We start from the raw sequence: 57097 nt of genomic DNA on the forward strand, positions 1-57097 counted from the left end.
CGCGTCAAGGCTCTGGCGGACGCCGCCAGGGAAAATGGCCTCAGCTTCTAATCATTTGCCCGTTGAAACCGGAAAAGAAAAAGGACAAGGACAATGGCAAGAGAACCCCGCCGCGATAATCGCGGAAAAGACGACGAGCGCGACAGCGAATTCGTCGACAAGCTGGTTCACATCAATCGCGTTGCGAAGGTTGTGAAGGGCGGACGCCGTTTCGGCTTCGCTGCTCTCGTGGTCGTCGGCGACCAGAAGGGTCGCGTCGGCTTCGGACACGGCAAGGCTCGCGAAGTTCCGGAAGCGATCCGCAAGGCGACCGAGTCGGCCAAGCGCAGCATGATTTTCGTGCCGCTGCGCTCCGGCCGCACCCTGCATCACGATGTCCAGGGCCGTCACGGCGCCGGCAAGGTGCTGCTGCGTTCGGCCAAGGCCGGTACCGGAATCATCGCGGGTGGTCCGATGCGCGCTGTCTTCGAGACGCTCGGCATGCAGGACGTTGTCGCCAAGTCGACCGGTTCCTCGAACCCGTACAACATGGTTCGCGCAACCTTCGATGCTCTGGCCAACCAGATGCATCCCAAGGACATCGCCAGCCAGCGTGGCATCAAGTATTCGACGCTGCAGGCTCGCCGCGCGTCGCTCATCGGCAGCGAGGAGTAATCTCTGATGGCTGAGAAAAAGGCAGAAAAGATGGTTACGGTCGAACAGATCGGCAGCCCGATCCGCCGCCCGCAGGATCAGCGCCAGACGCTGATCGGGCTTGGACTGAACAAAATGCATCGCCGCCGGACGCTGGAAGACACGCCGGCAGTCCGTGGCATGATCCGCAAGGTTCGTCACCTCGTGCGCGTCGTCGACGAAGCCTGAGGGAGTTGAAAATGAAACTGAATGAACTGAAAGACAAGGACGGCGCAGTCCAGGATCGCAAGCGGGTCGGACGTGGCATCGGATCCGGCAAGGGCAAGACCGGCGGCCGTGGCGTCAAGGGTCAGAAATCGCGTTCGGGCGTTGCCATCAACGGCTTCGAAGGCGGCCAGATGCCGATTTATCAGCGTCTTCCGAAGCGTGGCTTCACGAACATTTTCGCGAAAGACTACAACATCGTGTCGATCGGTCGCATACAGACCGCCATCGATTCCGGTAAGCTCGACGCATCGGGAACGATCGACGCGGCTGCGCTTCAGGCCGCTGGCGTGTTCAAGCGCGTGAGAGACGGCGTTCGCGTCCTGTCCGACGGCGAATTGAAGGCCAAGGTCAGCCTCGAGGTCGCCGGCGCATCGAAGACGGCGATCGAAAAGATCGAAAAGGCCGGCGGCTCCATCAAGGTGTTGAACGCCGCGGAATAAAACCTGGCGGGCCCGGGCGTTTGAACCGGGCCAGCCGATCCCCATATGGATGATACAGCGTCCCGGAGGAGGAAGTTGGAGGCATCGAATTCCTGGTTCATCCGAACCTTAGATGTTTCTTCATAGGCAATCATGACCGCATCCCGGTAACGATCCGGAGCTTTCCGGGGTGGCGGTCACGCGGAGATTCGCATGGCATCTGCAGCCGAACAACTCGCATCCAATCTCAATTTTTCAGCTTTCGCCAAGGCTGAGGATCTCAAGAAGCGCATCTGGTTCACACTGGCTGCGCTTCTGGTCTATCGGCTTGGCACATACATTCCCCTGCCGGGCATCGACCCCGACGGGTTCGCCCGCGCTTTTCAGCAGCAGTCCGGCGGTATTCTCGGCATCTTCAACGTGTTTTCTGGCGGCGCCGTACAGCGCATGGCCATTTTCGCGCTCGGAATTATGCCGTACATCTCGGCTTCCATCATAATGCAGCTCATGACGTCGGTGGTGCCGACGCTGGAGCAGTTGAAGAAGGAAGGCGAACAGGGCCGCAAGGTTATCAACCAATACACGCGATACGGCACCGTGCTGCTCGCGGCCGTCCAGGCCTACGCCATCGCGGCCGGCCTCGACAGCAGTGAAGGCATCGTGACGAACCCAGGCTGGTTCTTCCGCATCTCGACAGTGATCAGCCTTGTGGGCGGCACGATGTTCCTGATGTGGCTCGGCGAGCAGATCACCGCGCGCGGCATTGGCAACGGTATTTCGCTGATCATCTTCGCAGGCATCGTCGCGGGTCTTCCCGGCGCCATCACCGGCATGCTGGAACTCGGCCGAACCGGCGCTCTTTCGGCCGGCATCATCGTTCTGGTCGTGCTGATCGCCGTCGGCGTCATCGCCTTCATCGTGTTTGTCGAGCGGGCGCAGCGGCGGCTTTTGATCCAGTATCCGAAGCGACAGGTCGGCAACCGCATGTTCCAGGGTGATTCCTCGCACCTGCCGCTGAAGCTGAACACGGCCGGCGTCATTCCGCCGATCTTCGCCTCCTCGCTTCTGCTCTTGCCAACCACGCTCGCCGGTTTCTCAAGCTCTACCGACCTGCCGGCGTGGGCGACGACGCTGCTGGCGACGCTCGGCCACGGACAACCGGCCTATATGGTGCTCTACGCAGCGCTTATCGGGTTCTTCGCGTTCTTCTATACGGCCGTTGTGTTCAATCCGAAGGACACGGCGGACAATCTGAAGAACCACGGCGGGTTCATTCCGGGCATTCGTCCTGGCGAGCGCACGGCCGAATATATCGACTACGTTCTGACCCGGATCACCGTCGTGGGCGCGATCTATCTGATATTCGTCTGTCTCTTACCCGAAATGCTCATTGCGCAGACCGGAATCCCCTTTTATCTCGGTGGCACGTCCCTGCTGATTGTCGTCAGCGTAACACTTGATACAGTGGCGCAGGTGCAGGGACACTTGATTGCGCAGCAATATGAGGGCTTGATCAAGAAGTCCAAGCTTCGAGGAGGAAAGAGGGGACGATGAGATTAATGTTGCTGGGACCGCCGGGCGCCGGCAAGGGGACGCAGGCGCAAAGGTTGGTCGAGAAGCACGGCATACCACAGCTTTCGACAGGCGACATGCTTCGCGCAGCCGTCGCCAACGAAACCGAAGTCGGACTTCGCGCAAAGGCGGTGATGGACGCAGGAAAGCTGGTGTCCGACGATATCGTCAATGCGATCGTGTCCGAGCGGCTGGATGAACCGGACTGCAAGAATGGCTTCATCCTCGACGGATTTCCGAGAACGCTGGTGCAGGCGGATGCGCTTGCCCGGATGCTTTCGGAAAAGGATATGCCGCTCGATTGCGCCATCGAGGTTCGCGTCGACGACGACATTCTGGTGGAGCGCATTTCAGGGCGTTACACCTGCGCCAACTGTGGCGCCGGTTATCATGACACGTTCCTGAAGCCGAAGAAGGCTGGCGTGTGCGACAAGTGCGGAGGCACGGAGTTCAAGCGGCGGCCGGACGACAACGCCGACACGGTTCGCACGCGACTGTGGGCCTACTACAAGGAAACGTCGCCGCTGATCGGTTACTACCATGCGAAGGGACTTTTGCATGGCGTGGACGGAATGGCGGAAATCGACGCCGTATCGGAGCAAATCGACACGATTTTGGCCAATCTCTGATCCGACAGGAGAGAATGACCGATAATTTTGACCATTTGCGTCGAAAATTTGGATCCGGTGTGTTGACGATCGATACCCGAGTCCGATAGAAACCCCGCCAATTCGAGAATATCGAGCGGTTGGCGCGGTTTTCTAAATTCAGAGAACCGGGGCTGATCGCTTTCTTACGTCCCGATATTAAAAGCAGGCGGCCATTGGGGCTGTCGTGCAGAGACCGGAAGTCAAGGAGAACAGGCGTGGCCCGTATTGCTGGCGTCAACATTCCGACCAACAAGCGCGTAGTGATCGCGCTGCAGTATATTCATGGCATAGGCCCTGCCTTCGCCAAGGAAATCACCGAGAAGGTCGGCATCCCGGCGGAACGTCGTGTCAACGAACTTTCCGACGCCGATGTCATTCAGATTCGCGAAACGATCGACCGCGACTATCAGGTCGAAGGCGATCTTCGTCGTGAGCGTTCCATGAACATCAAGCGTCTGATGGACCTGGGCTGCTATCGCGGTCTTCGCCATCGTCGCAACCTGCCGGTCCGTGGCCAGCGCACGCATACCAATGCGCGCACCCGCAAGGGTCCGGCCAAGGCCATCGCAGGCAAGAAGAAGTAAGGCGGCGCGGTCACGCGCTGTTCCGCCGCCCGGTTTGCGGGCAGGCTTTGAGAATTGGGGCCGGGGTTATCCCCGCCCGGTGTAGCCGCTGGAATTACGGCGGTGTTGATATCGCCGCCCGATCTTGGTCCCGATAAGGATACAAGTCGGGCATATGAAAGTTGAGGTGTCCGGAACCGGCAAGACCGGCGGACCCCGGTGTAGCCGCTGGAAATACGGCGGTGAAGAGATCTCTGAAAGGGTGCTTATGGCTAAGGAAGCCGCGCGTGTTCGCCGTCGCGAACGCAAAAACATCTCGTCTGGCGTCGCTCACGTCAATTCGTCGTTCAACAACACGATGATCACGATTACCGACGCACAGGGCAATGCCATCGCCTGGTCGTCGGCCGGCGCCAAAGGCTTCAAGGGTTCGCGCAAATCGACCCCGTTCGCCGCGCAGATCGCCGCCGAAGATTGCGCCAAGAAGGCGCAGGAACACGGAATGAAGTCGCTTGAAGTCGAAGTTTGCGGACCGGGTTCCGGTCGCGAATCGGCGCTGCGCGCGCTTCAGGCCGCAGGCTTCACTATTACTTCAATTCGTGACGTGACGCCGATCCCGCACAACGGATGCCGTCCTCGCAAGAAGCGTCGCGTCTGATCGCATCAAACATCCAAAACCAATGAGCGCGTGACGCGCTCCTCTTGGTTCTCCAGCTCTGTTGTCACGATTGGATGGTGGCAAGGAACGGAAGGCAAAACATATGATTCAGAAAAACTGGCAAGAGCTTATCAAGCCGAACAAGATCGAGATTACCTCGTCGGGTCGCACAGGCGCCCGCCTGATCGCCGAGCCGCTGGAACGCGGTTTCGGTCTCACGCTCGGCAACGCGCTGCGTCGCGTTCTGCTGTCGTCCCTGCGGGGCGCTGCTGTCACTGCAGTGCAGATAGACGGCGTTCTGCATGAGTTCTCGTCGATTGCAGGCGTCCGCGAAGACGTGACCGACATCGTCCTCAACATCAAGGAAATCGCCATCAAGATGGAAGGCGACGAGCCCAAGCGCATGGTTGTGCGCAAGCAGGGCCCGGGCGCTGTCGTCGCCGGCGACATCCAGACTGTTGGAGATATCGAGATCCTCAACCCGGATCACATCATCTGCACGCTCGATGAAGGCGCCGAAATCCGCATGGAATTCACGGTCGCCAACGGCAAGGGCTACGTGCCGGCCGATCGCAACCGCGCCGAAGACGCTCCGATCGGCCTGATCCCGGTCGACAGCCTGTATTCGCCGGTCAAGAAGGTCTCCTACAAGGTCGAGAACACTCGCGAGGGACAGGTTCTCGATTATGACCGCCTGATCATGACGCTCGACACCGACGGATCGGTCACCGGCGAAGACGCAATCGCATTCGCCGCACGCATCCTGCAGGACCAGCTTGGCGTGTTCATCAATTTCGACGAGCCGCAGAAGGAAGTCGAGGAGACGCAGGCGACGGAACTGGCGTTCAACCCGGCTCTGCTGAAGAAGGTCGACGAACTGGAACTGTCGGTCCGCTCGGCGAACTGCCTGAAGAACGACAACATCGTCTATATTGGCGATCTCATCCAGAAGACCGAAGCCGAAATGCTGCGTACGCCGAATTTCGGTCGCAAGTCGCTGAACGAGATCAAGGAAGTTCTTGCGTCGATGGGGCTGCACCTCGGAATGGAAGTGCCCGCCTGGCCGCCGGAAAATATCGAAGATCTGGCCAAGCGCTACGAAGATCAATATTGAACCAGTAACCCGCAGGCCTGAGGTCTGCATCACAGGAGAAAGCTCATGCGCCACCGCAAGTCAGGCCGCAAGCTCAACCGGACTGCCAGCCACCGCAAGGCGATGTTCGCCAACATGGCGGCAGCTCTTATCGAACACGAGCAGATCATCACCACCTTGCCGAAGGCCAAGGAGATCCGCCCAATCGTCGAGAAACTCGTCACGCTCGGCAAGCGCGGCGATCTGCACGCTCGCCGACAGGCGATCTCGAAGATCCGCGACGATGAAATGGTCCGCAAGCTTTTCGACACCATTGCGTCGCGCTACGCCGACCGCAATGGCGGCTATACGCGCATCATGAAGGCCGGTTTCCGCCGGGGCGACAATGCTCCGCTCGCCGTCATCGAATTCGTTGATCGCGATGAAAACGCCCGTGGCGCAAAAGATTTCGCCCGCCTCGAAGCGGAAGCGAATGAAGAAGAAGCAGCAGCATAAGAACTGACTGCTCCGAATGAACTCGAAGCCGGGCTGCAACGCCCGGCTTTTTTCGTTTGTTTCGAAGCCTATATACTTGTCGACATTACAATTTGGTAATCGTGACAAATTGCCTTCTTTGTGGCAGTTCACATCGATTATCATGGCAGCGATTCAATCAGATCAAGACCAATCGGAGTTGCCCCATGCGCAATAAGAGAGTGCTGTATCCTGTGATTTTGGCCGTTCTGGCCGTCGGGTCGGCAATCATGATCGCGCAGGCGCGGGCGCCGTTCGGCAACAGCGTTCTCGGCGGGTTTGTCTCCGGGGCGTTGGGCGAAACAGAGGTCGCCGCCGAGGCGCTGCCGGTTCACAATGCAGCGGCGAAGCGCGTTGTGCCGAACAGCCAGGCGCAGTTGCTCTATTCCTACTCGGAACTTGTCAAGAAAACCGCCGGCGCAGTCGTCAACGTCTACGCCGAGCGGATGGTGCGCCAGTCCTCGCCCTTTGGCGGCGATCCATTCTTCGAGCGGTTTTTCGGGCAACGAATGCCGCATCGCAGTCAGAAACAGTCGAGCCTCGGATCCGGCGTCATCATCGATTCCTCCGGGCTGATCGTCACAAACAATCACGTCATCGACGGCGCCGACGAAATCAAGGTCGCGCTCGCCGACGGCCGGGAATATTCAAGCAAGGTCCTGCTGAAGGACAAGCGGGTGGATATCGCTGTCCTTCAGATCGAAGACGACGCGGATTTCGTCGCAATCGGCTACAGCGATTCTGACCGCCTCGAGGTCGGCGACATCGTTCTTGCGATCGGCAATCCTTTCGGCGTGGGGCAGACCGTGACCAGCGGAATTGTCTCGGCGCTGGCGCGCAACGGCATCGGAATTTCGGATTTCGGCTTCTTCATCCAGACGGACGCCGCCATCAATCCGGGCAATTCCGGCGGCGCGCTGATCGACATGCACGGCAATCTGATCGGCATCAATACGGCGATTTTCTCCCGGTCCGGCGGCTCCAACGGAATTGGTTTCGCAATTCCGGCCAATATGGTGAGAGCGGTCGTCGACGCCGCCAAGCGGGGCGATGAGCGCTTCAAGCGGCCGTATATCGGCGCCACGTTCGCCGCAGTCACGGGGGATATGGCGGAGGCCCTGGGCATGAAGCGGGCCAGCGGCGCGATCGTCACGGATGTCGCAGAGAACGGGCCTGCCGACAAAGGCGGTTTGACCGTGGGCGATCTGGTCGTTTCCATGAATGGCGTTGTTGTGGAGCATCCCGATGCGCTCGGCTACCGGTTGGCGACCGCGGGCGTTGGCCGGGACGCCGAGTTCGAGGTTATGTCCCGCTCGAAGATCAGGAAAATCACCATCACCCTTGAAGCGCCGTGGAGCCGCGGCAAAGGGGCGGAGACCGTGATTTCCGGCAACAACCCCTTCGCAGGCGCGACTGTGGCTGATCTCGTTCCAAAACTCGCCGAAGATCTGAACATGCCGACCGGTCAGGAAGGCGTGGTGGTTTTGGCGGTCGAATCCGGATCACCCGCTGTACGTTTCGGCCTGAAGGAGCGCGACATCGTCACGGTGGTCAACGGCAAAACCGTGACAAGCGTCAATCAGATGGTGGACATGGTCAGCCGTCGTCAGCCCTATTGGCGGTTCGAGATCAATCGCAATGGAAAGCGGTTCAGCCAGTTGATACGGTAGTCTGCATGTCAGACCTGTTTGCTCCACTTGCGGATGAAATGGCGGAACGCAGCCGGCCATTGGCCGATCGGCTGCGTCCGAAAAACCTGGCCGAGGTGACGGGACAGGAACATCTCACCGGAAGCGACGGCATGCTGTCGCGCATGCTTGCGACAGGGTCGCTCGGTTCGATGATCTTCTGGGGTCCGCCCGGAACCGGCAAAACCACGGTGGCTCGGTTGCTCGCCAACGAGACGGATCTTGCGTTCGAGCAATTGTCGGCGATCTTTTCCGGCGTCGCGGATCTCAAGAAGGCGTTCGATGCTGCGCGCACGCGACGCATGTCGGGCCGGCAGACGCTGCTGTTCGTGGACGAGATCCATCGGTTCAACCGGGCCCAGCAGGACAGCTTCCTGCCGGTCATGGAGGACGGCACCGTCATCCTCGTCGGCGCGACGACGGAGAATCCGTCCTTCGAGCTCAACGCGGCTCTGCTGTCACGGGCGCGGGTGCTGACGTTCAAGTCGCATACCGGGGAAAGTCTCGGCCGATTGCTCGAGCGCGCGGAAACGCTCGAAGGCAAACCGCTTCCGCTCGATGAAGAGGCGCGGGCGAGCCTCGTCCGTATGGCGGATGGCGACGGGCGCGCCATCCTTACGCTGGCGGAAGAGGTGTGGCGTTCGGCGCGAGAAGGCGAAACCTTCGACGCAAAGGCGCTGCAGGAGCTGGTCCAAAGACGCGCGCCTGTCTACGACAAGAGCCAGGACGGGCACTACAATCTCATTTCGGCGCTGCACAAGGCGGTGCGCGGTTCCGATCCGGACGCCGCGCTTTATTATCTGTGCCGCATGTTCGATGCGGGGGAGAGCCCTCTGTTTCTCGGTCGGCGTCTCGTGCGCATGGCCTCCGAAGACATCGGACTTGCCGATCCCCAGGCGCTTGTCGTCGCCAACGCCGCCAAGGACGCCTACGATTTTCTCGGATCGCCGGAAGGAGAACTGGCGCTGGCGGAAGCCTGCATTTATCTCGCCTGCGCTCCGAAGTCGAACGCCGCCTATGTCGCCTACAAGGCGGCCATGCGGGCGGCCAGGGAGCACGGCTCGCTGCTGCCGCCGAAACACATTCTCAACGCGCCTACCAAACTCATGAAGAGCGAGGGCTACGGGAGCGGATACCAGTACGATCACGATACACCGGACGCCTTTTCGGGACAGGACTATTTTCCGGAGAAGATGGGCCGGCACACCTTCTACGATCCGCCTGAACGCGGCTTTGAAAGGGATATCCGCAAACGGCTCGACTACTGGGCAAATCTGAGGCAGCGCAAGCAGGCGACGGATGGCCAAGACGATTGACGAATTGCTGATTGGCGTACTCGGCGCTGGCTCGATCGGCTGCTTTGTCGGCGGCAGTCTGCAGGAATCAGGATGCCCGGTGCGCTATTTCGGTCGTGAACACGTCGCGTCGGATGTTCGGTCAGGCGGATTGCGCCTGACCTCCCATGACGGGCAGGCGACGGACCTGGCGGCAGAAGCGGTGGATTTCCGGACAGATCTCTCGGGGCTGGAAGAATGCAATATTCTGCTTGTCTGCGTTAAAAGCCCTGCGACGGAGGTGACAGCCGATGCGTTGGCGGGCGTGATCCGTCCAGACACCGTTGTGATCAGTCTGCAGAACGGTGTCGCCAACACCGATGTCCTGAAAAGCCGTTTACCCTACAATACGGTTCTCGCCGGCATGGTCGCCTTCAACGTCGCGCGTCTGGAAGGCGCGCATTTTCACCTCGGGACCGACGGCGAGATTTACATCGAGGATCACCCGGTCGCCCGCATGCTTGTCGATCGCCTGAACGCGGTCGGCGTCAGTGCAAAAACATCTCCGGACATGAAGGCCGTGTTGTGGGGCAAACTGCTTCTCAACCTCAACAACGGGCTCAATGTGCTCTCGGATATGCCGCTGCGCCGGCAGTTGCTGGATCGAGACTATCGCCGCGCGCTTGCGCTGCTCGTGGAGGAAACGCTGGGCGTGCTCAAAGCCGCCGGCGTAAGCCCGGCAAAAATCGGAAAGGCGCCTCCCGGGCTGATCGCGCCGATCCTGCGGCTTCCAAACTGGCTGTTCGAGCGCGTAGCGGCAAGCATGCTGAAGATAGACGACAAGGCCCGGTCGTCCATGCGCGACGATCTTGACAGGGGCCGCAAATCGGAGATTGCCTTTATCAACGGCGCGGTTGTGGAACTGGCGGCAAAGGTCAATGCATCCGTACCGGTCAACGCCGCTATTATCGCGCTCGTCGAGGACGCCTTCGCAAAGGGTCAATCACCTGCGCTTGAGGGCAGGGATCTCCTTAAGCGCTTGCAAAGATAGGCCTCATGAAAACACGATTGCAGAGCGCGAAATAGGTAGATCCGTTTGCCGTTGACGGCTTGTCCAGCAGCGTCTTCGCACTATATCGGAAGCTCGATTTTCCGGGTTTTCATCCGTTCCGTTGCAAAATTGGAGAATTCCCGAAACAAAGCCAGACTGGTGAATTGGCTGCATTTCCGTCGATTCCCGAAACAAAGCCAAATCAGAAAGAAACCGGATTCGGCAAAATCCCGAAACAAAGCCAGATTGTCGGAATTGCCCGTATTTCAAAGGTTTGACGGTTCCCAAGGACGATGAAAGTCTCTAAACGCTAAGCAATGTACCACTTTCTCATCGTCGCTTTCGGAGGAGCTGTCGGGGCTTCGCTTCGTCATCTGACCAGCCTGTTGACCCTGCGCTGGTTTGGACCGGGATTTCCGTGGGGAACGCTGACGGTAAACATCCTTGGCTCATTCCTGATGGGTGTCTTTATTGAGCTGCTCGCAAGAAAGATGAATGGCTCCAATGAGTTGCGCCTGCTGATTGCGACGGGCCTCATGGGCGGGTTCACGACCTTCTCCGCATTCTCGCTTGATGTCGCGATCATGTGGGAGCGGGGGGCGACGCTGACGGCGGCGGGATATGTGCTTGCAAGTGTGGCGCTGTCGATACTTGCGCTTTTCGCGGGACTGGCGCTTGTTCGCGGCCTTACCTAGGAACGATAAGAATCATGGCGGGTGTAGAACAGAAAACCGTTGATAGCGACGAGAGCGGCATGCGCCTCGATCGCTGGTTCAAGACCCATTACCCGGGTCTCGGTTTCGGCCGCCTTCAGAAGCTTCTGCGGTCGGGTCAGATCCGGATCGATGGCGGCCGCGCAAAAACCGATACGCGTATTCAGCCCGGCCAGACGATCCGCGTTCCGCCTCTGGACGCGGAAAAGCCGACGAACGCTGCAAAATCCTCCAATGCGTCCGACGCCGAGCGGCTGTCCGCCATGCTGATCTATGAAGATCCGAAGGTTTTTGTGTTCAACAAACCGGCGGGCCTCGCCGTGCAGGGCGGCTCCGGGGTCGCGCGGCATGTCGACGGCATGCTGGAGGCCTGGCGCAACAGGAGAGGCGAAAAGCCGCGTCTGGTTCATCGACTCGACAGGGATACGTCGGGCGTGCTTGTCGTCGCGCGGACGCGGCAGGCCGCGCAGCGGTTGACAGCCGCCTTTCGCGAGCGCGACACGGAAAAGATCTACTGGGCTCTGGTCAAGGGCGCGCCGGGCAAGAAGGAAGGCCGGATTTCAACCTGGCTGGTCAAGGAAACCACGCCTGACGGGGATCGCATGCGCGTTGCAAAGCATGGCGAACCCGACGCCGACCATGCCGTCTCTTACTATCGCGTGATCGAACAGGCGGGTCAGAACCTGTCCTGGCTCGAGATGCAGCCCTATACCGGGCGCACCCATCAATTGCGCGTCCACGCCGCCCACATTGAGTGTCCGATCATCGGCGACCCGAAATATTTCGAAGCCGATCAGAACTGGGATTTCCCGGGTGGCGTCCAGAACAAACTGCACCTGCACGCCAGACGGATCGTGATACCGCATCCGGACGGGAAAGGAACTGTCGATGTGACGGCGCCGCTCCCGCCACACATGGTTCAGAGCTGGAACCTCCTTGGATTTGACAAGGATTACGCCGAATGAAACTCGTTCTCTTCGATTGCGACGGCACGTTGATCGACAGCGCCCACGTCATCCACGCCAGCATGGAAAAGACGTTCGCGGAAGAAGGACTTGCCGTTCCGGAGCTGCATCACACCAAGTCCATCATCGGGCTGACTCTCGACAAGGCTTTCTCCGTGCTTATGCAGGAGGAGATCAATGACCGGATCGTCAACATGGTCGTGCGCTACAAACATCACAGTCTGACGATGCGCGAGGAGCAGGAGGTTCACGAGCCGTTTTACGACGGCGTATGGGACCTGCTCGATGAATTGCGCGGCCGGGACGACATCCTGCTCGGGGTGGTCACGGGCAAATCGCGCCGCGGTCTTGATAATCTGCTCGCGCGTCACGGCCTGGAGAAGGCGATCCTCACCAGCCGCACGGCCGATGAGTGCCCCTCGAAGCCGCACCCCGCGATGGTGCTCGAATGTTGTCGTGACGTCGGTGTGGACGCAGTCGACACGATCGTGGTCGGCGATGCGATATACGACATGCAGATGGCGCGGTCGGCGGCGGCCAGGGCGATTGGCGTGACCTGGGGGTACAGCACGCCGGACGAACTGACGGAGGCCGGAGCGCACAGCACGATCAGCCACCCGTCGGAAGTTCTCGATCACCTGATGGGAGTGGCGGAGTAGATATGCGGGATTTGCTTGAAGAACTGTATGATTCGGAGAAGGACGCAGATCCTGTCCGCCTGGCTCAGGGACATTCCGGACGGCAATTACCGAAGCGTTTCTATGAACAGGCGGCTGCTGCTGAGGATGACGGCGGGTTCGTCGTGCAACTCGACGGCAAGACCGTGCGCACGCCGGCGCGTTCTGTCTTGAAGCTGCAGACGCGGGCGCTTGCTGAACTGATCGCCGACGAATGGAACAGTCAGGAAAAGCTGATCGATCCGGCCGCCATGCCTGCAACGCGGCTCGCGAATACGGCTCTCGACGGCGTGGCTCTCGAAACCGAAGCGGTGCTTGAGGATGTTCTGCGTTTTGCCGGGACCGATTTGCTTTGTTACCGCGCCGGCTCTCCTGAAGGGCTTGTGGCCAGCCAGAACGAGGCGTGGGATCCGATCATCGACTGGGCGCATTCCCGGCTCGGCGCGCGTTTCTTGCTTGCCGAGGGGGTGATGCATGTGGAGCAGCCATCCGAATCCCTGCGCGCGGTCAATATCCACCTGAAGCAGTTCCAGGATCCATTCGCCGTCGCCGCGCTGCACAGCATGACCTCCCTGACGGGGTCTGCCTTGCTGGCGCTGGCGGTGGCCTTCCGGGAAATCGAACCGGAAGAAGCCTGGGCTGCGGCGCATGTGGATGAAGACTGGAATATCAGGCAATGGGGCGAGGATGCGGAGGCGCGTCTGCGACGCGACTTCAGACAGCGCGAAATGATGGCTGCCGCCAATACGCTGCAGGCGGTAACGGGCGGTTGAGCGGCGTGGGTTGATTGGGCTACAAGATGGCTGGAACAGGACGTATCGGGGGATCAAATTGAAAGACGTGTTGCTGGAACTGCAGGAGCGCCGCGCGGAAGCGAAGATCGGCGGGGGTCAGAAGCGCATTGATGTGCAGCATTCGCGCGGAAAGCTGACCGCGCGCGAGCGCATCGCAACATTTCTCGATGACGGCGCTTTCGAGGAATTTGACATGTTCGTGCAACACCGTTGCACCGATTTCGGGATGGAAGAAACCAAGATTCCCGGCGACGGCGTTATCACCGGCTGGGGTACGGTCAACGGCCGAAAAGTATTCGTTTTCGCCAAGGACTTTACGGTTTTCGGCGGCTCTCTCTCGGAAGCCCATGCGGCAAAGATCACCAAGCTGCAGGACATGGCGTTGCGCAATCGCGCGCCGATCATCGGCTTTTATGACGCTGGCGGAGCGCGTATCCAGGAGGGCGTGGCAGCGCTCGGCGGATACGCCGAAGTGTTCCAGCGAAATATTCTCGCATCCGGTGTCATCCCGCAGATTTCGGTCATCATGGGACCGTGCGCCGGCGGCGACGTCTATTCGCCGGCCATGACCGATTTCATCTTCATGGTGCGCGACACGTCCTACATGTTCGTCACCGGGCCGGATGTCGTGAAGACCGTGACCAATGAGACGGTCACCGCCGAACAACTGGGCGGCGCGTCGATCCACACGACGAAGTCGTCGATCGCCGACGGCGCCTACGAAAACGATGTCGAGGCGCTTTTGCAGATGCGACGACTCATCGATCTTTTGCCGCTTTCCAACACGTCGGAAGTTCCGGAGATCGACAATTTTCAGCCGATCGACGTTCCCGACAAGTCGCTGGATCTCGTCATTCCCGACAACGCCAACAAGCCCTATGACATAAAGGAAGTTATCCTCAAGACGATCGACGAAGGCGACTTCTTCGAAATCCAGGCTACCTTCGCCGCCAATATCGTTTGTGGCTTCGGCAGGGTGGAAGGCCGCACGGTCGGGTTTGTCGCCAATCAGCCGATGGTGCTTGCAGGCGTTCTCGACAGCGATGCGTCAAGGAAGGCGGCGCGGTTCGTGCGTTTCTGCGATTGTTTCGGCATACCGATCGTCACCTTCGTCGATGTGCCGGGCTTCCTTCCCGGAACGGCCCAGGAATATGGCGGTCTCATCAAGCACGGCGCAAAACTGCTGTTCGCCTATGGCGAGGCGACCGTGCCGAAGGTCACCATCATTACCCGCAAGGCCTATGGCGGCGCCTACGACGTAATGGCTTCCAAGCATTTGCGGGGCGATCTCAATTACGCCTGGCCGTCAGCCGAAATCGCGGTTATGGGCGCCAAAGGCGCGGTTGAAATTATCCACCGCAAGGATGTCGGCGATCCGGACAAGATTGCGGCGCATACAAAGAAGTACGAGGAACGGTTTCTGTCGCCGTTCGTCGCGGCCGAACGCGGCTATATTGACGAGGTGATCATGCCGCATTCGACACGTAAACGGGTCGCTACTGGACTTCGACTTCTACGTGAGAAAAATCTGACAAACCCATGGAAAAAGCACGATAATATTCCATTATAGCCGTGCTTCGGTGTGTTCAGATCGCTGAATCGCGTATCGGCGCCAGCCTGACGCCGGTGATGCGGTAATTGCCGTCGTCCTGTCTTGCGAGAATGTAGACAGCCTGCCAGCTGTCGCCCTTCCGGTCGGTGATCAGCAGTTCCTGCATCATCAGCCGGCCATCGTCTTCGCTGGCGTTTCGGCCGAAGGTCAGATTGCCTGGACGGTAGATCGGCTCGTAGCTGTTCTTCACCATTTCCATGAAGCGTTGGGTGTCAGGAAAGGCGTTTTTGATGCCTGGAGCTGCAAAGGAATAGGCGGTTTCTCCATCATCGGATCGGAACGCTTCGATCTGTTGCTTGATGATGCCTTGAACGATTTTGGAGTTGTCTTCGGCATGCGCCAGTCCGCTCCATAGCAGGAGCCCGAAGACCAGGAATGTCACAATACGCATGAAACACCTCCTTGTATCTATCTTGTTCGCCCGTTCTGTTTACGCCCACGATTCGAATTCAGATCACGGGATGGTACTCCGAACCCGCGATGGTGTCATCCGGTTGTCGTATTTGCATGGGGTGCATGACGCAGTGGACGATCATGCGCCCGCAGAAATTGTGTCAGTCTAAGGGGTAAATTTAGTCGGTCGGTATGTCGATCGCCCGCTCGCGACAAAGCCATCGGACGCTGCGAACACAACTGCAGATTCGGTCTGATGCGACAAGCAATGGTTGTATTGTTCTCGCTCCCGAAGGGAGTGGGGCGGTGCTATCTGTCTAAAAACAAAAGATTTTCAACAGCATACCAGCGCATTCGGGGTAATTGACTGTTGACTTGTCGCTGTGCCTCTTGCGACACTGTCAGAGAATTAAAAAATGCCCGACTAACGGGCTTCCTCAATGAAGGAGGGGAATATGGGTGGTGTATTGCCGCTTGTCGGCAAGCGACTCCTGCTGGGCGTCGGTACATTGTTCGTCGTTTCTTTGATCATCTTCTGGGCCGTCGAAGCTCTCCCGGGGGACGTTGCGCAACAGATTCTTGGTCAGTCTGCGACGCAGGAAACGGTGGATGCTTTGCGTGAAGAACTGGGACTGAACAAGTCACCTTTTACGCGCTATTTTGAATGGCTGGTCGGCGCGGTTCAGGGGGATTTTGGCGTATCGCTCGCCAACAAGCGTTCGGTGACGGCGCAGATCGCGCCGCGTTTCGCGAACACGCTGTTTCTGGCAGCCTATGCTGCGGTTATTTCAGTGCCGCTCGCCATATTCCTGGGCGTTTTGACTGCCCTTTATCGCAATTCGGTCTTCGACCGCGTGACAAACGCGCTCAGTCTCGTTTCCATATCCTCGCCGGAATTCTTCCTGGGCTATGTTCTGATCGCCTTCTTCGCCGTACAGAGCCAGCTCTTCCCTTCGATCTCGAATGTTACCGCCGGCATGGATTTCGACGAACGCATCTATCGGACCACGCTGCCAGCGGTCACCCTCGCGCTCGTCGTCACGGCCTATATGATGCGCATGACGCGGGCTGCGATCATCAACCTGCTGGCTTCTCCCTATATCGAGATGGCGCGGCTGAAGGGGGTGCCCAACGGGCGCGTCATCACCCATCACGCTTTGCCGAACGCCCTGGCGCCGATCATCAATGTCGTTGCGCTCAATCTCGCTTATCTCATCACGGGGGTCGTCCTCGTCGAGGTGGTGTTCGTCTATCCCGGCGTCGGCCAATTGCTGGTGGACAGCGTGACGAAGCGGGACTTCCCGGTCGTTCAGGCTTGCTGTCTGATCTTCGCGGCGACGTTCATCATGTTCAATCTCATCGCGGATGTCGGGTCGATCCTGTCCAATCCGCGCCTGCGTCATCCGAAGTGAGGAGGGGATAATGGTTTCCTTTGCAATCATCTATTACGCCCTTCTGATCATTGCGTGTTGCGTAGCCGCGTTCTATCGGCAACGGTCAGGGTTGATCGTTCTGTTCGTGCTGTTGTGCATTTCGCTGATTTCCGGATTGCTGGGCGGCGTCGACGTTCTGATCAACATCACAATAGGGGTCGCGCTGCTGGCCGCCGCCGGCGGCATTTCGTACAGCTTCCGCGAAACGCTCACCTATATCTTGCCAAACGAAGCCGCCAAACTCATGCGCAAGGCTCCGTTGACCGCGGCCTTCGGTTTGCTGGTCATTATCGCCTATGTCATCGCGGCGGTGTTTGCTCCGGTAATCGCTCCTTTCGGCGAAGCGCAAGTGGTAGGCAGTTCCTTTGCGCCGCCCGACGACGTCATGATCCTCGGTGGAGACCAGCTCGGTCGCGACCTGTTCAGTCGCCTGATATACGGCGCCCGCAACACGGTCGGCATTGCTGTGCTGACGACTGTGATCGCCTTCATCGTCGGCACCGTCGCAGGTCTTGTCGCGGCGTCGATGGGCGGTTGGGTCGATCAGGTTATGGGGCGCATCGTCGATATCCTCATGGCAATTCCGCAGTTGATCTTTGCTTTGCTGCTGCTGACGATCGTCGGCACAAGCGTCGTCAACCTGACCCTCGTCATCGCCTTGCTCTATTCGCCGCTGATCTTCCGTCTCGTTCGGGCGGTCGCCGGCAACATCGTGGTGATGGACTATATCGAGGCCGCCCGATTACGCGGTGAATCGACCTGGTATCTGACAACGAAGGAAGTGTTGCCGAATATCACTGCGCCTCTGGCCGCTGAATTCGGACTGCGTTTCTGCTTCGTCTTCCTGGCGATTTCGGCGCTGTCCTTTCTGGGCCTTGGTATTCAGCCGCCCACAGCCGACTGGGGATCGATGGTGCGTGAAAACGCTTCCCTGATTTCCTTCGGTCTGCTGACGCCGCTCATTCCGGCGGCGGCGATCGCCTTGCTGACGGTCGCCGTGAATTTCGTGGTCGACTGGATGCTGCATATTTCGTCGGGATTGAAGGAGTAGACGATGGTCAAGGAAAAAAGCGTTCTGCTCGAAATCAAGGACCTCCGGATTGAGGGCTATTCCGACGAAGAGTGGATCGAGATCGTGCACGGGGTCAATCTGACCCTTCACCGCGGCGAGGTTATGGGGTTGATCGGCGAATCCGGCGCCGGCAAGTCGACCATTGGGCTTGCGGCCATGGGCTTCACGCGCGACGGGTGCCGCATTTCAGGCGGCTCGGTGCTGTTCGACGGCATGGATCTTACCACGGCCTCGCGCGCGGAACGCCGGGCCCTTCGCGGCTCGCGGATCGCCTATGTCGCACAATCGGCGGCAGCGTCCTTCAATCCGGCGCACAAGCTGATCGAGCAGCATACGGAGTCCGGTCGTTTGCACAAGATCAGTTCCAAGTCCGAAATGGAGGCCGATGCGATCGAGCTCTATCGGCGACTTCGGCTTCCCAATCCCGAGGAGATCGGCTTCCGCTATCCGCACCAGGTTTCCGGAGGCCAGCTGCAGCGTGCGATGACTGCGATGGCGATGAGCTGTCGCCCGGACCTGATCATCTTCGACGAGCCGACGACGGCGCTCGACGTGACGACCCAGATCGAGGTGCTTGCGGCGATCAGGGATATCGTCGAGCAGTTCAACACCGCCGCTCTGTACATCACGCATGATCTGGCGGTCGTGGCCCAGATGGCTGATCGTATCAAGGTTCTCCTGAAAGGGGACGAGGTCGAAGAGGCGGAAACCAGGAAAATGCTCGCCGACCCGGAGGAGGATTACACCAAATCGCTTTGGTCGGTGCGCAGTTTCGAACGTGAGCAGAAACCGCCGCCGCCTGCGTCTGAAAAGCCTCTGATTTCGGTTCGCAACGTCGACGCCTCCTATGGGCCCGTACCGGTGCTCAAGGGCGTCTCCTTCGATATCTATCGCGGCCAGACGGTTGCCGTGGTCGGCGAATCCGGTTCCGGCAAATCGACGACCGCCCGTTGTATAACCGGGCTGCTGCCGCCGGACGCGGGCGAAATTCTCTATGACGGTCATGTGCTGCCGGCCAGGTACCAGAACCGCAGCAAGGAGCAGCTTCGTCAGGTCCAGATGATCTATCAGATGGCGGACACTGCGCTTAATCCGAAAAAAACGATCGGGGAGATCATCGGCAGGCCGTTGCAATTCTATGGCGGACTGCGCGGAGCGGAGCTGAAAACGGCGATCGACCAGTTGCTGGATCAGATCGAACTCGAGCCTTCGCTCTACTACAAACGTTTGCCGTCGGAGCTTTCCGGCGGACAGAAACAGCGCGTCGGCATTGCCCGCGCCCTTGCCGCAGGTCCCACCTTCATCATATGCGACGAGGTGACCAGCGCGCTCGACCAGCTTGTCGCGGAGGGTATTCTGCGATTGCTGGACCGGCTGCAGAAGGAACTGGATCTCGCCTATATGTTCATCACCCACGATCTCGCGACCGTTCGTGCGATCTCGGACGTGGTTGTCGTCATGAAGGAAGGCGAGGTGGTCGAACAGGGCCCCAAGGACGTGATGTTCAAGCCGCCGCACCACGAATATACGGATCTTCTCCTGTCTTCGGTGCCGGAAATGGATCCGGACTGGCTGACGCATCTCCTTGAGGAACGCGGCGTCGATAATGTCGGCGAGGCTGCGCACGACAAAAAAACCTGACGTCGACGACGTCAGGTTTTTCAGGAGTTCGATGAGCTCCGGATCGAAATCCGGAGCTCTTTTTTTGATCTCAGCTTTCGAACCACCAGCGCTCGTAACCGCGAGCGCCGTCAAGCTCCCAGTTCGAGGCGATGAAGTCGCCGTGAGCGACATTGTCGCGGCGGCCCATGACGCGGTTGATGAAGAACGGCACGACCGTTCCGCCATCGTCGCGGCAAAGAAGCTGCATTTCCTGGTACATGTCGCCGCGCTTGGCTTCGTCCAGCTCGGACTTGGCTTCGACAAGCAGCTTGTTGAATTGCTCGTTGACCCAGTGGCTTTCGTTCCAGGCCGCGCCTTCCTTGTAGGCCAGCGAGAACATGACGTCCGGGGTAGGACGAGCGCCCCACTGTACGAACACGAACGGCTTCACGAGCCAAACGTTCGACCAGTAGCCGTCATTCGGCTCGCGCACGACATTGATGTTGATGCCGGCTTGCTTGGCGTGTTCGGAGTAGAGCACGCACATGTCCACGGCGCCGCTCATGACGCTGTCGGCGGCGGACAGATCAACATTGATCGATCCGAGACCGGATTTTTCCATATGGAACTTGGCCTTGTCCGGATCGTAAGAGCGCTGCTCCAGGTCGGCCCAGTAAGGCAGGGACGGCGCAATCGGATGGTCGTTGCCAAGGCTGCCGTAGCCGAACAGGATCTTCTCGATGATCTCTTCGCGGTTCATGGCGTATTTCAGAGCCAGTCGCACATCCACATTGTCGAACGGCGCAACGTCGCAGAACATCGGCAGCGTTACATGCGAGCCGCTGGGCACGTTGTCGATCTTGATGCCGGGCGCGCGTTCCAGCAGGCTTACAGTCTTGAGATCGACCGAAGTAATCGCGTCGACGTCGCCGGTGACAAGCGCCGTCTGGCGTGCGTTCGGATCGTTCAGCGTCAGCATGTTGACGGAGTCGAAATAGGCGCCTTCGCGGTGCCAGCCGTCATGTTTGGAGAGCTCTGCGCGTACGCCCGGATCGAAGTTGTCGAGCTTGTACGGGCCGGTTCCGTCGCCGCTTTCCCAGTCCACGCCGCCGCTTCCGTCGGAGGGCAGCATGACGAGGTGGTAGTCGGAGAGCAGGTAGGGCAGGTCGGCGTTGCCCGCGCCCATCTTGATCACGACAGTCAGGTCGCCGTCAGCCTTGATGTCCACTACGTCGGTGAGGAGCGCTTTCGCAGCCGACGTCGTCTTTTCGCCACGGTGGAAGTTGAGCGAAGCCACAACGTCCTCGGCGGTCAGTTTCTTGCCGCTGTGGAACGTGACATTGGGGTTGAGCTTGAAGGTCCATTCGGACGCGTCGGCAGAAGCTTCCCAGCTGTCGGCCACATCAGGACCCAACTCGTTGGTGTTGGTGATCAGCGTGAGATAGCTGCGAACGGCGTGCGAAAGCTGGATCATGAAAACGCTTTCCGTCGTTCCCGGATCCAGGCTGTCGGCGGTGTTGCCGTCATGAACGCCTACGCGAAATGTTCCGCCCTTTTTCGGCGTCTGTGCAGCGACCTTTGTAGACCAGAGGGTCGAGGCGGCGGCCGCCGTCGCGCCAGTCGCCAGCGCGCCTTCCATAAATCCACGGCGGCTCAGACGCTTCTTGCGAGCCTGCTCGATTATGGATTTGATAAGTGCGTCGGTTTCTTGCTTGTTCATTTCGTTTCCCGTTTTTTGAGCGATAATTATCGTGATTTTTCTTGTTATGGCGGCAGTCTAACAACATAGAATTGAATGTCCATGGTCGAAACCCGACACTCAAAGCCGCATTTTCCCCGATAAGACGTGGCTGAAACGCACTTTGTGCAACTTCTGCTTGGTTCAGGCCGCTTGTGCGGCGGACAGCTCGATATAGCGCGCCATGTGATAATCCACATCGCCAAACTGATGATCGATCATGATGAGCCGCTTGGCGAAATGCGGCAGGGAATATTCCCATGTCATTGCGATGCCGCCATGCATCTGGATTGCCTCTTCCGCCACAAGCCTGCCGATCTGACCGCACAGCGTCTTGGCCGTCGAGACAGCCTTTTCCCTGTCGATTCTGTCGAGGGTAAGTCTCCCGGCCGCGTTGATGACTGCCGAACGCGCCTGTTCGATCTCGGTCAGAACCGTCGCCATGCGATGCTGCAAAGCCTGGAACTTGCCGATTGGCACGCCAAACTGCTTGCGGGTCTTGAGGTACTCGAGCGTAATATCACGGCAGACCTCCATGAGCCCGATCGATTCAGCGCAAAGAGCCACATTGGCGCGGGCAATCGCCATTTCGACCGCCGGATACGCCTTGCCTTCAGCGCCAAGCAGCGCGCTGTCCGGAACTTTCACATTGTTGAGCGAGATTTCCGAAGCGCGCAGACCGTCGATCGTCGGATAACCGCGTATCTCCACGCCATCCGTGTCGGCCGGAATGAGGAAGGCGCAGACGCCGTCTTCGTCCCAGGCGTCACCGGAAGAGCGCGCGGTCACGACCAGCAGGTCGGCGGTGTCGGCGTTGAGGACGACCGCCTTGTTTCCGTTCAGCGTCCAGCGGTCCTCACCCTTGGAGCAGGTGGTCTTCACGGCGGACAGGTCGTAACGGCCGTCGGGTTCTCCGTGCGCAAAGGCGGCGAGGCGGCCGCCGGCGATGATGTCGGCCAGCGCCGACTTCTGCTCATCGTCGCCGAGTTGGGAAATCACGCCGCCGGCCAGTATGGCCGAAGCCAGGAAAGGTTCGACGACAAGGCCGCGGCCGAGCTCCTCGAAGAGCACGCTGATATCGAAGCCAGCGCCTCCGAAGCCGCCGTCCTCCTCGCTGAACAGGGCGCCAATCAGGCCGAGTTCGGCGAATTGGGCCCACATTTCGCGCGAAAAACCGTCCGTGGATTCAGCGATCTCATGGCGTTTTTCCAGCGGATAATTGTCTGCGACAAATCGGGCGACCATGTCCTTCAGCATCGCCCTGTCTTCTGTAAGTGTGAAGTCCATTCAAAGCCCCATCATCATCTTGGAGATGATTCCGCGCTGGATCTCGTTGGATCCGCCGTAAATCGTGATCTTGCGATTGTTGAAGTAGTCGGCCGCTACGGGCGCGGCGTAGTCCGGTCCGATCGGCTCCTGATTGTATCCCGCGTCCAGCGCTTCCGAAACGAACGGCATCGCGTAGGGGCCAAGCGCGCGCCGGGTCAGGTCATTGATCGCCTGGCGGATCTCGGTTCCCTTGATCTTGAGCATCGAGCTCATTGGTCCGGCATTGGCGACGCTGTCCGGCGACGAGAGCAGCCGCAGGTTCGTTGTGGACATGGCGTCGAGATCCATTTCTATCTGGGCGAGCCTTTGTGCGAAATAGGGATCTTCAATCAGCGGTTTTTCGCGGATCTTCTGAAGCTTGGCGATGTGGCGCAGATGCGCCAGCGCCACCTTGTTGGCTCCGACATTCGCGATGTTGGTCCGCTCATGCGTCAGCAGGTATTTCGCGTAAGTCCAGCCCTTGTTCTCCTCGCCTATGAGGTTTTCCACGGGCACGCGAACGTCGTCGAAGAAGACTTCGTTCACTTCATGCGTGCCTTCCAGCAGGATAATCGGCCGCACAGTGATGCCCGGCGTATCCATATCGATCAGGAGGAAGGAGATTCCCTCCTGGGGCTTGCCTTCCGTGGAGGTGCGCACGAGACAGAATATCTTGTTGGCGTATTGCCCAAGCGTCGTCCAGGTTTTCTGACCATTGACGACGTAATGATCCCCGTCACGCACGGCGCGTGTTTTGAGCGAAGCGAGATCGGAACCGGCGCCCGGTTCGGAATAGCCCTGGCACCACCAGTCGGATCCGTCGAGGATGCGCGGCAGGTAGTAGTCCTTCTGCGCATCCGAGCCGTATTTGATCAGCACCGGGGCGAGCATCTTGAGGCCGAAGGGTATGATCCGCGGAGCGCCGGCCGCGCAGGATTCGTCTTCGAAAATCTGTTTCTGCACGGCGTTCCAGCCGGTGCCGCCATATTCTTCCGGCCAGCCGTCGGCCAGCCAGCCGCGGTTGTTGAGGATGTCGTGCCATCCCTGCATGTCATCGCGTGTCAGGCGCTTGCCGGTCAAAACCTTGTCGGAAAGTGATTTCGGCAATTCCTCGTCGAGGAATTTGCGAACTTCGTCGCGAAACGCCAGTTCCTCATCGCTATAGTTTAGATCCATTGCTTGATCCTTCGGTCAGACTGTTTGGTCAGTTCAGAGGCGATCCGCTTTTCTAAGCGGCCTTCTTGTTCAGTGAATCAAAATTTTCTCCGCGCTCCACCAGATCGACCAGCAGCTTTGCGGGTCTCCAGAATTCAGGATCGTTTTCCTCAAACTCCCGGATATCGGCGAGAATTTTATCCAGTCCGATGATATCGGCCTGTTTCATCGGTCCGCCGCGCCACCGCGGAAAGCCGTAGCCATAGAGCATGGCTATATCGACATCGAGCGGGCGCAGGGCGATGCCTTCTTCTACAATCCGCGCGCCTTCATTCACCATGGCTGCGAAGTAGCGGCGCATGATTTCCTCTTCGGTAAAGGTCTTCGGTTCGATGCCTTTTTCTTCGCGCACCCGGTCGATTATTTCGAGAACCTCCGGGTCTTCCCTGCCGCTGCGGCTACCTTGATCGTAGATGTACACCCCGCGACCGGTCTTCTGTCCGAACCGGCCAAGCTCGGCGATCCGGTCCATGTGCTCATGCGCGTAGCGTCCGTTCCAACCGGAATCGCGCAGCCGCTTGCGGTTGGCGTAGCCGATGTCCAGACCGGCCAGGTCGCCCATCTGGTGTGGTCCCATCGGGTAGCCGAAATTCACCACGGCTTTGTCGATCTCGTAAGGACTTGCGCCTTCCTCAATCATGTAGGCGGCTTGGGTCAGGTAGCGCTCGAGAATACGGTTCCCTATGAAGCCGTCGCACACGCCGGCGCGCACTGCGGTCTTGCGCAGTTTCTTTGCGAGCGCGAAGCCTGTGGCTGTCACGTCCGGCAGGGTCTTTGCGCCGACGACCACTTCCAGCAGTTTCATGACATGGGCGGGCGAAAAGAAATGTAGCCCCAAAACGTCCTGCGGTCGGCCGGTCATAGCGGCGATCTCGTCGATATTCAGGTAGGAGGTGTTGCTGGCCAGCACCGCGCCGGGTTTTGCGTGCTTGTCAATTCGCTCGAAGAGCTCCTTCTTGACGTCCATGTTCTCGAAGGCGGCTTCGATGACGATGTCGGCTTCGGCAATGTCGGCGATATCTGCGCTCACAGAGTAGAGTTCGTTGGCCAGCCGGTCGCGTTTCGCCTGATCGATCTTGCCGCGCTTGAGACCGTCGTCGAGAATTTTCTCGACATTGGCGCGACCCTTGGCGGCGCTTTCTTCGTCACGCTCGATCATCGTGACGGGCAGTCCGGAATAAAGCATCGCGCACGTGATGCCGGACCCCATGGTGCCTCCGCCGATCACGGCGGCGCGGTCGAGCGGACGCGGCGCGCCGGTTGCAAGTTCCGGCACCTTGCCGACCTCCCGATCGGAGAAGAAGGCGTGGATGAGCGCATCACGCTGTTCGGTGCCGAGCAGTTCGATGAAGGCGTCGCGTTCGAATTTCATGCCCTCGTCGAACGGCAGTTCGGTTGCGGCCTTGATCGCCTCCACGCATTTGATCGGTGAGATCTGTCCACGCGCCTTCTTTTCGACGGACGCCATAATGCCGTCGAACAAAGCCTTGTTTCCCCTTGCGGATGCGATCTTGTCTTCCATCTCGCTTGTCCGCCGCACCGGCATGTTTTCGTTCATGACGCGATTTGCGAAATCGATCCCGGCCTGGCGGGGATCGTCTCCGTCGTCGAGAGCATCGACAATGCCGAGCTTGAGGGCTTCCGGGGCGCTGACATGGCGTCCGCTGACGATGATGTCCGTGGCCGCCTCTACGCCGATAAGACGGGGCAGGCGCTGGGTTCCGCCGGCTCCGGGCAGCAAGCCGAGATGGACTTCGGGCAGGCCGACCTTGGCGGATTTCAAAGCCACCCTGTAGTGACATGAAAGGGCCGTTTCCAGACCTCCGCCGAGCGCCGTTCCGTGTATTGCGCAGACCACAGGCTTGTCGACGGCTTCGATCGCATTGACGACCTCGTAGAGAACCGGATGCATGATCGGCTTGCCAAACTCGCGAATGTCGGCGCCTGCGATGAAAGTTCGCCCCTTGCCGACGATAACGGCGACAGACGCGGCAGCGTCTTCGTTGAACCGTGCGGCGGCTTCCATCAACCCTTTACGCACGGCGTGTCCGGCCGCGTTGACCGGAGGATTGTCGATGGAAATGACGGCGATGCCGCCCTTGTCACCGGACAGGATTTCATAGGACACGACTTCGGACATGTGCGAACCTTCAATGCAGGAATTGGAAATATTGTCTTCGAGTTGGAGCCTGTACCCCGTCCGGGGTACAGGCGGTTTGAAACAGGGTTATTTTTCCCCGAGAGTTTTCCAGGCGCCATCCTGAATCTGGGAGATGATGATGGCGTCGCCCCCCTTGTGGTCGTCCGCGGAGTAGTCAATGAGGACGCCAGTGATCGGGTCCGTGAAGCTCAGGCTCTCCATTGCTTTCTGGAAGCTTTCAGCATTCAGATCCGGGCCGGCCGCTTCAAACGCCATGACCAGGCCTTCCGCAGCTGAGCGACCGAGCAGGGCGCCGGTTCCGGGAAACTCGCCGAACTCGGCCTGGTAGGATTCGACCCATTCCTTGACGTAGGGATCATCCATGCGGGTCGTCAGGTCCGGCCAACCAGCGGCGGCGTAGAAGCCGTCCGTTATGCCTTCCGGCACCTTGGCGACAGCGGTGTGGAATGCGGCGGACGATCCGAGGAACTTCATGTCGTCCATACCAAGCTTCTTGGCGGTTCCAAGCACTGTAATGAGCTGTCTGATGCCGAGAGCCAGAGCGATCGTATCGCAGCCTTCATTCTTCAGCTTGGTGAGTGAACCGACGAAATCCTGCTCATCGGGCTTGTGCGTTGTTTCCGCTGCATAGGTCACGCCCAGCTTGTCGACAGAATCCTTTGCGCCTTCCTGGATTTCCTTGCCGAAATCGGTCGGAAGAATCATGGAGCAGACGACTTTGGCTCCCTCATTGTCTCTGAGGTATTCGATCCCGGCCAGGGTCTGGTCATAATAGGACGAGAAGCCGGCGTATTTGTAAGGCGAGGGCGGATCGATCATCTGACGCGCCGATGTCAGCGGGCCGACATTTGCAATGCCTTTCTGCTCCAGCAGCGGGAAACTGGCGATATTGATCGGCGTGCCAAGCGACAGGAGCATGACGAACACCTTGTCGGAATTGACCAGCTTGTTCAGGTTCTGCATGGCTTTCGGCATCTGATAGCCATGATCTTCCGCGATCAGACGCAGCTTGCGGCCATGAACGCCGCCCTTGGCGTTGACTTCTTCAAAATACTGTCGCGTGGCGTCCATTGCCGGCGCTCCGAAAGCGGCGAAGATGCCGGACATGTCGTTGTTCGAACCGACAAGGATTTCCGTGTCGGTCACGCCCTGGGACTGCGCCATGGCCTGCGGCGCGATTGCCGTGGACAGGGTCAGCGCCGCAGCGATGGTCAGCTTATTCATTCTCATGATTGCTCTCCTCCTTAGCGAGATATGGATCTATGAGTACATGTTATCTATCAGCGCTTTGTGTTTTTTCTCCACGAAACTGCGCTTGAGTTTCATGGTTGCCGTCAACTCCTCGTCTTCCGCGGTCAACAGAACGTCGATGAGACGGAACGACTTGATCTGTTCCACCCGAGCGAACTCTTTGTTGACCTCGTCGATAATACCCGCAATCAAGTCCTGCACGTCCTGCGCCGCGCAAAGCGAAGCGAAGTCGCCGAACGGAATTCTCCGGTCCTGCGCATATTTCTCGACATTTTCCTGATCGATCATGATGAGGCAGGTCAGGTATTTGCGTCCGTCCCCAATGATGACCGCGTCAGAAATGTAGGGCGAAAATTTGAGTTTGTTCTCGATCTCCGCCGGAGTGATGTTCTTGCCGCCGGCCGTTATGATGATGTCCTTCAGGCGGCCCGTGATCCGCAGGTATCCGTCTCCGTCGATTTCGCCGACGTCGCCTGTTCGCAGCCAGCCGTCCGGCGTGAACGTTTCTGCTGTTTTCTCGTTGTCGCGCCAATAGCCCTGGAAAACGTTCGCAGCCTTGTACTGGATTTCGCCTCCGTCTGTGATGCGCAATGCGCCGCCCGGTACGACCTGTCCGACGCTGCCGACCTTGTTGTGTTCGATCGTGTTCAACGAAATCAGCCCGGCGCTTTCGCTCATGCCGTAACCTTCGTAGAGATCAACGCCGATCGACTTGTACCAACGGATGAGATCCGGCGATATCGGGGCGGCCCCCGTCGTTCCGCGCCGCAGTCGGTCCATTCCGATCATGCGCCTCAGGTTTTTCAGAACCAGGTGATCCCAAAGCCAGTACTGCATGGCGGTCGGGAAGGGGACCGATTTCCCCTTGAACAAATATTCGGCGCGTTTGCGGCCTGTGGTGACTGCGCGATTGAAGGCCCAGCGACCAAAGGGCGTCGCGTCGCCGATCATGATCGAGATGCGGGAATAGATCTTTTCCCACACCCGAGGCACGGCGGTAAAGATATGCGGGCTGACTTCCTGCAGATTGTCGAAGACCGTTTCGGTGCTTTCGGCGAAGTTGACGGTCGATTTCGCCGCGAGCGGGCCGAAGACCGATATCAGACGCTCGAGAATGTGGCACAGCGGCAGAAAACAGACCTGCTCGTCGGAGGAGAAGGCCGGCAGGGTCACGGCGGCGACGGACGTCGTGTACATGATGTTGTGGTTCGATACCATCACGCCCTTGGGCTTGCCTGTCGTTCCGGACGTATAGATGAGTATCGCCAGATCATCCGGTTTCGAACGCGCAATCTCGTCCTCGAACAGATCCGGATTGTTTTTCAAGTGAATCCGCCCGAGATCGTAGAGCTCCTCGAGGAACATGACGCCGTCGTCGTGGAAATCATGCAGGCCTTCGCGGTCCAGCACGATGACTTTAGCTAGACCGGGCATCTCGTCTCTTGCAGAAAGAAACTTGTCGAGTTGCTCGTCATTTTCGACAACGAGAAACTTGCTCTGCGAGTTGTCGACCAGATAGGCGAGCTGCGAGGCTGAGTCGGTCGTATAGACTCCCGACATTACCCCGCCCATGCATTGTGCGGCGATGTCGAAGTAGATCCACTCCTTGTTGTCTTCCGAAAGGATCGAAACGACGTCGCCGCGCTGCAGACCCAGAGACGCCAGTCCGTGACCGATCAGCCGGACGTGTTCGAGAAAATCATTCCAGGAGTAGGAAAGCCAGATTCCATATTCCTTTTCCCGGTGGGCTGTGCGTTCGCCCAGTTCCCGGCAGCGCTGCAGGAACAGCTTGGGCAGCGTATCGCACCCGTCGATGAAATAGGGCCCGTTGTTCAGGTCGGCATTGAGACTCACACCGTCGATGACCGTCTGCGGTGGCAGAGATTGCATTTGTCCCATCGATATGTCCTCCCTTGTCTTTCTAGCGCCAGGTCTTGCGCTGTTTCCAGCGTCTTTGTCCGCGTTGCGTTTCCTGGTGAGCGCCAAGATAGAATTCCTGTATGTCCTTCGATTGCGCGAGCTTCTTGGCGTCTCCGCTCATCACTATTCTGCCAAGCTCCATGACGTAGCCGTAATGGGCGACGTCCAGTGCAACCTTGGCGTTCTGTTCAACCAATATCATGGTTACATTTTGTTCGCGATTGAGGCGGCTGATGATCGCAAAGATCTCCTTGACCAGCAAAGGGCTGAGGCCAAGGCTCGGCTCGTCAAGCAGCATGATTTTCGGTCTCGCCATCAAACCGCGACCGATCGCCAGCATCTGCTGTTGTCCTCCCGACAGCGTGCCGGCTTCCTGCTGGCGTCTTTCCTTCAGGATTGGAAAGTACTGGTAGACGAGTTCGAGATCCTTTTCGATTTCAGCGTGATCCGATCGCGTATAGGCGCCCATGCGCAGGTTTTCCTCGACCGTCAGGATGGGAAAGATTTCCCGCCCTTCCGGCACGTGGACGATGCCGTCGCGCACGACCGCGTCCGGCGCCGAGCCCTCGATGGCTTTGCCGTTGAAGTGGACCGTGCCTTTTTCCGGATCCATCACGCCGGAGATCGTTTTCAGAAGCGTTGTCTTGCCGGCGCCGTTTGCGCCGAGCACAGTCACGATCTGACCTTCCTGCACCTGCAGGCTGACCCCGCGAATGGCCATGATCGGACCGTAGAAGCTTTCGAGATTGTCTATTTTGAGGAGAGACGGGGAATGCATGTTCACTGGGCTGCCTCCTCTTGTTCAGTCAGATCGTCGGCGCCGATATAGGCTTCAATCACAGCGGGGTCGGATTGCACCTCCTTTGGAGTTCCGATCGCCAGCATCTTGCCGTCTGCAAGCGCCAGAACCCGGTCTGACACAGAGCTGACGAGATGCATGTCGTGCTCGACCATCAGGACCGTGATGCCCATTACCTTCTTGATGTCTTCGACCCAGAATGCGACGTCCTGGGTTTCCTCGACGGACAGTCCGGAAGCAGGTTCATCGAGCAGCAGAAGTTTGGGTTGAATTGCCAGAGCCCGCCCCATTTCGACGACCTTGCGCACGCCATAGGGAAGCCCGGCGATCAGTTTTTCGCGATAGGGCTGAAGGTCGAGAAATTCGATGACGTGTTCGACGGCTTCGCGGTGATGGCGCTCCTGGTCCCGCACGAATGGCGTAAAGAGCATATCCGACAAGAAGGATGAGCGGCAATGCGTGTGCCGTCCAACAAGCAGGTTCTGCAGAACCGAGGAATGTTCGAACAATTCGATATTCTGGAACGTTCGTGCGATGCCCAGATCCGGAATGTCGTGCGGCGCCGTGCCGAGGATTGACTTGCCTTCAAACAGTATGTCGCCGCTTGCAGGCGTGTAAAACCGTGAAATCAGGTTGAACACGGTGGACTTGCCGGCGCCGTTCGGACCGACCAGCGCGAAGACCTCGCCTTCCTCTACATTGAAGGAGACATCGTTGACGGCGACCAGGCCGCCGAAACGTACGGTCACGTTTCTGAGTTCGAGAAGGCTCATCGCGTGCGCTCCGTCTTGAGGTAGCTCTTCTGCCGGCGGAACATGTCGCGCCTGTAGAAGGGAAACAGCGAGAAATAGGTTCGGATCTTGATCCAGCGACCGTAGATTCCGAGCGGCTCGAACAGGATGAAGATAACCAGCAGCCCCCCAAAAATCGCAGTCTCAAGACCGGGTATCGTGATCGATCCGACTCCAAGCATCTTTGCGACGCCGTCGCGGCCGAACGCGATGACAAGCGGCAGGAGGCCAATGATGATCGCGCCGAAAAATGCGCCGTGGATCGAACCCAGCCCGCCGACCACGATCATCAGAAGAAGCGTGATCGAGATGATGATGTTGAAGGTCTCGTTCGTGAACACGGTGGCGAAATGTCCCATCAACGCTCCACCGAGGCCGGTGATGAAACAGGAAATTGCGAATGCGATCATTTTCGTGCGGGCGACGTTGACGCCCATGGCTTTTGCCGAAACTTCCGAATCCCTCACCGCGCTGAAGGCGCGTCCGATGGGCGAGCGAATGATGTTGCGGTAGAAATAAAGCACGATGAGCGTGACGACGAGCACGAGCCAGTACAATTCGTCGGGATGGCCGTAGCGGCTGAACTGGAAGCCGAAAAGCTGGATATCCGGCGCAAAAATTCCGCCAACGCCGCCGGTGATCGGTTCCAGGATGACGATCAGATCTTCCGCCAGCACGGATATCGCGAGCGTTGCGATCGCCAGATAGATGCCGTGCAACTTGGTTGTCGGCATGGCGATAATGGCGCCAGCCACGCCTGCCGTCAGGCCAGAAAGAGGAAAGGACAGGATGAACGGGATGCCCAACTGGGTTTGATATATGACGTTGGAATAGGCGCCGACGGCCATGAACGCCGCGTGGCCAAGGCTGACCTGACCGGACTGGCCGACGAGAATCATCAGGCCCATGCCGCAGATCGCCCAAATCAGAACCAGTGTGGCCTCGCCGATCAGATAGTCGTTGATCAGGAAGGGCAGGGCGATGACGACGACGAGCAGCAACAGGTACCAGAAGGCCTGCGACTGATGTTTGAACATTCTGATGTCGGCGTCGTAGGAAGTCTTGAAGACAAAACGCATTCTGACCTCCTCAAACTTTTTTCGTCTGGACCTGGGACAGAATCCCGTGGGGTCGGATGAACAACATCAGAACAAGCAGCAGGTACGGCATGATCTGCGAATAGCCTGCCGGCAGGTAACGCGCCGAGAAAGGCTCGATAAGTCCGACGATCAGGCCGCCAAGAAGCGCGCCGGGGAGGCTGCCGAAACCGCCGATCACGGCGGCCGCAAAGGCCTTGATGCCGAGCAGGCCGGCGTTCGGATCGATGGAGCTTTTGGACGCGAAAAGGATCCCGGCGATCGTCGCGACGATGCCCGACAGCGCCCAGATCATCGAATGGATCCGTTTGACAGGAATGCCCATGTAATAGGCTGCGAGCTGGTTCTGCGAGGATGCCTGCATGGCGACGCCGAGTTTAGTCCGGGCGAAGAACAGGAACAGCGCAAACGTCAGGATAATGGTCACGGCGATCACGACGATTTCGTCTAGCCCGAGCACCAGACCGCCGAAACGGACTTCCACGCCGGTCATGGGCGATTCCAGAGATTGCGGTTCATGGCCCCAGATGGCGCCTGCGATAAAGCGAATGACGAAACCGAGAGCGATGGTCAGGATGACGACGGCCACCTGAGATTGTCCGAACATGCGCCGCAGGACCACAAAGTCGAGGAGGTAGCCGAGAAAGCCCATGATGCCGATCGCGAGAATGCAGGAGAGCCAGAACGGCAAATCCATGTATTCGGCGTTGTTGAAGCCGAGCGTGATAAAGGCGCCCAGCATCATGAAATCGCCCTGCGCGAAGTTCACCGCTTCCGTCGCCTTGTAAATCAGCACAAAGCCGAGAGCGATCAGTCCGTAGACACACCCGTTTGCCGCGCCGCTTACGAAAAGCTGCAAAATATCCAAAACCAAGGCCCTCCCAAGGCCGTTTCAGAACCGCTCCTCGCGCGGTTCCCTTCTATTGATCGACCGCCTTGGCGGTCTTCATTATCATGGCACCAGCATCACCTTGGCGTTTGCCTTTTTCAACGCCGGAACCAGTTCACTCATTGCATCCTCGAGACGTATCACCGCGTCGACTTCCGTTTGCCACTTGCCCGACACGAAGCGTTCCTGAACCTCGACGATCGCCTGCATTTGCTGCTCGGGCGTGGTGTCCATGAACCAGCGCGTGAGCCAGAAGCCCTCGATGTGCTTCTGCATGAAGACGAACTGACCCATTTCCGGGATGACCGGCGGCTCCGGATCGAGCTTGCCGTAGACCACCCAGCGCGCGCCCGTCGGCATCGCCGTGAAGAGGTCGGCCGAAACCTGGTTAGCGACTGCGTCGAGCAGGAGGCGTGGCTTTTCCGCCTTGATGACTTCTTTCACCTTTTCGCTGAAATCCGGGGAGCCCGTCACCAGCACGTGCTTGGCGCCCAGTTCCATCAGATGGGCGACCTGGCTTTCCTTGCGGACGATGCAGATCGGCGTAATGCCGTGATCGCGTCCGAGCGCCGTCATCAGCTTGCAGAGCTGGCTGTTGGCAGCCGTCATGATGAAGCTAGAGACGCCAGCTTTACGCGCGATGTCGAACATCGCCAGCGCTGTCAGCGGATTGACGATATGTCCCGCCGCGTCCTCGTCGCGCATGTCGTCGCGGACCGGAATGCAAACGGCGGCCGGCGTCACGGCGTATTCCGCCCATGCGCCCGAGGTTGGGATCTGCACCGTGAAGGCCACGCGCTTGCCGATCAGCGCCTCGGCGCGGCTTCCCTTGCCTGAAACGACTTCTCCGACGGCCTCAAATCCCGCTGGCGCGCCCTTGACGCGCGGTTGGCCGTATTCGCCCTTGATGAAGTGAAGGTCGGAGGGATTGATGGACGCCATGGCGACCTTGATCAGAACCTGACCGTCCTCGATCTGCGGCGTCGGGACACGGGCCGCTTCGAGATAAAGCCCCAGATCGTCGATCCGCGGACCTTCGCGCGTTCCGGAGAAACCGTCGTGTTTCTGGATTAGAGCAAACATGTCGTTGGAACCGGTCACGAAGATGTGTCCTCCGGAACCAGAATGATCTTTCCGGTCGCGCCGCGATCGAGCACGCGTTTCAGGATGGCCGGAGCGTCGGCGAGGGGATAGCGTCCCTCGATAAAGGGTTTTACCGTGCCTTGCATGCGCCAGCCGATCAGTTCCTTCATGTTGTCTGCGTAAACTTCCGGCTCGTACCGGGTGAACGCGCCCCAGAAAACTCCGACCACCGAGAACTCCTTTACGAGAGTCAGGTTGACGGGAAGGGACGGAATCCGTCCGGAGGCAAAGCCGATGACGAGCAGGCGGCCGTTGCGCGCCATGCAGCGACAAGCTGTGTCAAAGGCGTCGCCGCCAACAGGGTCGAAAAGCACGTCGACGCCCTTGTTGCCGGTCAGACTGCGCAAATCGTCCTTGAGATTGTCATAGCCGATAGCCTCATCGGCGCCGCTTTGCTTTGCGATTTCCTGCTTTTGCGCAGAAGACGCGACCGCGATGACCCTGGCGCCCATGGCTTTTGCAATCTGTATCGCGGCAATTCCCGTGGAGCCGGCTGCCCCCAGGACCGCGACGGTTTCGCCAGGCTGCAGTTCCGCGCGCTGCTTGAGCGCATGGTGAGACGTGCCGTAGGCGCAGAGCAGGGCGCAGGCGTCCGATGGATCAAGACCGTCCGGCAGTGGAAATACCGCCGACTGGTCGGCCGTCACCTTCTCGGCGTAAGCGCCAAGCTGATTGAGAACCGCCACCCGGTCTCCGGGCTTGATGCGCTTGACGTCGGGACCAACGGCTTCCACGACGCCGGCTGCCTCCATGCCGGGAATGAACGGCGTGGCGGGCTTCATTTGATACAGGCCCTGGACGAGCAGACCGTCGGGGTAGTTGACGCCGATCGCTTCAGGTCGGATCACGACGGAGGTCCCGGTCGCAACCGGATCGTCAATCTCCTTGAGTGCGAGATTTTCAAGGGGTCCGTAGTCTTCGCAGACAATCGCCTTCATCTATACGCGCTCCTGGGTGTATTTGCGCAATTCCGTGCGCGCCACCTGCCTGCGGTGAACGGCGTCGGGTCCATCCGCGAGCCGCAGCGTCCGCAGGTTCGTCCAGGCCCGCGCCAGCGGCGTATCCTGGGATACGCCCTGGCCGCCATACATCTGGACCGCCTCGTCCGTGATCTTGAGGGCGACACGGGGCGCGACAACCTTGATCTGACTGATCCAGGGGGCCGCGGCTATCGGGTCGCCCTTGTCCATCATCCAGGCGGCCTTCAGGCACAGGAGTCGCGCCATCTCAATCTCCATCCGGCTTTCTGCGATGATGTCGTAGTTGGCGCCCAATTGCGCCAGTTTCTTTCCGAAGGCTTCTCGCCGCAGCGAGCGCGTGCACATCAGCTCGAGCGCGCGTTCCGCCTGGCCGATCGCGCGCATGCAGTGGTGGATGCGTCCGGGCCCAAGCCGCCCCTGTGCGATTTCGAAACCGCGGCCCTCGCCGAGAATCAGATTGTCCGCCGGAACCCGAACATCGGTGAAGCGGAGGTGGTAGTGGCCGTGTGGCGCATCGTCGTGTCCATAGACCTGCATCGGTCTCAGCTTCTCGATGCCAGGCGTGTCCGCGGGCACGAGAATCATCGAGTGGCGCTTGTGTTTCGGCTCGTCTTCTCCCCCGGTCTTCACCATCGTGATGTAGATTGCGCAGCGCGGGTCGCCGGCGCCTGACGACCACCATTTTTCGCCGTTGAGGACGTATTCGTCGCCATCGCGGACGCAGCTCATCTCGATATTCGTCGCGTCGGAGGAGGCGACGTCGGGCTCGGTCATCAGATACGCCGAGCGGATCTTTCCATCGAGCAGCGGAGCAAGCCACTTTTCCTTGTGTTCCTCGCTGCTGTACCGCTCGAGCACTTCCATGTTGCCTGTATCCGGCGCCGAACAGTTGAAAACCTCTGCGCCGAGATGCGCCTTGCCCATCTCTTCCGCGAGATAGGCGTATTCCACCGTCGTCAGGCCGTAGCCGCGCTCCGAATCCGTCAGCCAGAAATTCCAGAGACCCCGGTCTCTGGCGGTTTTCTTCAGGCTTTCCAGTATTTCAGTTTGTCTCGGCGTATAGGTCCAGCGATCTCCCTTGCCGACTTCCTCGAGGAACTCTTCCTCCAGCGGCAGGATTTCTTCGTTGACCATCGATCTTACCGCATCAAGAAGCGGCTGTAGACGTTCGGTGATCCCAAGATCCATTTCAGACATCCTGCAAATACTCCTTCCCTATGCCGAGCCCCTGCAGCGCAAAGCGTGTGCAACGGGAGGCTATTTCGTTGAGTTGTTCATCGTCATCGGTGTCGCGTGGCGAATACCAGAAAATTGGTGAATTCAGCGCCATGAGAAATATTTGCGTGGCGATGCCGGAAGACTCGAAATCGGTTTTCCCGCTCTCCCTGGCGTCTTCGATGACTTCCCGGAAGCGGATAGCGTAGGACTCGCGAAGCCCCTGCAACTCCACCAGGGTCTCGCGCTGCTCCGGCGTCGTCGCTCCGCGCATCAGCAATGAGACGCCTTCCCACACGCACCGCTGAAAGGGACGCGTCCTCAACATCGTCAGGCAATGGACCTTCGCCATCGCTTTCAACTTCTCGACAGGATCGTCATAGGCGCCGCATAACGGTTTGATCGCGGCCGCGTTCAATTCCATTCCGTAGCGATAGACATCTGCGAAGAGATCCGCCTTCGAACGGTAGTGATGATAAATGCGACCCTTGGTCGAGCCCAGACGACGCGCCACATCGTCGATGCTCGAGGCATTGTAGCCGCGCTCCATGAAACATAGTGCTGCGGCCTCCAGGATTTCCTCCTGGTGTATCCGTGCCGTTCCGATTTCGGAATCCGATGTGACGCTCAAAATTCCTCCCAACGGCGCCTTGCGGTCGCGATCTTTTATCCGTCGACGACCTCTTCTCCCATGGCTTAACCGTACTGCAGCTTGGAGCATACTACCGGGTATGTTGTCAATCGCCTTGTATCTGCTGCATGCTGATGTCCATCATCGGAAACACACATCGCCGGAGGACAGCATGACATCGCGAATGACAGGTAAAAGAATACTGATAACACGCTCGCAAGACTATATGGGGCCTGCCTGTGTCGAGATGTTCAGCAAGGAGGGCGGCGACGTTATCGCGGATGAGAGCGATCTGAATACGGAGGCGGCGTGCCGGAAAGTCATCGATGACGCCGGCCATATAGATGTGCTCATTGTCAATCTGGCGGCGCCGAATCATTACGGCGTTCTTGTCACTGATCTTGCAGAAGAAGACTGGCTTCAGACTTTCGAACTGCTCGTGCACCCGCTGCAAAGACTTGTCAAACATGCGCTTCCGCCCATGATCGAACGCAGGAAAGGCAAGATTATCGTCGTTGGCAGCGCAACGCCGCTTCGCCCTATGGGAAGATTAAGCGCCTATAGCGCTGCGCGGGGCGCCCAGATATCTTACGTGAAATCTGTTGGCGTGGAGGTTGCCCGGCACAATGTGCAGGTCAATCTGATAGCGCAGAATTGGGTGGAAAATCCCGCCTACTATCCTCCCGAACTGATGGAGAACGAGAAGTTCCTCAAGAACCTGAAGGATCAGGTTCCCCTGGGCCGACTGGCGAAGCCGGAGGAGGATGCAGCTTTGGCGCTGTTCCTTGCTGGCGAGGAGAGCGACTTTTTTGTGGGGCAGGCGATACCCTTCAGTGGCGGCTGGGCGAACTGAGCGGTCATTGATAATCGGCGGCTTCTGGATTATGCGGTCGGCAGGAATAGTCCTTCTCAAACCGACTGGGTCAAAATCACCACATGCGGATATTCGCTTACAAGCCCGGGCATGACGGCCATGTCGCCGCGATCGAGGATGGCGGGCTCGTCTTCTCGATCGAGGCCGAAAAGGATTCCGGCAAGCGTTACGGCCCGGTCGCCACGGATATGCTGCTGGAGAGTCTGCAGAAGCTCGACTGGGTTCCTGACGTGATGGCGACGTCCGGCTGGATGCGTGAATTCCGGCCCATGGCCGACCCTATCGGCGCAGGCTATTACGGAATTGACAGCGGCGCGGTCATTTCCAGCGAAACGAAGATGATGGGGCGGGATGTCCGCTATTTCTCGTCGTCGCACGAGCGATCCCACCTGATCGGCAGCTACGCCATGTCGCCGTTTCCCCAGGGCGAGCCCGTCTATGCGCTCGTGTGGGAAGGCGTGATCGGCAACTTTTACCGGATTGACGAGAATCTGGTCATCACGAAAATCGGTTCTCCCTTCAACGGTCCCGGCCATAAATACGGTTTCTTGTACGGATTGGCCGATCCGGCCTATCCGTTTGACGCGAGGAAGTCGCGCAGGGAAGACGCCGGAAAGCTGATGGCGCTGTCTGGTTTCGGCGAAGACGTTCCGGAGACGCCGGAAGAATCGGCTTTGATCGAGCGTATCCTCGGCTGGGACGCCAGCGAATATCCGCTGTTGAAGAAAGATTTCGCTGATTCTCCATTCTGCAATATCGGGCTCGATAGCCAGGAGTTCCGAAATCTCGCCAAACGGTTTCAGAACGAGATCTTCGGGCGTTTTTATGCATTCGCCGAAGAGAACATGAAAGAGCGGCTGCCGATCCTCGTTTCCGGGGGATGCGGCCTGAATTGCGACTGGAATAGCGATTGGCGCGGCTGCGGGTTGTTCGCTGACGTCTTCGTGCAGCCCTGCACAAACGACTCCGGTTCGGCAATCGGAACGGCGGCAGACGCCCAGTTCCATTACACCGGAAACGCCAAGCTGGACTGGACCGTCTACGCAGGCGAAGGCTTTGTCCACGACGGCGCGGATCTTGGTGATTTTGAAGTCGCGCCCCTCGATCTCCAGGACTTTGTCACGGAACTGTCGGACGCCAAGATATTTGCCTGGGTCAATGGCCGCTACGAAATCGGTCCGCGTGCGCTGGGCAACCGTTCTCTGATCGCCGCGCCGTTCACCACCGAAACGCACCGTCGCCTCAACGCAATCAAGAAACGCGAAAGTTTTCGACCGATCGCGCCCATTTTGATGGAAGAGGAACTCGACAGGCTCTTCAACAATCACGGCCCCAGTCCGCACATGCTGTACTTCCAGACCGTAAAAACTGATTCGCTCAAGGCTGTCACGCATGTCGACGGTTCGGCCAGAGCTCAAACGGTCACTGCTCAGCAAAATCCGGAAATGTACAGGCTGCTGGAAACGTTTCGGGCGAAAACCGGGTACGGAGTGTTGTGCAACACATCGCTTAACTTCAACGGTCGGGGCTTCATCAACAGGATGAGCGATCTGGTCGCATACGCTCTGCAGACAGGCCTGGACGGTTTTGTGGTCGACGGGACCATTTACCGCCGCCATGATCATGCCGGCGTTTCCTGAATCCGTTCCGCTCTTGTATGTGGTGCGCCACGGGCGGACGCTTTGGAACGACCAGGGGCGCTTTCAGGGGCTGGCGGATATTGATTTGAATGACGAGGGCAGGGCGGAGGCTGTAGCTGCTGGTCTGCGTCTGAGATCTTTGCTCAACGACAGAGATCAGACGATCGATCAATTCGACATACTGTCCTCACGGTTGATCAGAGCCCAAAACACCGCGGAGATTCTTTGCCAGGTCAACGGCTCCGAGGTATCTCGCATTCGTTTTGATCAGAGGCTCGGCGAATTATCGTTCGGCGAGTGGGAAGGGATGACCACTTTGGAGGTCAAGTCGCGTTTCCCGGCCTTGAGAAAACAGCGGAAAACCGACCGCTGGAACTTTCGTCCTCCTGGAGGAGAGAGTTACGCCGATGCAACGCCGCGAATAAAAAACATGTTTCTTGATTTTCGTCGGCCATCAATTCTGGTTTGTCATACAGGTGTGATGCGAATAATACTTCATCTGCTGGGAAAGATGCCTGAAAGCGACGCCTCGATCCATGTAATCGGGCATGGTGATATTCTGATTTGGTCTGACGGCCGGCTGATTTGTGATGAATCCCCATTGCAAATGTGACCATACTGTGGAAGCTGATGTGAAAAAAATCGACAAGCGTTTGATGCCGGGGACAGGATGGTTTTTGTGCAATGAGTGAAGCTCCGCCAGATTTGCTGCGCGTGGAAGATTTGCACGTGGAGATTGGCCCGCAAGAGAGCAAGGTTGAAGTTGTCAAGGGCGTCAGTTTTCGAATTCCCAAGGGCAAGACGGTGGCGCTGGTCGGTGAATCCGGCTCCGGGAAATCGATCATTGCCCAGACAATCATGGGTATTTTGCCGGATATCGCCGATATTACAGAAGGTTCGATAAAGTTCTTCGATCCAGACAAGAACGGCGAATTCGTCGATATCGCGACCTTGCCGCGCGATGGCAAAAGAATGCGCAATCTGCGCGGCGGACGCATTTCAATCATCTTCCAGGAGCCGATGACGTCGCTGTCTCCGGTCCACACCGTTGGCAACCAGATCGATGAAGCCCTGTATCTGCATCGCGATGTGTCGAAGAAGGAATGCCGCGAACTGACCGAACAGATGCTCGCGCTGGTCGGCTTTCCAAATCCCTCGCGCGCTTACGGCATGTACGCGATGGAGTTGTCCGGAGGGTTGCGCCAGCGCGCCATGATCGCCATGGCGCTGGTGTGCAACCCGGCCCTTTTGATCGCGGACGAACCCACGACGGCGCTCGACGTCACCGTCCAGGCGCAGGTGCTCGCCGTGCTGAAGGACGTGCAGCGCAAGCTGGGCATGTCGCTGCTGCTGATCACCCATGATCTCGGCGTTGTCGCGAACATGGCGGACGAAATCCTGGTGCTCTATCACGGTACGCTGATGGAGGCTGGAACGCTCGACGAGATATTTACCAATCCCCAGCACCCGTATCTGCTTGCGTTGCTGGCGGCCGTTCCACGAGTCGACATGCAGCCTGGCGAGAAGCTGGTCGCGCTGCGCGAAGTGACACAGGAACTGCCCGAGTCCTTCAAGGAGAAGGCGAAGGAGCGGAAGCACGGCGAAGACGAAAAGATCTTGCGGGTGAGCAATCTTTCGAAAAGCTTCGCCGTCAAGAGTGAGCAAAGCCTGTTTGGATCCGCCGGAGAACATGTCCTCGCAGTCGACAACGTGTCTTTTTCCGTCCGTCATGGCGAATGTTTCGGTTTGGTCGGCGAAAGCGGTTGCGGAAAAACCACGCTCAGCAAGATGATCATGCGGGCGCTGACGCCGACATCCGGTGAGATCTATTTCTCGGATGAGGATGGCGAGGTCGATCTCGCCCACCTCAAGGGCAAGGCGCTGTTTAAGCAGCGGCGACGCATCCAGATGGTCTTCCAGGATCCGTTTTCGTCACTCAGTCCGCGCTCCACTGTCATGAACATCCTTTCGGAGCCGCTTGAGATTCATGGAATTGGAAATCGGCAATGGCGTCGCGAGAGAGCCAAGGAGCTGATGACGATGGTCGGCCTGTCGCCGACATTGCTCAACCGATACCCGCACAGTTTCTCGGGCGGTCAGCGCCAGCGTATCGGTATCGCGCGCGCGCTCGCGCTCGATCCCGACCTGCTGATCTGCGACGAGCCGGTGTCGGCGCTTGATGTGTCGGTTCAGGCGCAGATACTCAACCTGTTGACCAGGCTTCGGAAAGAACTGAACCTGACGTCCGTTTTCATTTCCCACAATCTGGCCGTGGTCAATTACGTCGCCGACCGCGTCGCCGTCATGAGAGGCGGACGGATCGTCGAAATCGCGCCGGGCGAAGTCCTGTTCCGCGACCCGGTTCACCCCTATACCCAGAATTTGTTCAAATCGATTCCCACGACCGATCTCAATCATCCGCTTTCGCTGGATGAGACAAACCTGCTTTCGATCGGTACGCCTGACGAGTGGGATCAACGTTTCGTGCCCGAAGGACCGGGCGCGCCCATGGAGATGCTCGAAGTCGGGCCGGATCATTTCGTTCTTGTTCGGCCGAGCAGTGTTACAAGGAGGATGGTGGCATGAAAAGAGGCCTGCTCTACACATTGATGGTCTGTCTTATGTTCGTCGCCGGTGCTGCTCAAGCAGACCAGGCGTTGAAGGAGCCGCCCATCTTCGCGCCGCTCGTCGAATCCGGCAAGTTGCCGCCAATGAAGGAGCGTTTGCCGAAAGATCCGTTCGTGGTGGATTTCGAGAAGGAGTCCAAAACGATCGGTCGTTATTGTTGCCAGCTCGTGACCCTGCTTGGCAGCGCCAAGGACATTCGCATGATGACTGTCTACGGCTATGCGCGCCTGATCGGCTTCGGACCCGACTACAAGCTCAGGCCTGATATTCTGGAGAGCTTCGAGTCCGAAGAAGGGCGAATTTTTACCCTACGCATTCGCGAAGGACACAAATGGTCTGACGGCGAGCCGTTCACCTCCGAAGATTTCCGGTATTTCTGGGAGGATGTCGCCAACAATGAAGAACTGTCGGGATCCGGCATACCGCAGGTCCTGCTTTCCAACGGCAAGCCTCCGAAGTTCGAAATCATCGACGATCGAACGGTGCGCTATACATGGGAGGATCCAAATCCTGCTTTTCCGCTTGGCCTTGCAGGTCCGAGCCCGGAATACATCTACATGCCGTCTCACTATATGAAGCAGTTCCACACCACCTATAACGATGCGGATACACTCGCGAAAATGGCCGAGGAAGGCGGGTATCGCAACTGGGCTGCGATGCATACCGTCAAGGGACGGCAATACCGCACGGAAAATCCGGAGTTGCCGACCCTGCAGCCATGGCGCAACACCACTGACGGGCCGTCAAAGCGTTATGTCTTTGAACGCAATCCCTACTACCATCGCGTCGATCCGAATGGTCAGCAACTTCCCTATATCGATGAAGTGATCATTCTGACTGAGTCGGTCGATATCATTCCGGCCAAAGCCGGGGCGGGAGAGAGCGATCTTCAGGCCCGTTACCTGCATTTCGATGATTACACTTTCCTGAAGCAGGGTGAGGAAAACCAGGACTACAATGTCCTTTTGTGGCGCAACGGCGTCGCCAACCAGATTTCGCTCTATCCAAATCTCAATGTGAGCGATCCGGAGTGGAACAAGCTCAATCAGGACGTCCGCTTTCGCCGCGCCCTGTCGCTCGGGCTCAATCGCGATGAGATAAACCAGCAGCTTTTCTTCGGTCTCGCGAAGCCAGGCGGCGATACGGTCCTTCAGGAATCGCCTCTTTACAAGGAAGAGTATGCGAGCGCTTGGACAGATCTCGATGTTGAAGCGGCGAACAAGCTTCTCGACGAGATCGGCCTGACCGAGCGCGACTCCAAGGGCGTCCGTTTGCTGCCGAATGGCAAGCCGATGGAGCTGATCGTCGAAAGCGCGGGCGAGAGCACTGAGGAAACCGATGCGCTTGAACTCATTCGCTATCATTGGGAACAACTCGGCATCAAGGTTTTCACCCGTACCCTGCAGCGTGACATTCAGCGTCGCCGCTTCCTGACTGGCGAAACCATCATGACGATATCCAAGGGACTGGATATCGGTCTTGCGACGCCCGAAACCAATCCGGAACAGCTTGCGCCTGTTTCGCCTTCACAGCCGAACTGGCCGAAATGGGGGCAGTATACGGAGACAGGCGGAAAGGCCGGTGAGCCCGTGTCGCTTCCGGCGGCCGAGAGGCTTCTCGAACTCTACAATTGGTGGAGGCAGTCAACCAATGTCGATCAGCAGGAAGCGATCTGGGCGGAAATGCTTGAGATTTATTCCGAGAATGTCTTCTCGATCGGAGTTGCGCGAGAAACGATCCAGCCGGTCGTTGTCGACAAGAAACTGCAAAACGTTCCTGCTGACGCTATGTTCGCCTGGTCGCCTACGGCCTTCTTCGGGATCTTTCGACCCGACACATTCTGGTTCGAAGAATAGCAGGCAGTATGCTCAGATATATCATCTTTCGCTTTTTCGCGATGGTTCCGACGCTGCTTATCGCCAGCGTCCTTATCTTCTCGATTATCGAACTTCCGCCCGGCGACTATTTCGAGACCTATGTCGCGGAATTGCAGGCGTCGGGCGAGACGGTCGATCCGCAGAAGATCGAATATCTGCGCAAGGAATACGGCTTCGACAAGCCGGTCTGGCAGCGTTACTTCAGCTGGGTCTGGGGTATGACCCATGGCGATTTCGGCTATTCGTTCGAGTATGAAAGGCCGGTTTCGGAGCTGATCGGATCGCGGCTAATGCTGACGATGCTATTGTCCTTCGTGACCATCATATTTACGTGGGTCGTCGCCTTTCCAATCGGCATCTACTCTGCAACGCATAAATACTCGTTCGGCGATTACAGTTTCACTTTTCTGGGACTGATTGGCCTCGCCACGCCGAACTTCCTGCTTGCCCTTGTGATGATGTATTTCGCCAAGGTGTGGTTTGGCACGTCCATCGGCGGCCTGATGGATCCGGTCTATATAGATCAGCCGATGAGCTGGGGGAAATTCGGATCTATCGCCGAACATATGATCATACCGGTTGTCGTCATTGGAACGGCCGGAACGGCCGCGATGATCCGGCGTATCCGTGCAAACCTTCTTGATGAGCTCAAGAAGCAATATGTGATAACCGCCCGTGCGAAGGGGTTGCCGCCGACCCGTACAGTGTTGAAATATCCGTTCCGCATGTCGTTGAACTTCTTCATTGCCGACATTGGCAGCATTCTGCCCAATATCGTTTCCGGCGCGGAAGTGGTTGCGATCGTCCTGTCGCTCGAAACGACAGGCCCGCTGCTCATCCGCGCCCTTAAAAGCCAGGACATGTATCTGGCCGGTTCGTTCCTGATGTTCCTTGCAGTGCTGACCGTCATCGGTGTGCTGATTTCAGATATCGCGCTCGCGATCCTCGATCCACGCATCAGGCTCCAGGGAAAACCGGAAAAATGAACGATTCGTCTTTGCCCAGACCGGGGAAGCCCCTTGGACACTACGTCTCGACCGCCGAGTTCGATCCCTATTCGATCGAGCAACTCACGCCCGAGCAGGAGAAGTATTTCTTCGCCTCGCAGCGTCAGCTTATCTGGTGGAAATTCAAGAAACACCGCGTGGCCTACTGGTCGGCGCTCATTCTCCTGTTTTTCTATGTGGTCATCGCCTTCGCAGAGTTCATCGCGCCTTACGAACTGACGCGGCGCCATCAGGATTCCATTTATGCGCCGCCTCAAGGCGTCCATTTCTTCAAGGATGGCGAGTTCGTCGGACCCTTTGTCTATCAGCGTGTCCGTACGCTCGATATGGATCTCCTGAAACGCAAATACGCCGCCAACGAAGCCAAGACCTATCGGGTCGGCTTTTTCTGCGACGGCGACGAATACAAGCTTTGGGGGCTTATTCCGTCCAGCAAACATCTATTCTGCATCAGGGATGGAGGCACATTGTTCCTGCTTGGAACGGACAGGCTCGGGCGAGACTTGTTCTCCCGAATAATCTATGGCGCCCGTATCTCGTTGACGATCGGTCTGATCGGCGTCGCCGTGAGCTTCATTCTCGGCATCTCGATCGGCGGTCTTGCAGGCTATTATGGCGGCTGGGTCGACAATATCGTCCAGCGGATGATCGAAGTGCTTCAGTCCATACCCAGCATTCCCCTCTGGCTGGCGCTCGCAGCGATCATGCCGGTCACCTGGAGTCCCTTGCTCGTCTATTTCGGCATCACGATTATTCTTGGCCTGCTCGACTGGACGGGAATGGCGCGCGCCGTGCGCTCCAAGCTTCTTTCGCTCAGAGAGGAGGACTACGTCATGGCCGCGCAGCTTATGGGCGCGAGGCCAAGTCGAATAATTGCGCGGCACCTGATTCCGGGCTTCATGAGCCACCTGATTGCATCAGCCACGATTACCATTCCCACGATGATCCTGGGTGAAACCGCCCTGAGCTTCCTGGGGCTCGGTTTGAGGCCTCCGGTCACGAGCTGGGGCGTTCTTCTCAACGAAGCGCAAAACATCAGCGTTGTCGTGCTCTATCCATGGCTGATCCTACCCGTTGTTCCGGTCATCGTGGTGATCCTCGCCTTCAATTTCATGGGCGATGGCCTGCGCGATGCAGCCGATCCCTATCAGTAGATCTATCCGAGATCTCTGATCGCCTTGCCCAGAGTGGTCGCTGCGGCGGCCACATCGTGGCGTTCTCGCACATAGGCGGCTCCCGCATTGCCGAGCGAACGCCGAAGAGACGGATCAGCCAGAAGACGACGGAGCGCCGCCGCCATGCCCTGGTTGTCCTTTGCAAGCAAACCGGTCTGACCATTGTCAACCACGGCGGGAACGCCGACGTTATCGAGCGCGACGACAGGCGCGCCTCGCGACTGGGCTTCGAGATAGACCATTCCGATAGGCTCGCGAATGCCAGGCCAAACAAAGATATCCGAGCGGTCCATCAAGTCGAACATCATCTGGTGTTCGACATTGCCGAGCAACTTCAGACGCTCCGGCGCAATGAAGGAAAGCAGTTCTTCTATTGTGTCTCGCTCCGGGCCGTCTCCGGCGACAACCAGGTTCCAGCGGTCATGGCCGATCGCCAACAGGGACGCGGCGAGGGATTCGTAGCACTGCAGCTTCTTGCCGGGCCGCATCATTCCGGCGGTCATCAACACCGGATCGTCATTTTCGAAGAGTGAAGGGCATTGCCGCGCCTTGTCGGGTTGAACCGACAGGTCGAGAAATGGCGCCAGTCGCTTCGCAGACCGCATGTCCGGCATAAAGCTTTCCAGATAAGCCCAGTCGCTATCCTTCAATACAAAATTGATTGCCGCTGCCTTGACCGCTTCCCTTGTCGCCAACCTGCCTTTTTCCCAGTCCGCATCGCTGTCTTGCGCAGTCCGTGCGGCTTCCGCAGTCGCATAGGGGACGCCGAATTCGCGTGAAAAATACGGTCCCAGCCAGTCGGGCGATTTGCAGTAGGGGTGATAGGTAAACCAGAGATCGGGGCGCATTTGCGGGTCTTGTAACCAGCTTTCCCGAATTCGCGCCTTTTCGACCTCCACCTCGTTGTAGCGTCGGGCGTAAAGATCGGGATCAGCGCGCTTCTGATAGCTCTTGACCTGTGATGCGAGCGTCACGTCGAAGCCGGCCTTGGCAAGGGCGCGCATGAGCAGACGCGCAATTTCCCGATCGCCGGACGGGTGCGGATCGTTCGGAGACTTCAGAGGCGCGTAGAAGGCGATCTTTTGGATCATGGGTTGCTGCTTCCTGAAATCAGACGGCTCAGGGTTTCGGCGGTTCTGGCTGCTCCTTCAGTCTCGATCGAACGCCAGTCGGGAACCGGTTTCGCCATCACCCTGCGGATCGCCTCCGCCAGCATTGCGGGCGTCTTCTCCTCATGTCCGACCATTTCGACGAGACCGCGTTGTGACAGCAGTTCCGCCCTGCGCAGCTGTTCGGTCTCCTTGTTGTTCCATTGCGGCGCTATCACTGCGCGGCATCCCGCGGCCATCAAGTCGGCTACCGTATTGTAGCCGGCAAGCGATATCGACAGTTCAGCCTTTGACAGAACGGCGGGAAGGTCCGGCAGAAACCTGCGGAGCGTGACGTTCCCGCCACCCGCCAGTTCGCCCAGGGCGTTGAATTCTTCCAGCGCCATGTAAGGGCCGGCGCAGACGCACCATCGAGCGTCCTTTAGGTTCGTGCTCTCGCGAGCAAAAAGCGCGGCGCGAATGAGTTCGCGACCGAGCATGCCGCCTCCGGCCGTCACCACAACATCGAAACGCGTCTGCGGTTCGCTCTCCAGATTGATGCGTGGTGTGACGATGCCCGTGTAATGCAGCTTGTCACGGATCTTGTCGACGAAAGGGAAGGTGGTTTCGAGAGGCGTCAGGCGCGCGTCCCCATGGACAAGGACGCCGTCGAAGAATTGCTCGATGATCTCCACCGTCTGCATATCCTTGGAAGGCTTGTTGCCCTCCTGCAATATGTCGCGGATCGAAGCGAGGATAATCGGTCGCTTTGCAAGCGCCGATGCCGCCTCGAGAAACGGCAGCAGTTCGAAATGCATCTGTCGGCGTCCGAAAGGAAACGCTTCGGTGATGATGACGTCGGGTCGTGTTTCCTGGAGAAGTTGGAGCAGGGCGTTGCGGCGCATGTCCTTGTACGTGTCGTCCGCCGGGCGTCCATCCGCGTCGAGCAGCCGCGTATCATCCGCAGCAGCCCAGCGTAGCGAGGGGAGATAGCGGATGTCCGCGCCACAGGAATCGATATCCGGTATTTTTTCACCGCCGTGGGCGATGGTGACCTCAAATCCGGTGGCGACCAGTCTTTCGACGATGCGCATGGTTCTGAAGACGTGGCCGACGCCCAGAAGGTGCTGCACGTAAAAAAGAACCCTATGCGTCGACCGGGACGGCATGTCGGTGCTTCAGCGGTTGGACGCCGCTTTCCTCGAAGAGCGTCACGAGATCGTCCATTGTGGACATATGGTCGAAGCGCGTCCTCACCTTTCGTTCGCCTCTTTGCGCCATCTCGTCGCGCAGCCCGGGATTTGATATCAATTTCGCCATGGCGTCGCGGAGACGGGCGACGTCGTCGGGTGGCGTCAGCAGTCCGTTGACGCCGTCTTCCACGAGTTCGACAATTCCTGACACCGGCGTGGAAACGCAGGCAAGCCCTTGGCTCTGCGCCTCGATCAGCACATTCGGCAGGCCGTCGCGGTCTCCGTCAGCGGCGATTCTGCTCGGCAGCACGAAGAGATCGCTTTCGCGGCAGGTTTCCAGCACGAACTCTTGCGGTTTTGCGCCCAGCATTTCGGCGCGGTTTTCAAGTCCGAGTTCTTTGATCTGCAACGCCAGCTTGTCCTTCAGCACGCCGCCGCCGATATGGGTCCAGCGCCAGTTGAGGGTCTCTGGCAATTGCGCAAGCGCCGCGATCAGGGTGTCCAGCCCTTTCTTCTCGACAGCCCTGCCGACTGTGAGGATGCGCACTGGGTCATTCCCGGTTCCGTCCCGTGTGGACGCCGGTCGCTCGAAGGCGGGAAACCGGTCCAGATCGAGACCGTGATAAACGAGATGTACGCGGCTGGGATCGTTCGCCAGCGATTGCAGATGCTTGTGCCCCACAGACGTGCAGGTGACGCACCAGCTCATGTCATTGAGCTTTTCGCTCAGCTCCCAGTCCGGCGATGTCCAGATGTCCTTGGCATGGGCTGAACAGCTCCAGTCAAGCCCGACAATAGCGCTGCAATAGCGCGCCACGGAACACGGCGTATGAATGAAATGCGCGTAGATCCAGGCGGTCTGCGGCGGCAGTTCTTCCGCCATGACCAGGGCTTGTCCAAACCGCCGCACGCGATTGCGCGTCGGATCGCGTACGAGGTCCTTCAAAAACAGACGGAGCGCCTGGAAAAATCCCCGACGTCGCAAACTGCTTGTCAGACCCTTGAAGACGCGCACGGGCTCTTCGTGCAGGTATTCAGGAAGATAATTGACCGGAGCCTTTATTTCCGAATGGATCGGGTGGCGCGCCTTGTCCGTCGGATGCCGAAGGGAAACCAGGTTGAGGTGGAAGCCTGCGCGTTCCAGCGACAGCAATTCCTGGGCGATAAAGGATTCGGAGAGGCGTGGATAGCCTTTCAGAACCACCGCGATGGTTTGCGTCATCGCTCGGCCCTGGCGAGTTGGATGGACTGCTCGTTGCGGTCGTGCAGGATGGTTTCGACGGCGTCGCCGATGCGCTCCAGGCCATGCGCGTCGATGCCGGCGCCAACCGGTACGTCGTCGGCGATGAGCGCACGGATGGCGGCGGCAAAATCAAGCGGCCGCGAGGCGACAGCCTCCGGCGCCATGCGGCACCAACCCAGTTCCGCCGCCCGGCTCGCCCGGATATATTGCTCAAGACGCGGCGTCTGGCGCGGCACGAACAGCGCCTTCTTGTTGCGCGACACAACCTCGCAGAACGTGTTGTAGCCGCACATGCCGACAACCGCAGAGGCCCGGCGGATCAGGCCTTCAGGCTCCGAATCAAAGTCGATCACATGCATCCGGCCCGTGCCCTGCGCCCGCGCCCGGATCGCGTGGGCCTCCTGCGGGTCCGCATAAGGACCCAGAAGCAGCACCGCGGGCATCGTGATTTCCGCGTCCTGCTCGTAGGCGTCGACCACCGCATTCATCACGAAGTCGCCGTCGCCGCCGCCGCCAGCCGTCACCAGCAGATAGTCCTCGGGCAGGTCGGCGGGAAGCGCCGGCGCACCCGCCTGTCCGAGCGAGCGGTACAAAAAGCCCGTGAAGCTGCAGCTCGACAGAACGCTCGCCGGAAGGCCCATCTCGCGCAAGGGATGGTAAAAGCTCTCCGTGCCGTAGATCCAGATATGGTCGTACAGCCCCTCGATTCGCTCGTAGATGCCCTTGCGCTCCCATTCCGAGCGCAGCAGAGCGGTGTCGTCCAGCACGTCGCGCAGACCGAGCACAAGGGTCGCCCCGCAGGTCTTCAGATAGCCGAGCGCGGGCATCAGTTCGCCGCTCAGGCCAAGCGGCTCCTTGTCGGTGATGAAGATGTCGGCCGGACGGCGCTTCAGCGCCTCCATGATGGCCTGGCTGCGCGCCTCGATCACCTGTTCGTAGGTAAGCTGCGGGTCGGCCGGGCGGTAGCTGCCGTCCGGCTGCTTCTCGATCTGCGGGATCGGCGCGAAGTGGATGCGGTCATGAGCCGGAAACCGCGACGACAGGTCCGAGCCGGTGATGATCGTCGCATGCGCGTTGCAAAACCGATCGACAAGCGTCATCGCAATCTTGCGGCTGCGCCGCAGATGCCCGAGGCCAAACGTGTCGTGGCTGTAAAGTACAATGTGGGGGGCGTCGTTCACAAAGGCCTACCTGTCACCAATTGTCATTCTGGACCGGAAATCAATGTGGACGTCGCCACGCCGACCAATGATCACACATGATGCCTCTGTTCAATCCCGCCCTTGTCTCTTGTTGATAAACCATTCCGCGGTTGTCGGCAAACGTGCAGGCCGGGATTCCGGCGTTCGAAAAATGTCTGATCTCGATGTCGTTCATATGTCGGGCGAAACGGCGCGATCCACGCGACGAAGCCAATAAATCCTCTGGTCAACCGGCTGGTTTGACTTCATAGTGGCGCTTGATGATTTCGATCACATAAAACATTGTTCTGCTGATCCAATGGCGCGCGGCTTTGGCGAATCCTGACACTGCGAAAATGAGACGAGGCCTGGACACAGTTTCGGATTTCGGCCACCGAAAGCCGGGATTGCTGCCGACGGTGATCTGGCGGCTCGCCACCCACAAAATGATCGGACAGCAACAGCGAAAAGTCATCCGCAAGCGGTTCGCTCGTCGTTTTCAGGGACCTTTCGACGTCGAGGCGGAAGGCGTGCGCATGCGCGCCTATCCGTTCGAGAACTATTGCGACCGCACGGTTGTCGGCAGAAAGGCCCTTCCGGAAATTCCCGAGCGCCGCCTGATCGCGCCGATGATCAAGCCGGGCATGGTCTTCGTCGATATCGGCGCGAATGTCGGCTCCTACAGCATGTTTGTCGCAAAGGCCTGCGGCGATCATGCGAGGATCCTCGCGTTCGAACCACATCCGCGCACCTTCTCCAAGCTGGTGTTCAACCTCGAAGCCAACGGTTTTCGCAGCGTGGAGGCGATCAATCGCGGAACCGGTCCGAAATCTCAAAGGTTGAAACTGTATTCAAGCGGCGGAACCAACATTGGAACGGCGTCCCTGCACTCGGACGCGATCGTTGCGCGCGATCATGTGGAGATAAAGATCACGCGGCTTTCCGAAGCACTCGTCCTTCGTAACATCGACCGGGTGGACCTCCTGAAAATCGATGTTGAGGGCTATGAAGATCAGGCGCTTTTGCCTCTGATGATTCCGGAGTACCGATCCCTGTGGCCGAAAGCCGTGCTGATCGAAACGGTGCTGCGCCGCCTCTGGAAAATCGACTGCGTCGAGCATCTCGAATCTCTCGGTTACAGGATCGCAGGCGCCACGTCGGAAAACACCCTGCTGACCTTGTCAGCCGATGACCGAGAAGCTTGAATTCTGATTGATTTCGCGGTTGCGCGAAAACGCGCCGATTGAAATGTTCGCGTCGAGATAATCGAGGTGGAACTGAACCGGATCGCTGTCGTGATCATGGCCATTCTCACAGGCTTCTACCAGTTCAGCCATCATCTTGCCGGCGACTGGCGCGTTCTTGAACTGGTTTCCGCTGGTGCCGATCGCCATGTAGTAGCCCTTTAGATCGCTCTTGTCGTAGATCGGCGCCCAGTCTTCGGTCACGTCGTAAAGGGCAACAACGCCTTTGGCCGCGCCGGGCAGCTTCAGCGACGGAATGCGCTGCGCCAGGCGCATGACCAATACGTTCCATTGCTCCGAGAAGCTCGTGTTGTAGTCGTCCGGGTCATCGACCCATTCCTTCCCGTCGCAGGCCGGATCTTCTGATCCGATCAGGATGTTGTTGCCAGTCTCGGGACGGCAATAGGTCGCAATATCGCTGTCGGAATAAACGAAGCCGTCTTTCTCGAAATCAACGCCGTCGGGCGAGGGCACATGGGCGACTTCATGGCGCAACGCCCTCGTGCTCATTTTCATGCCGTCGGCCACTCCGGCCAGCGCGTTGATCCTGGACGAATGCGGTCCGGCGACGTTGATGACGACCGGCGCGGTGATTGTCGCGCCGTCCTTCAGGACCACGCCGCCGACGCGGCCATCCTCCGTGATGATCTCGCATACTTCGCGGTTGAACAGGAACTTCGCGCCCAGCGCTTCCGCCGCCCGTTGCGCGTTGTGAGCCGCCAGTTTCGGGTCGTTGACATATCCGCCGCGCGGAAAGAACACCGCGCCGTTGACCGCCTCGCCGGTCGGCGCGCCAAACCCTTCATCCTCCGGACGTTTGGCCGGCTCGAAACGATGCACGTCTGCGTTCGGCAGGCGGGACGGAATATCCTGCGCGCTCAGGTCCTCGTAGGGGCAGCCGATCCGATCCATCATCTCGCACACCCGCGCAAGATTGTGGTTGTGATCGGTCTTTATGACGAGGCAACCGGTGTCGTGATAGCGGATCAGACCCTGTTCGTCGCTTGCGCCAACGTAGTCCGACCAGTTTTTCCAGTAGTGCCAGCCCTCATAGGCGAGCGCACAGGATTCGAAGGTCGAATAGTAGGTGCGAATGATCGCGCAGGAGCCGGAGGTGGATCCGTATCCAGCCTCGGGCAGTTTGTCGATCGACAGGGTGCGACGCCCCTTGCGCGCAAGTTCCAGCGCTACGCAGGAGCCGATAACGCCCGCGCCGATAATGATGGCGTCATAGGATTCGCTGACCATAAAATCATCCTTTCAGTGACTGATTTGGTCCTACACGGCGGCCGAAAACCACGTCAAGCGGTTGTAAGCAGAGAGAGCGGCTGCGCCTTGTAGCGGCTTTCAATCACCGCATAGTCTTTCGGACGCATCGGCGAAAAGCCCGTCAACAGCAGATCGTCACGGGTCTCCTCGTCCAGTCCGGCCATGGCTTCCACCACGGCGTTGTGAATCCGGTCTGCTGACGAACGCCGGTCGCTTGCGCAGATGAACGGCAAACCGGGCGTGGGATCGGTCTTCTCGATCACCTTCACCATCCGCGCCGCAGGCTCATGGCGCTGGGCCAGGCGCCAACTCACGGCGTCGATGCTTGCAATATCGGCCTTGCCGTCCGCCACGCTGCGGATCGAAGCGCGATGCGAACCGGTGCAGATCTGCTCCGCGACAGGTTCTGCGCCGCGGCCGTGTTTCCGCAAGGTATGGCCAAAGGCTGAAAAGCCGGACTGCGACACGGCGTTGTTGTAGGCGAAGCGGAAGCTGTCGAGGTCGTCAAGCCCTGTCGCCGGGCTGTCCGCATGGACGACGATCACGCTGTAATAGCTGCCTGCGCCGCAGGCGATGTCGTAGGCTGGCGCGCCGAGCAATTGCACGGTGTCCTTCAGGCCAAGCGCGTAGGGCAGGCCGCAGGTCTGACCAAGAACGAGGCTTGGCGCGTTCCAGATTTCCGTTTCGCTCAGGGTTCTCTCGAGTCGTTCCGGCGCCGAAATTCCGTATTCCGCCAGATTGATACGGATGGCGCGCCAGAAACGGTCGTTTGAAGTCTGCAGTTCTGGCCAGTCATACATGGGCAGGGCGGCGATCGGCTCGCCGCTGCTCATTGGTCGCTCCCGCCTGCCAGCGGATATGGCACCGGCTCCTTTCGTCGAAACGCGAACGTCCGGATGATCTCCATGTAACTACGGTAGCTGTAGCCGCGATTGAGCTTCAGGAACCGGTCGCGATGCCGCGCATAGAGCGAGGGTAACCGATGCCACGCCACCGACGGGTAGGCGTGGTGAACGGCGTGCAGATTGTTGTTCAGGAACAGCAGGCTCAGTGGCCCGCGATCCTCGATGATGACCGAGCGCCCGAGATGGCTCTCTTCGGCCTGGTGTTCGAGATAGGTCCGAATCATCAGAATGGACATGCCGAAATAGGCGGAGATGAAATAGAGCCAGAGCGGCATGCCGGAAACCATACTCACGAGGGCAAGCAGAAGCGCCACAAGCGGGATATGCAAGACCCAGGCGAAGATGACGTCGCGATCGTTAAGAATGGCTGCTCGCCCGTCCGACATTGCGAGACGGATCAGCGAAATTATCGGACCGATCAGCATACGGCCTGCAAGCGTGTTGTTGAACTCGAACGCCGCCTTCACGACGCGCGGCAGCCTGCTCCAGAAATCCTGCGCGAGATACCAGCTTTCCGGATCGTCATATGGATCGCAGATATTGGCGTTCTGATGGTGGTCGAGATGGGAATCCTTGAAACGTAAATAGGGGACATACAGTCCCATCGGCAGAACGACGACGGCGTCATTGGCCGCTGAATCACGGAAAGGATGACCGTGGATGCATTCGTGCTGCAGCGAGGAGTGCAGCGTGATCACCGGACAAAGCAAAATCGCCGCTACAATCCACGGCAGTCCGAACGGGTTAATAAGAAAAAATAGCCATGCAGCGTAGCAAATAGTCAGAAGGCCGAGGGTGCGCCACTCGGATCGGTCTTTAAGAATCAACAGAATTTGTCCCCTTGTTTGCATCGTACAATGCGCCTGCAAGCAAGAATGGACAATGTGAGAATACGCGCATAATAATGTTTGTATGTAGAGTAATGTGGTAGAAACACATAAATGATATCAAATGCAGTGAAAACACAACAAGACGATGAAACCCATGGCGACAAGCGCGATGTCGCGGAGATCTTCCGTGATCGCATGGCGCTCCTGCTGGCGCAGAAGGGTTTCAATCTCAGCCAGTTCGCCAAGTCGATCGGTATCGATCGCTCGGCGCTGAGTCAGTTTCTAGCGCCGGGCTCGACCCGTCTTCCCAGGGCCGAGACGCTGTGCGCGATAGCCCGGACCTGCGGCGTTTCCCTTGACTGGTTGATGGGTCTGATTGCTCGGGACTCGCTCGACAGCGAAACCGTCGAGATGCTTGAAATACAGCGCGTCAATCATGAGTCCGGTCGGCGCATCCTGTCCGTTTGGCACAAGGAGGCTATGGGCTACAAGATTCGCTACGTGCCGAGCGAACTGCCGGACCTGCTCAGAACCGAGGCTGTGCGCAAATTCGAGTTCAATCTGAAAAATCCGGACGAGCGGGAATCGCGCGAGCAGCAGGCCAAGGATCAGTTGACCTATTCGCGCCTTCCGGAGACCGACATGGAAGTCTGCATGCCGGTTCAGCGGCTTGAGCAATTTGCGAGCGGGCAGGGGATGTGGAACGGCTTGAGCGCGGAGGTCCGGCGCGAGCAGCTCATGCACATGGCCACGCTCATCGACGAGTTGTATCCGACGTTCCGTCTGTTCCTGTATGACGGTCGGGAGGTTTATTCGGCGCCCTATACGCTGTTCGGGCCGCTGCGCGCGGCGCTTTATGTCGGCGACATGTTCCTGGTCGTCAATTCAAAAGGTCATATTCGCGCGCTTACCGCGCATTTCGACCACCTGATCCGCGTGGCCCGTTTCGGCCCGGATCGCGTCGCCGGCAAGGTTGTGGGGCTCGCCAAGACGCTTTGACGTGACGGGGCCTAGTCTCTTAGGTGATGCTGGACTCTGCGCACATGTCTCAGCGTATCGGTGATCATCGCTGTCATCAGCCCGAACATCAGGAAACCGTTGGCGCCTGTCATGCCGCCCAAAAGACGCAATTTTTGAGGGACCACAATGTCGCCAAGCCCCAGCGTCGTATAGGCGACAAGGGAATAGTAGACCGCTTCCTCCAGCGTGCTGAAAACAGACATTTGCCGAAAGATAATCGCCCATAACCAGACGCCGAACGTCGTCATGCCCATCGTTGAAATCGCGACCATCGAGACGACAATGAATGACTTGAAGTGCTGGTTGGAACCGCGAAGCCACGGCTCCATCCTGAGAAGCAACTCATTGAGAGCCGACCACATGAACGCTCCTCCCAGCAAAGACACCAGTGTGATGACTGTTCCTAGCATCAATTGGCTCAACACGAGGTAACCATCCTTTCGCTGATGAAATGCAACGCCGCAGAAGAAACTGTATCAATCGACGTGTTTCGAGGTCGAGTTTTGGACGGTACCAGCGAATGACCGCAGTTGCACTGATACTCCCGAAGCCGGATTCTTAATTTTCTTTGTCATTTCCGTCAAAGGCGCGCGTCGCATATGGAATTGCGGCGGACGAAAAGTTGAGGCTAGATGGGGCCTTGATCAAAAAGGATGGATGACCCGTGACCGGAAACACCGACAAGCAACTGCCTTTCGTTCTCGATGAATACGCCGTGCGCCTTGGAAAGGTTCGCAAGGCGATGGAAGAAGCGGGCATAGAGCTGCTTGTCGTCACCGATCCCTCAAACATGGCGTGGCTGACGGCCTATGACGGCTGGTCCTTCTACGTCCATCAATGCGTGCTGGTCACCCTTGACGATGACCCGATCTGGTTTGGCCGGCTGCAGGACGGCAATGGCGCAAAGCGCACAGTCTACATGGACGACGCGCACATCCTGTCCTACCCCGATCACTATGTGCAGTCTCCGGTTCGTCACCCGATGGACGTGCTGTCTCAGATCGTCACTGACAGGGGCTGGTCGAGCCTGAAGATTGGCGTCGAGATGGACAATTATTACTTTTCGGCCGCCGCCTTCGCCGCCCTGTTGAAAGGCCTGCCGAATGCGGATTTCAAGGATGCGACCGGCCTCGTCAACTGGCA

55 protein-coding genes (2 of these 55 only partly in view) are annotated in these 57097 nt (G+C 58.6%); 32 read left to right on the forward strand and 23 right to left on the reverse strand.

Annotated features, from left to right (window positions below):
• From rplR to K1W69_RS06370, 19 genes are all read left to right on the forward strand, one after another.
• A protein-coding gene (gene rplR, locus K1W69_RS06280) for a 50S ribosomal protein L18 (RefSeq protein ID WP_220227439.1) crosses the window boundary here: on the forward strand, window positions 1–51 show its final stretch. The gene continues 309 nt to the left of window position 1, outside the view; only the last 51 of its 360 coding nucleotides appear in the window; the start codon falls outside the window, past its left edge; it ends in the stop codon at window positions 49–51.
• Window positions 52–93: 42 nt separating this feature from the next.
• Window positions 94–654 carry a 30S ribosomal protein S5 gene (rpsE, locus tag K1W69_RS06285; protein WP_220227440.1) on the forward strand — a complete coding sequence of 187 codons (561 nt, stop codon included), beginning with the start codon at window positions 94–96 and terminating at the stop codon, window positions 652–654.
• 6 nt (window positions 655–660) lie between these two features.
• Complete coding sequence (gene rpmD / locus K1W69_RS06290) at window positions 661–861, forward strand: 50S ribosomal protein L30 (protein ID WP_220227441.1); 201 nt, start codon at window positions 661–663, stop codon at window positions 859–861.
• A gap of 11 nt (window positions 862–872) precedes the next feature.
• Complete coding sequence (rplO, locus tag K1W69_RS06295; RefSeq protein ID WP_220227442.1) at window positions 873–1340, forward strand: 50S ribosomal protein L15; 468 nt, start codon at window positions 873–875, stop codon at window positions 1338–1340.
• A 192-nt stretch (window positions 1341–1532) separates the two neighbouring features.
• Entirely contained in the window at window positions 1533–2873 is a 1341-nt protein-coding gene (gene secY / locus K1W69_RS06300) for a preprotein translocase subunit SecY (protein WP_220227443.1), read from the forward strand.
• A complete protein-coding gene (locus K1W69_RS06305) occupies window positions 2870–3520 on the forward strand; it encodes an adenylate kinase (RefSeq protein WP_220227444.1) in 651 nt (216 codons plus the stop codon). The genes secY and K1W69_RS06305 overlap by 4 nt, the downstream gene beginning before the upstream one ends.
• Window positions 3521–3756: 236 nt before the next feature.
• A complete protein-coding gene (gene rpsM / locus K1W69_RS06310) occupies window positions 3757–4125 on the forward strand; it encodes a 30S ribosomal protein S13 (protein ID WP_220227445.1) in 369 nt (122 codons plus the stop codon).
• A gap of 247 nt (window positions 4126–4372) precedes the next feature.
• On the forward strand, window positions 4373–4762 hold the full coding sequence (gene rpsK, locus K1W69_RS06315) for a 30S ribosomal protein S11 (RefSeq protein ID WP_220227864.1): 390 nt from the start codon (window positions 4373–4375) through the stop codon (window positions 4760–4762).
• 103 nt (window positions 4763–4865) lie between these two features.
• Entirely contained in the window at window positions 4866–5876 is a 1011-nt protein-coding gene (locus tag K1W69_RS06320) for a DNA-directed RNA polymerase subunit alpha (RefSeq protein WP_220227446.1), read from the forward strand.
• A gap of 45 nt (window positions 5877–5921) precedes the next feature.
• Complete coding sequence (gene rplQ / locus K1W69_RS06325; RefSeq protein ID WP_220227447.1) at window positions 5922–6350, forward strand: 50S ribosomal protein L17; 429 nt, start codon at window positions 5922–5924, stop codon at window positions 6348–6350.
• A gap of 248 nt (window positions 6351–6598) precedes the next feature.
• On the forward strand, window positions 6599–8038 hold the full coding sequence (locus K1W69_RS06330; protein WP_370688217.1) for a DegQ family serine endoprotease: 1440 nt from the start codon (window positions 6599–6601) through the stop codon (window positions 8036–8038).
• A 5-nt stretch (window positions 8039–8043) separates the two neighbouring features.
• Window positions 8044–9372 carry a replication-associated recombination protein A gene (locus K1W69_RS06335; protein WP_220227449.1) on the forward strand — a complete coding sequence of 443 codons (1329 nt, stop codon included), beginning with the start codon at window positions 8044–8046 and terminating at the stop codon, window positions 9370–9372.
• A complete protein-coding gene (locus tag K1W69_RS06340) occupies window positions 9356–10381 on the forward strand; it encodes a 2-dehydropantoate 2-reductase (protein WP_220227450.1) in 1026 nt (341 codons plus the stop codon). Before K1W69_RS06335 ends, K1W69_RS06340 begins: the two co-directional genes overlap by 17 nt.
• A gap of 59 nt (window positions 10382–10440) precedes the next feature.
• On the forward strand, window positions 10441–10659 hold the full coding sequence (locus K1W69_RS06345) for a hypothetical protein (protein WP_220227451.1): 219 nt from the start codon (window positions 10441–10443) through the stop codon (window positions 10657–10659).
• 39 nt (window positions 10660–10698) lie between these two features.
• On the forward strand, window positions 10699–11076 hold the full coding sequence (gene crcB / locus K1W69_RS06350) for a fluoride efflux transporter CrcB (protein WP_220227452.1): 378 nt from the start codon (window positions 10699–10701) through the stop codon (window positions 11074–11076).
• Window positions 11077–11090: 14 nt separating this feature from the next.
• Window positions 11091–12059, forward strand: a complete 969-nt coding sequence (locus tag K1W69_RS06355; RefSeq protein ID WP_220227453.1) for an RluA family pseudouridine synthase — start codon at window positions 11091–11093, stop codon at window positions 12057–12059.
• Complete coding sequence (locus K1W69_RS06360; protein ID WP_220227454.1) at window positions 12056–12718, forward strand: HAD-IA family hydrolase; 663 nt, start codon at window positions 12056–12058, stop codon at window positions 12716–12718. The genes K1W69_RS06355 and K1W69_RS06360 overlap by 4 nt, the downstream gene beginning before the upstream one ends.
• Before the next feature lie 2 nt (window positions 12719–12720).
• Window positions 12721–13509 carry an ATP12 family chaperone protein gene (locus K1W69_RS06365; RefSeq protein WP_220227455.1) on the forward strand — a complete coding sequence of 263 codons (789 nt, stop codon included), beginning with the start codon at window positions 12721–12723 and terminating at the stop codon, window positions 13507–13509.
• A 58-nt stretch (window positions 13510–13567) separates the two neighbouring features.
• The gene (locus K1W69_RS06370) at window positions 13568–15100 is read left to right on the forward strand and encodes an acyl-CoA carboxylase subunit beta (RefSeq protein WP_220227456.1); all 1533 of its coding nucleotides are present in this window, start codon (window positions 13568–13570) and stop codon (window positions 15098–15100) included.
• A gap of 16 nt (window positions 15101–15116) precedes the next feature.
• Here the strand turns inward: K1W69_RS06370 and K1W69_RS06375 are convergent, their stop codons facing one another.
• Complete coding sequence (locus tag K1W69_RS06375; protein ID WP_220227457.1) at window positions 15117–15533, reverse strand: DUF4864 domain-containing protein; 417 nt, start codon at window positions 15531–15533, stop codon at window positions 15117–15119.
• Window positions 15534–15990: 457 nt separating this feature from the next.
• Between K1W69_RS06375 and K1W69_RS06380 the strand changes: the two genes are divergently transcribed.
• The 3 genes from K1W69_RS06380 to K1W69_RS06390 are packed head-to-tail and all read left to right on the forward strand — an operon-like array spanning window position 15991 to window position 19681.
• Entirely contained in the window at window positions 15991–16947 is a 957-nt protein-coding gene (locus K1W69_RS06380) for an ABC transporter permease (protein WP_220227458.1), read from the forward strand.
• A gap of 10 nt (window positions 16948–16957) precedes the next feature.
• Window positions 16958–18019: an ABC transporter permease gene (locus K1W69_RS06385; RefSeq protein WP_220227459.1), complete on the forward strand. Its 1062-nt coding sequence runs from the start codon at window positions 16958–16960 to the stop codon at window positions 18017–18019.
• A 3-nt stretch (window positions 18020–18022) separates the two neighbouring features.
• Window positions 18023–19681: an ABC transporter ATP-binding protein gene (locus K1W69_RS06390; protein WP_220227460.1), complete on the forward strand. Its 1659-nt coding sequence runs from the start codon at window positions 18023–18025 to the stop codon at window positions 19679–19681.
• Window positions 19682–19751: 70 nt separating this feature from the next.
• On the opposite strand, the gene K1W69_RS06395 is transcribed toward K1W69_RS06390, so the two are convergent.
• From K1W69_RS06395 to K1W69_RS06460, 14 genes are all read right to left on the reverse strand, one after another.
• The gene (locus K1W69_RS06395; protein ID WP_220227461.1) at window positions 19752–21362 is read right to left on the reverse strand and encodes an ABC transporter substrate-binding protein; all 1611 of its coding nucleotides are present in this window, start codon (window positions 21360–21362) and stop codon (window positions 19752–19754) included.
• Between the two features lie 162 nt (window positions 21363–21524).
• Complete coding sequence (locus K1W69_RS06400) at window positions 21525–22667, reverse strand: acyl-CoA dehydrogenase family protein (protein ID WP_220227462.1); 1143 nt, start codon at window positions 22665–22667, stop codon at window positions 21525–21527.
• Complete coding sequence (locus K1W69_RS06405; protein ID WP_220227463.1) at window positions 22668–23864, reverse strand: acyl-CoA dehydrogenase family protein; 1197 nt, start codon at window positions 23862–23864, stop codon at window positions 22668–22670. It abuts the gene before it with no gap.
• A 52-nt stretch (window positions 23865–23916) separates the two neighbouring features.
• On the reverse strand, window positions 23917–26043 hold the full coding sequence (locus tag K1W69_RS06410) for a 3-hydroxyacyl-CoA dehydrogenase NAD-binding domain-containing protein (RefSeq protein ID WP_220227464.1): 2127 nt from the start codon (window positions 26041–26043) through the stop codon (window positions 23917–23919).
• 87 nt (window positions 26044–26130) lie between these two features.
• Window positions 26131–27294 (reverse strand): ABC transporter substrate-binding protein, encoded by a 1164-nt coding sequence (locus tag K1W69_RS06415; RefSeq protein ID WP_220227465.1) that lies wholly within the window; start codon window positions 27292–27294, stop codon window positions 26131–26133.
• Between the two features lie 30 nt (window positions 27295–27324).
• Window positions 27325–29205, reverse strand: a complete 1881-nt coding sequence (locus tag K1W69_RS06420) for an AMP-dependent synthetase/ligase (RefSeq protein WP_220227466.1) — start codon at window positions 29203–29205, stop codon at window positions 27325–27327.
• 31 nt (window positions 29206–29236) lie between these two features.
• Window positions 29237–30013, reverse strand: coding sequence for an ABC transporter ATP-binding protein (locus tag K1W69_RS06425; RefSeq protein WP_220227865.1), 777 nt, complete (start codon window positions 30011–30013; stop codon window positions 29237–29239).
• Between the two features lie 2 nt (window positions 30014–30015).
• The gene (locus tag K1W69_RS06430; RefSeq protein ID WP_220227467.1) at window positions 30016–30807 is read right to left on the reverse strand and encodes an ABC transporter ATP-binding protein; all 792 of its coding nucleotides are present in this window, start codon (window positions 30805–30807) and stop codon (window positions 30016–30018) included.
• On the reverse strand, window positions 30804–31904 hold the full coding sequence (locus K1W69_RS06435; protein WP_220227468.1) for a branched-chain amino acid ABC transporter permease: 1101 nt from the start codon (window positions 31902–31904) through the stop codon (window positions 30804–30806). The genes K1W69_RS06430 and K1W69_RS06435 overlap by 4 nt, the downstream gene beginning before the upstream one ends.
• Before the next feature lie 10 nt (window positions 31905–31914).
• On the reverse strand, window positions 31915–32790 hold the full coding sequence (locus K1W69_RS06440; protein WP_220227469.1) for a branched-chain amino acid ABC transporter permease: 876 nt from the start codon (window positions 32788–32790) through the stop codon (window positions 31915–31917).
• Between the two features lie 84 nt (window positions 32791–32874).
• Window positions 32875–33912, reverse strand: coding sequence for an alcohol dehydrogenase catalytic domain-containing protein (locus K1W69_RS06445; protein WP_220227470.1), 1038 nt, complete (start codon window positions 33910–33912; stop codon window positions 32875–32877).
• Window positions 33909–34892 (reverse strand): NADPH:quinone oxidoreductase family protein, encoded by a 984-nt coding sequence (locus K1W69_RS06450; protein WP_220227471.1) that lies wholly within the window; start codon window positions 34890–34892, stop codon window positions 33909–33911. The genes K1W69_RS06445 and K1W69_RS06450 overlap by 4 nt, the downstream gene beginning before the upstream one ends.
• Window positions 34893–36131 (reverse strand): acyl-CoA dehydrogenase family protein, encoded by a 1239-nt coding sequence (locus tag K1W69_RS06455; protein WP_220227472.1) that lies wholly within the window; start codon window positions 36129–36131, stop codon window positions 34893–34895. It abuts the gene before it with no gap.
• Window positions 36124–36780: a TetR/AcrR family transcriptional regulator gene (locus K1W69_RS06460; protein ID WP_220227473.1), complete on the reverse strand. Its 657-nt coding sequence runs from the start codon at window positions 36778–36780 to the stop codon at window positions 36124–36126. Before K1W69_RS06460 ends, K1W69_RS06455 begins: the two co-directional genes overlap by 8 nt.
• 172 nt (window positions 36781–36952) lie before the next feature.
• On the opposite strand from K1W69_RS06460, the gene K1W69_RS06465 reads away from it, so the two are divergent.
• The 7 genes from K1W69_RS06465 (at window position 36953) to K1W69_RS06495 (ending at window position 45960) form a co-directional block, all read left to right on the forward strand.
• Window positions 36953–37633 (forward strand): SDR family NAD(P)-dependent oxidoreductase, encoded by a 681-nt coding sequence (locus K1W69_RS06465; protein WP_220227474.1) that lies wholly within the window; start codon window positions 36953–36955, stop codon window positions 37631–37633.
• A gap of 83 nt (window positions 37634–37716) precedes the next feature.
• A complete protein-coding gene (locus K1W69_RS06470; RefSeq protein WP_220227475.1) occupies window positions 37717–39294 on the forward strand; it encodes a carbamoyltransferase C-terminal domain-containing protein in 1578 nt (525 codons plus the stop codon).
• The gene (locus K1W69_RS06475; RefSeq protein WP_220227476.1) at window positions 39272–39907 is read left to right on the forward strand and encodes a histidine phosphatase family protein; all 636 of its coding nucleotides are present in this window, start codon (window positions 39272–39274) and stop codon (window positions 39905–39907) included. Before K1W69_RS06470 ends, K1W69_RS06475 begins: the two co-directional genes overlap by 23 nt.
• Before the next feature lie 71 nt (window positions 39908–39978).
• Window positions 39979–41880: an ABC transporter ATP-binding protein gene (locus K1W69_RS06480; protein WP_220227477.1), complete on the forward strand. Its 1902-nt coding sequence runs from the start codon at window positions 39979–39981 to the stop codon at window positions 41878–41880.
• On the forward strand, window positions 41877–43778 hold the full coding sequence (locus tag K1W69_RS06485; protein ID WP_258570820.1) for an ABC transporter substrate-binding protein: 1902 nt from the start codon (window positions 41877–41879) through the stop codon (window positions 43776–43778). The genes K1W69_RS06480 and K1W69_RS06485 overlap by 4 nt, the downstream gene beginning before the upstream one ends.
• A gap of 8 nt (window positions 43779–43786) precedes the next feature.
• Window positions 43787–44785, forward strand: coding sequence for an ABC transporter permease (locus tag K1W69_RS06490; RefSeq protein WP_220227478.1), 999 nt, complete (start codon window positions 43787–43789; stop codon window positions 44783–44785).
• The gene (locus K1W69_RS06495; protein ID WP_220227479.1) at window positions 44782–45960 is read left to right on the forward strand and encodes an ABC transporter permease; all 1179 of its coding nucleotides are present in this window, start codon (window positions 44782–44784) and stop codon (window positions 45958–45960) included. Before K1W69_RS06490 ends, K1W69_RS06495 begins: the two co-directional genes overlap by 4 nt.
• A gap of 2 nt (window positions 45961–45962) precedes the next feature.
• Here the strand turns inward: K1W69_RS06495 and K1W69_RS06500 are convergent, their stop codons facing one another.
• From K1W69_RS06500 to K1W69_RS27290, 4 genes are read right to left on the reverse strand one after another with little or no spacing between them, the layout of a single operon-like run.
• On the reverse strand, window positions 45963–47072 hold the full coding sequence (locus K1W69_RS06500) for a glycosyltransferase family 4 protein (RefSeq protein WP_220227480.1): 1110 nt from the start codon (window positions 47070–47072) through the stop codon (window positions 45963–45965).
• Window positions 47069–48202 (reverse strand): glycosyltransferase family protein, encoded by a 1134-nt coding sequence (locus tag K1W69_RS27285; RefSeq protein ID WP_220227481.1) that lies wholly within the window; start codon window positions 48200–48202, stop codon window positions 47069–47071. The genes K1W69_RS06500 and K1W69_RS27285 overlap by 4 nt, the downstream gene beginning before the upstream one ends.
• Window positions 48203–48215: 13 nt before the next feature.
• The gene (locus K1W69_RS06510; RefSeq protein WP_220227482.1) at window positions 48216–49484 is read right to left on the reverse strand and encodes a glycosyltransferase family 4 protein; all 1269 of its coding nucleotides are present in this window, start codon (window positions 49482–49484) and stop codon (window positions 48216–48218) included.
• On the reverse strand, window positions 49481–50686 hold the full coding sequence (locus K1W69_RS27290; protein ID WP_220227483.1) for a glycosyltransferase family protein: 1206 nt from the start codon (window positions 50684–50686) through the stop codon (window positions 49481–49483). Before K1W69_RS27290 ends, K1W69_RS06510 begins: the two co-directional genes overlap by 4 nt.
• A 356-nt stretch (window positions 50687–51042) precedes the next feature.
• Here K1W69_RS27290 and K1W69_RS06520 point away from each other — a divergent pair, with 356 nt between their 5' ends.
• The gene (locus tag K1W69_RS06520; protein WP_220227484.1) at window positions 51043–51891 is read left to right on the forward strand and encodes an FkbM family methyltransferase; all 849 of its coding nucleotides are present in this window, start codon (window positions 51043–51045) and stop codon (window positions 51889–51891) included.
• Here the strand turns inward: K1W69_RS06520 and K1W69_RS06525 are convergent.
• Genes K1W69_RS06525 through K1W69_RS06535 form a run of 3 tightly spaced genes read right to left on the reverse strand, consistent with a single transcriptional unit; the run spans window position 51868 to window position 54931 of the window.
• Window positions 51868–53178 carry an NAD(P)/FAD-dependent oxidoreductase gene (locus tag K1W69_RS06525; RefSeq protein WP_220227485.1) on the reverse strand — a complete coding sequence of 437 codons (1311 nt, stop codon included), beginning with the start codon at window positions 53176–53178 and terminating at the stop codon, window positions 51868–51870. The two genes, K1W69_RS06520 and K1W69_RS06525, sit on opposite strands and share 24 nt — an antisense overlap.
• 53 nt (window positions 53179–53231) lie before the next feature.
• Complete coding sequence (locus K1W69_RS06530) at window positions 53232–54032, reverse strand: phosphate/phosphite/phosphonate ABC transporter substrate-binding protein (protein ID WP_220227486.1); 801 nt, start codon at window positions 54030–54032, stop codon at window positions 53232–53234.
• Window positions 54029–54931, reverse strand: a complete 903-nt coding sequence (locus K1W69_RS06535; RefSeq protein ID WP_220227487.1) for a fatty acid desaturase — start codon at window positions 54929–54931, stop codon at window positions 54029–54031. Before K1W69_RS06535 ends, K1W69_RS06530 begins: the two co-directional genes overlap by 4 nt.
• Window positions 54932–55060: 129 nt before the next feature.
• Between K1W69_RS06535 and K1W69_RS06540 the strand changes: the two genes are divergently transcribed.
• Window positions 55061–55933, forward strand: coding sequence for a helix-turn-helix domain-containing protein (locus K1W69_RS06540; RefSeq protein ID WP_370688193.1), 873 nt, complete (start codon window positions 55061–55063; stop codon window positions 55931–55933).
• Between the two features lie 11 nt (window positions 55934–55944).
• Here the strand turns inward: K1W69_RS06540 and K1W69_RS06545 are convergent, their stop codons facing one another.
• A complete protein-coding gene (locus K1W69_RS06545) occupies window positions 55945–56364 on the reverse strand; it encodes an ion channel (RefSeq protein ID WP_220227489.1) in 420 nt (139 codons plus the stop codon).
• A gap of 254 nt (window positions 56365–56618) precedes the next feature.
• Here K1W69_RS06545 and doeA point away from each other — a divergent pair, with 254 nt between their 5' ends.
• Window positions 56619–57097, forward strand: the 5' end (the start) of a protein-coding gene (gene doeA, locus K1W69_RS06550) for an ectoine hydrolase DoeA (RefSeq protein ID WP_370688194.1). 712 nt of this gene lie beyond the right edge of the window; 479 of the gene's 1191 nt are visible here — the first part of the coding sequence; it begins with the start codon at window positions 56619–56621; its stop codon lies off the right edge, out of view.

The organism is Flavimaribacter sediminis, from assembly GCF_019492055.1.
Taxonomy (GTDB): Bacteria; Pseudomonadota; Alphaproteobacteria; order Rhizobiales; family Rhizobiaceae; genus Flavimaribacter; species Flavimaribacter sediminis.

What these genes read in the sequence shown, in the direction of transcription:
- rpsE (WP_220227440.1), top strand. Translation starts at nt 94, where the DNA reads ATGGCAAGAGAACCCCGCCGCGATAATCGCGGAAAAGACGACGAGCGC.
- rpmD (WP_220227441.1), top strand. Translation starts at nt 661, where the DNA reads ATGGCTGAGAAAAAGGCAGAAAAGATGGTTACGGTCGAACAGATCGGC.
- rplO (WP_220227442.1), top strand. Translation starts at nt 873, where the DNA reads ATGAAACTGAATGAACTGAAAGACAAGGACGGCGCAGTCCAGGATCGC.
- secY (WP_220227443.1), top strand. Translation starts at nt 1,533, where the DNA reads ATGGCATCTGCAGCCGAACAACTCGCATCCAATCTCAATTTTTCAGCT.
- K1W69_RS06305 (WP_220227444.1), top strand. Translation starts at nt 2,870, where the DNA reads ATGAGATTAATGTTGCTGGGACCGCCGGGCGCCGGCAAGGGGACGCAG.
- rpsK (WP_220227864.1), top strand. Translation starts at nt 4,373, where the DNA reads ATGGCTAAGGAAGCCGCGCGTGTTCGCCGTCGCGAACGCAAAAACATC.
- K1W69_RS06320 (WP_220227446.1), top strand. Translation starts at nt 4,866, where the DNA reads ATGATTCAGAAAAACTGGCAAGAGCTTATCAAGCCGAACAAGATCGAG.
- rplQ (WP_220227447.1), top strand. Translation starts at nt 5,922, where the DNA reads ATGCGCCACCGCAAGTCAGGCCGCAAGCTCAACCGGACTGCCAGCCAC.
- K1W69_RS06330 (WP_370688217.1), top strand. Translation starts at nt 6,599, where the DNA reads ATGATCGCGCAGGCGCGGGCGCCGTTCGGCAACAGCGTTCTCGGCGGG.
- K1W69_RS06335 (WP_220227449.1), top strand. Translation starts at nt 8,044, where the DNA reads ATGTCAGACCTGTTTGCTCCACTTGCGGATGAAATGGCGGAACGCAGC.
- K1W69_RS06340 (WP_220227450.1), top strand. Translation starts at nt 9,356, where the DNA reads ATGGCCAAGACGATTGACGAATTGCTGATTGGCGTACTCGGCGCTGGC.
- crcB (WP_220227452.1), top strand. Translation starts at nt 10,699, where the DNA reads ATGTACCACTTTCTCATCGTCGCTTTCGGAGGAGCTGTCGGGGCTTCG.
- K1W69_RS06355 (WP_220227453.1), top strand. Translation starts at nt 11,091, where the DNA reads ATGGCGGGTGTAGAACAGAAAACCGTTGATAGCGACGAGAGCGGCATG.
- K1W69_RS06360 (WP_220227454.1), top strand. Translation starts at nt 12,056, where the DNA reads ATGAAACTCGTTCTCTTCGATTGCGACGGCACGTTGATCGACAGCGCC.
- K1W69_RS06365 (WP_220227455.1), top strand. Translation starts at nt 12,721, where the DNA reads ATGCGGGATTTGCTTGAAGAACTGTATGATTCGGAGAAGGACGCAGAT.
- K1W69_RS06375 (WP_220227457.1), bottom strand. Translation starts at nt 15,533, where the DNA reads ATGCGTATTGTGACATTCCTGGTCTTCGGGCTCCTGCTATGGAGCGGA.
- K1W69_RS06380 (WP_220227458.1), top strand. Translation starts at nt 15,991, where the DNA reads ATGGGTGGTGTATTGCCGCTTGTCGGCAAGCGACTCCTGCTGGGCGTC.
- K1W69_RS06385 (WP_220227459.1), top strand. Translation starts at nt 16,958, where the DNA reads ATGGTTTCCTTTGCAATCATCTATTACGCCCTTCTGATCATTGCGTGT.
- K1W69_RS06390 (WP_220227460.1), top strand. Translation starts at nt 18,023, where the DNA reads ATGGTCAAGGAAAAAAGCGTTCTGCTCGAAATCAAGGACCTCCGGATT.
- K1W69_RS06395 (WP_220227461.1), bottom strand. Translation starts at nt 21,362, where the DNA reads ATGAACAAGCAAGAAACCGACGCACTTATCAAATCCATAATCGAGCAG.
- K1W69_RS06400 (WP_220227462.1), bottom strand. Translation starts at nt 22,667, where the DNA reads ATGGACTTCACACTTACAGAAGACAGGGCGATGCTGAAGGACATGGTC.
- K1W69_RS06405 (WP_220227463.1), bottom strand. Translation starts at nt 23,864, where the DNA reads ATGGATCTAAACTATAGCGATGAGGAACTGGCGTTTCGCGACGAAGTT.
- K1W69_RS06410 (WP_220227464.1), bottom strand. Translation starts at nt 26,043, where the DNA reads ATGTCCGAAGTCGTGTCCTATGAAATCCTGTCCGGTGACAAGGGCGGC.
- K1W69_RS06415 (WP_220227465.1), bottom strand. Translation starts at nt 27,294, where the DNA reads ATGAGAATGAATAAGCTGACCATCGCTGCGGCGCTGACCCTGTCCACG.
- K1W69_RS06420 (WP_220227466.1), bottom strand. Translation starts at nt 29,205, where the DNA reads ATGCAATCTCTGCCACCGCAGACGGTCATCGACGGTGTGAGTCTCAAT.
- K1W69_RS06425 (WP_220227865.1), bottom strand. Translation starts at nt 30,013, where the DNA reads ATGCATTCCCCGTCTCTCCTCAAAATAGACAATCTCGAAAGCTTCTAC.
- K1W69_RS06430 (WP_220227467.1), bottom strand. Translation starts at nt 30,807, where the DNA reads ATGAGCCTTCTCGAACTCAGAAACGTGACCGTACGTTTCGGCGGCCTG.
- K1W69_RS06435 (WP_220227468.1), bottom strand. Translation starts at nt 31,904, where the DNA reads ATGCGTTTTGTCTTCAAGACTTCCTACGACGCCGACATCAGAATGTTC.
- K1W69_RS06450 (WP_220227471.1), bottom strand. Translation starts at nt 34,892, where the DNA reads ATGAAGGCGATTGTCTGCGAAGACTACGGACCCCTTGAAAATCTCGCA.
- K1W69_RS06455 (WP_220227472.1), bottom strand. Translation starts at nt 36,131, where the DNA reads ATGTCTGAAATGGATCTTGGGATCACCGAACGTCTACAGCCGCTTCTT.
- K1W69_RS06465 (WP_220227474.1), top strand. Translation starts at nt 36,953, where the DNA reads ATGACATCGCGAATGACAGGTAAAAGAATACTGATAACACGCTCGCAA.
- K1W69_RS06470 (WP_220227475.1), top strand. Translation starts at nt 37,717, where the DNA reads ATGCGGATATTCGCTTACAAGCCCGGGCATGACGGCCATGTCGCCGCG.
- K1W69_RS06475 (WP_220227476.1), top strand. Translation starts at nt 39,272, where the DNA reads ATGATCATGCCGGCGTTTCCTGAATCCGTTCCGCTCTTGTATGTGGTG.
- K1W69_RS06480 (WP_220227477.1), top strand. Translation starts at nt 39,979, where the DNA reads ATGAGTGAAGCTCCGCCAGATTTGCTGCGCGTGGAAGATTTGCACGTG.
- K1W69_RS06485 (WP_258570820.1), top strand. Translation starts at nt 41,877, where the DNA reads ATGAAAAGAGGCCTGCTCTACACATTGATGGTCTGTCTTATGTTCGTC.
- K1W69_RS06490 (WP_220227478.1), top strand. Translation starts at nt 43,787, where the DNA reads ATGCTCAGATATATCATCTTTCGCTTTTTCGCGATGGTTCCGACGCTG.
- K1W69_RS06495 (WP_220227479.1), top strand. Translation starts at nt 44,782, where the DNA reads ATGAACGATTCGTCTTTGCCCAGACCGGGGAAGCCCCTTGGACACTAC.
- K1W69_RS06500 (WP_220227480.1), bottom strand. Translation starts at nt 47,072, where the DNA reads ATGATCCAAAAGATCGCCTTCTACGCGCCTCTGAAGTCTCCGAACGAT.
- K1W69_RS06510 (WP_220227482.1), bottom strand. Translation starts at nt 49,484, where the DNA reads ATGACGCAAACCATCGCGGTGGTTCTGAAAGGCTATCCACGCCTCTCC.
- K1W69_RS06520 (WP_220227484.1), top strand. Translation starts at nt 51,043, where the DNA reads ATGAGACGAGGCCTGGACACAGTTTCGGATTTCGGCCACCGAAAGCCG.
- K1W69_RS06525 (WP_220227485.1), bottom strand. Translation starts at nt 53,178, where the DNA reads ATGGTCAGCGAATCCTATGACGCCATCATTATCGGCGCGGGCGTTATC.
- K1W69_RS06530 (WP_220227486.1), bottom strand. Translation starts at nt 54,032, where the DNA reads ATGAGCAGCGGCGAGCCGATCGCCGCCCTGCCCATGTATGACTGGCCA.
- K1W69_RS06545 (WP_220227489.1), bottom strand. Translation starts at nt 56,364, where the DNA reads ATGCTAGGAACAGTCATCACACTGGTGTCTTTGCTGGGAGGAGCGTTC.